This is a genomic window from Paucibacter hankyongi (assembly GCF_037482915.1).
In the GTDB taxonomy this organism is placed as follows: domain Bacteria; phylum Pseudomonadota; class Gammaproteobacteria; order Burkholderiales; family Burkholderiaceae_C; genus Paucibacter_A; species Paucibacter_A hankyongi.
In genome coordinates, this window is the sequence record NZ_JBBHJX010000011.1 from 57,672 (window position 1) to 115,342 (window position 57,671).

Annotated in this window: 44 protein-coding genes and 1 riboswitch (2 of these 45 cut by a window edge); of the genes, 22 read left to right on the forward strand and 22 right to left on the reverse strand. The window is 64.5% G+C overall.

Translation table 11 applies throughout. The annotated features are described in order from the left end of the window. A protein-coding gene (locus WG899_RS15895; protein WP_339596633.1) for a DUF8808 domain-containing protein crosses the window boundary here: on the forward strand, positions 1-200 show its end. The gene continues 1,501 nt to the left of window position 1, outside the view; the window shows 200 of its 1,701 coding nt (coding positions 1,502-1,701); its start codon lies off the left edge, out of view; the stop codon is at positions 198-200. Positions 201-248: 48 nt separating this feature from the next. Here WG899_RS15895 and WG899_RS15900 read toward each other — a convergent pair whose 3' ends face one another. Together WG899_RS15900 and WG899_RS15905 are read right to left on the reverse strand one after the other, a co-directional pair. Then, positions 249-683, reverse strand: coding sequence for a hypothetical protein (locus WG899_RS15900; protein WP_339596634.1), 435 nt, complete (start codon positions 681-683; stop codon positions 249-251). Then, on the reverse strand, positions 664-1,257 hold the full coding sequence (locus WG899_RS15905) for a nuclease-related domain-containing protein (RefSeq protein ID WP_339596635.1): 594 nt from the start codon (positions 1,255-1,257) through the stop codon (positions 664-666). The genes WG899_RS15900 and WG899_RS15905 overlap by 20 nt, the downstream gene beginning before the upstream one ends. 236 nt (positions 1,258-1,493) lie before the next feature. Here WG899_RS15905 and WG899_RS15910 point away from each other — a divergent pair, with 236 nt between their 5' ends. Beyond that, on the forward strand, positions 1,494-1,856 hold the full coding sequence (locus tag WG899_RS15910; RefSeq protein ID WP_339596636.1) for a hypothetical protein: 363 nt from the start codon (positions 1,494-1,496) through the stop codon (positions 1,854-1,856). Positions 1,857-1,892: 36 nt separating this feature from the next. Further along, positions 1,893-2,117 (forward strand): hypothetical protein, encoded by a 225-nt coding sequence (locus WG899_RS15915; RefSeq protein ID WP_339596637.1) that lies wholly within the window; start codon positions 1,893-1,895, stop codon positions 2,115-2,117. Between the two features lie 94 nt (positions 2,118-2,211). On the opposite strand, the gene WG899_RS15920 is transcribed toward WG899_RS15915, so the two are convergent. From WG899_RS15920 to WG899_RS15930, 3 genes are all read right to left on the reverse strand, one after another. After that, the gene (locus WG899_RS15920) at positions 2,212-2,781 is read right to left on the reverse strand and encodes a YbhB/YbcL family Raf kinase inhibitor-like protein (protein ID WP_339596638.1); all 570 of its coding nucleotides are present in this window, start codon (positions 2,779-2,781) and stop codon (positions 2,212-2,214) included. Between the two features lie 115 nt (positions 2,782-2,896). After that, positions 2,897-3,688: a helix-turn-helix transcriptional regulator gene (locus tag WG899_RS15925; protein WP_339596639.1), complete on the reverse strand. Its 792-nt coding sequence runs from the start codon at positions 3,686-3,688 to the stop codon at positions 2,897-2,899. Positions 3,689-3,811: 123 nt separating this feature from the next. Next, on the reverse strand, positions 3,812-5,686 hold the full coding sequence (locus tag WG899_RS15930) for a glycoside hydrolase family 9 protein (protein WP_339596640.1): 1,875 nt from the start codon (positions 5,684-5,686) through the stop codon (positions 3,812-3,814). Positions 5,687-5,882: 196 nt separating this feature from the next. On the opposite strand from WG899_RS15930, the gene WG899_RS15935 reads away from it, so the two are divergent. From WG899_RS15935 to WG899_RS15965, 7 genes are all read left to right on the forward strand, one after another. Next, on the forward strand, positions 5,883-7,133 hold the full coding sequence (locus WG899_RS15935) for an ROK family transcriptional regulator (RefSeq protein WP_339596641.1): 1,251 nt from the start codon (positions 5,883-5,885) through the stop codon (positions 7,131-7,133). A gap of 66 nt (positions 7,134-7,199) precedes the next feature. Then, entirely contained in the window at positions 7,200-8,144 is a 945-nt protein-coding gene (locus tag WG899_RS15940) for a carbohydrate kinase family protein (protein WP_339596642.1), read from the forward strand. 11 nt (positions 8,145-8,155) lie between these two features. Further along, a complete protein-coding gene (locus tag WG899_RS15945; RefSeq protein ID WP_339596643.1) occupies positions 8,156-9,394 on the forward strand; it encodes an MFS transporter in 1,239 nt (412 codons plus the stop codon). An 84-nt stretch (positions 9,395-9,478) separates the two neighbouring features. Beyond that, positions 9,479-12,151 (forward strand): TonB-dependent receptor, encoded by a 2,673-nt coding sequence (locus tag WG899_RS15950; protein WP_339596644.1) that lies wholly within the window; start codon positions 9,479-9,481, stop codon positions 12,149-12,151. 104 nt (positions 12,152-12,255) lie between these two features. Next, positions 12,256-13,191 carry a LysR family transcriptional regulator gene (locus tag WG899_RS15955; RefSeq protein ID WP_339596645.1) on the forward strand — a complete coding sequence of 312 codons (936 nt, stop codon included), beginning with the start codon at positions 12,256-12,258 and terminating at the stop codon, positions 13,189-13,191. A gap of 86 nt (positions 13,192-13,277) precedes the next feature. After that, complete coding sequence (locus WG899_RS15960; protein WP_339596646.1) at positions 13,278-14,429, forward strand: alpha-hydroxy acid oxidase; 1,152 nt, start codon at positions 13,278-13,280, stop codon at positions 14,427-14,429. A 22-nt stretch (positions 14,430-14,451) separates the two neighbouring features. After that, positions 14,452-15,729, forward strand: a complete 1,278-nt coding sequence (locus WG899_RS15965) for an FAD-dependent oxidoreductase (RefSeq protein ID WP_339596647.1) — start codon at positions 14,452-14,454, stop codon at positions 15,727-15,729. A 39-nt stretch (positions 15,730-15,768) separates the two neighbouring features. Here the strand turns inward: WG899_RS15965 and WG899_RS15970 are convergent, their stop codons facing one another. Continuing rightward, entirely contained in the window at positions 15,769-16,692 is a 924-nt protein-coding gene (locus tag WG899_RS15970; RefSeq protein ID WP_339596648.1) for a LysR family transcriptional regulator, read from the reverse strand. A 170-nt stretch (positions 16,693-16,862) separates the two neighbouring features. Here WG899_RS15970 and WG899_RS15975 point away from each other — a divergent pair, with 170 nt between their 5' ends. The 3 genes from WG899_RS15975 (at position 16,863) to WG899_RS15985 (ending at position 22,719) form a co-directional block, all read left to right on the forward strand. Next, positions 16,863-17,879 (forward strand): zinc-dependent alcohol dehydrogenase family protein, encoded by a 1,017-nt coding sequence (locus tag WG899_RS15975; protein WP_339596649.1) that lies wholly within the window; start codon positions 16,863-16,865, stop codon positions 17,877-17,879. A 213-nt stretch (positions 17,880-18,092) separates the two neighbouring features. Beyond that, a complete protein-coding gene (locus tag WG899_RS15980) occupies positions 18,093-22,121 on the forward strand; it encodes a Pls/PosA family non-ribosomal peptide synthetase (protein ID WP_339596650.1) in 4,029 nt (1,342 codons plus the stop codon). A gap of 34 nt (positions 22,122-22,155) precedes the next feature. Further along, a complete protein-coding gene (locus WG899_RS15985; RefSeq protein WP_339596651.1) occupies positions 22,156-22,719 on the forward strand; it encodes a 4'-phosphopantetheinyl transferase superfamily protein in 564 nt (187 codons plus the stop codon). 163 nt (positions 22,720-22,882) lie between these two features. Here the strand turns inward: WG899_RS15985 and WG899_RS15990 are convergent, their stop codons facing one another. Next, a complete protein-coding gene (locus WG899_RS15990) occupies positions 22,883-23,623 on the reverse strand; it encodes a substrate-binding periplasmic protein (protein WP_339596652.1) in 741 nt (246 codons plus the stop codon). 232 nt (positions 23,624-23,855) lie between these two features. On the opposite strand from WG899_RS15990, the gene WG899_RS15995 reads away from it, so the two are divergent. Then, positions 23,856-24,455, forward strand: a complete 600-nt coding sequence (locus WG899_RS15995; protein WP_339596653.1) for a hypothetical protein — start codon at positions 23,856-23,858, stop codon at positions 24,453-24,455. Positions 24,456-24,460: 5 nt separating this feature from the next. On the opposite strand, the gene WG899_RS16000 is transcribed toward WG899_RS15995, so the two are convergent. Continuing rightward, on the reverse strand, positions 24,461-25,801 hold the full coding sequence (locus WG899_RS16000) for an SH3 domain-containing protein (protein WP_339596654.1): 1,341 nt from the start codon (positions 25,799-25,801) through the stop codon (positions 24,461-24,463). Between the two features lie 58 nt (positions 25,802-25,859). After that, on the reverse strand, positions 25,860-26,330 hold the full coding sequence (locus tag WG899_RS16005; protein ID WP_339596655.1) for an Lrp/AsnC family transcriptional regulator: 471 nt from the start codon (positions 26,328-26,330) through the stop codon (positions 25,860-25,862). A gap of 504 nt (positions 26,331-26,834) precedes the next feature. On the opposite strand from WG899_RS16005, the gene WG899_RS16010 reads away from it, so the two are divergent. Together WG899_RS16010 and WG899_RS16015 are read left to right on the forward strand one after the other, a co-directional pair. Further along, a complete protein-coding gene (locus WG899_RS16010) occupies positions 26,835-27,644 on the forward strand; it encodes a S1/P1 nuclease (protein ID WP_339596656.1) in 810 nt (269 codons plus the stop codon). 30 nt (positions 27,645-27,674) lie between these two features. Further along, positions 27,675-29,468: a DUF885 domain-containing protein gene (locus WG899_RS16015; RefSeq protein WP_339596657.1), complete on the forward strand. Its 1,794-nt coding sequence runs from the start codon at positions 27,675-27,677 to the stop codon at positions 29,466-29,468. Between the two features lie 40 nt (positions 29,469-29,508). Here the strand turns inward: WG899_RS16015 and WG899_RS16020 are convergent, their stop codons facing one another. Then, positions 29,509-30,774 carry a nitronate monooxygenase gene (locus WG899_RS16020; protein WP_339596658.1) on the reverse strand — a complete coding sequence of 422 codons (1,266 nt, stop codon included), beginning with the start codon at positions 30,772-30,774 and terminating at the stop codon, positions 29,509-29,511. Between the two features lie 215 nt (positions 30,775-30,989). Further along, positions 30,990-32,090 carry an ABC transporter substrate-binding protein gene (locus tag WG899_RS16025; protein ID WP_339596659.1) on the reverse strand — a complete coding sequence of 367 codons (1,101 nt, stop codon included), beginning with the start codon at positions 32,088-32,090 and terminating at the stop codon, positions 30,990-30,992. 164 nt (positions 32,091-32,254) lie between these two features. On the opposite strand from WG899_RS16025, the gene WG899_RS16030 reads away from it, so the two are divergent. Genes WG899_RS16030 through WG899_RS16040 form a run of 3 tightly spaced genes read left to right on the forward strand, consistent with a single transcriptional unit; the run spans position 32,255 to position 35,446 of the window. Next, positions 32,255-33,556, forward strand: coding sequence for a UDP-N-acetylglucosamine 1-carboxyvinyltransferase (locus WG899_RS16030; RefSeq protein ID WP_339596660.1), 1,302 nt, complete (start codon positions 32,255-32,257; stop codon positions 33,554-33,556). Continuing rightward, positions 33,556-34,506 (forward strand): hypothetical protein, encoded by a 951-nt coding sequence (locus WG899_RS16035; protein ID WP_339596661.1) that lies wholly within the window; start codon positions 33,556-33,558, stop codon positions 34,504-34,506. Before WG899_RS16030 ends, WG899_RS16035 begins: the two co-directional genes overlap by 1 nt. A 7-nt stretch (positions 34,507-34,513) precedes the next feature. Then, a complete protein-coding gene (locus tag WG899_RS16040; RefSeq protein WP_339596662.1) occupies positions 34,514-35,446 on the forward strand; it encodes a pseudouridine synthase in 933 nt (310 codons plus the stop codon). Here the strand turns inward: WG899_RS16040 and WG899_RS16045 are convergent. Together WG899_RS16045 and WG899_RS16050 are read right to left on the reverse strand one after the other, a co-directional pair. Further along, entirely contained in the window at positions 35,443-36,186 is a 744-nt protein-coding gene (locus tag WG899_RS16045) for a hypothetical protein (protein ID WP_339596663.1), read from the reverse strand. The genes WG899_RS16040 and WG899_RS16045 overlap by 4 nt on opposite strands. A gap of 156 nt (positions 36,187-36,342) precedes the next feature. Beyond that, positions 36,343-36,864: a 6,7-dimethyl-8-ribityllumazine synthase gene (locus WG899_RS16050; RefSeq protein ID WP_339596664.1), complete on the reverse strand. Its 522-nt coding sequence runs from the start codon at positions 36,862-36,864 to the stop codon at positions 36,343-36,345. A 108-nt stretch (positions 36,865-36,972) separates the two neighbouring features. Next, a riboswitch (FMN riboswitch) is annotated at positions 36,973-37,132 on the reverse strand. 296 nt (positions 37,133-37,428) lie between these two features. On the opposite strand from WG899_RS16050, the gene WG899_RS16055 reads away from it, so the two are divergent. Continuing rightward, entirely contained in the window at positions 37,429-39,483 is a 2,055-nt protein-coding gene (locus WG899_RS16055; protein ID WP_339596665.1) for a putative bifunctional diguanylate cyclase/phosphodiesterase, read from the forward strand. On the opposite strand, the gene WG899_RS16060 is transcribed toward WG899_RS16055, so the two are convergent. Beyond that, positions 39,480-43,811 carry a DEAD/DEAH box helicase gene (locus WG899_RS16060; RefSeq protein WP_339596666.1) on the reverse strand — a complete coding sequence of 1,444 codons (4,332 nt, stop codon included), beginning with the start codon at positions 43,809-43,811 and terminating at the stop codon, positions 39,480-39,482. The genes WG899_RS16055 and WG899_RS16060 overlap by 4 nt on opposite strands. Positions 43,812-44,030: 219 nt before the next feature. Between WG899_RS16060 and WG899_RS16065 the strand changes: the two genes are divergently transcribed. Together WG899_RS16065 and WG899_RS16070 are read left to right on the forward strand one after the other, a co-directional pair. After that, positions 44,031-44,804, forward strand: a complete 774-nt coding sequence (locus WG899_RS16065) for an MBL fold metallo-hydrolase (RefSeq protein ID WP_339596667.1) — start codon at positions 44,031-44,033, stop codon at positions 44,802-44,804. 315 nt (positions 44,805-45,119) lie between these two features. After that, on the forward strand, positions 45,120-45,545 hold the full coding sequence (locus tag WG899_RS16070) for a pilin (RefSeq protein ID WP_339596668.1): 426 nt from the start codon (positions 45,120-45,122) through the stop codon (positions 45,543-45,545). 182 nt (positions 45,546-45,727) lie between these two features. On the opposite strand, the gene WG899_RS16075 is transcribed toward WG899_RS16070, so the two are convergent. The 8 genes from WG899_RS16075 to WG899_RS16110 all read right to left on the reverse strand — a co-directional run. Continuing rightward, a complete protein-coding gene (locus WG899_RS16075; protein WP_339596669.1) occupies positions 45,728-46,615 on the reverse strand; it encodes an alpha/beta fold hydrolase in 888 nt (295 codons plus the stop codon). Between the two features lie 19 nt (positions 46,616-46,634). Continuing rightward, positions 46,635-47,480: an esterase/lipase family protein gene (locus tag WG899_RS16080; RefSeq protein ID WP_339596670.1), complete on the reverse strand. Its 846-nt coding sequence runs from the start codon at positions 47,478-47,480 to the stop codon at positions 46,635-46,637. Between the two features lie 98 nt (positions 47,481-47,578). After that, the gene (locus WG899_RS16085) at positions 47,579-49,141 is read right to left on the reverse strand and encodes a wax ester/triacylglycerol synthase family O-acyltransferase (RefSeq protein WP_339596671.1); all 1,563 of its coding nucleotides are present in this window, start codon (positions 49,139-49,141) and stop codon (positions 47,579-47,581) included. Between the two features lie 346 nt (positions 49,142-49,487). Beyond that, positions 49,488-51,290 (reverse strand): ABC transporter substrate-binding protein, encoded by a 1,803-nt coding sequence (locus WG899_RS16090; RefSeq protein WP_339596672.1) that lies wholly within the window; start codon positions 51,288-51,290, stop codon positions 49,488-49,490. Further along, the gene (locus WG899_RS16095; protein WP_339596673.1) at positions 51,287-53,122 is read right to left on the reverse strand and encodes an ABC transporter substrate-binding protein; all 1,836 of its coding nucleotides are present in this window, start codon (positions 53,120-53,122) and stop codon (positions 51,287-51,289) included. Before WG899_RS16095 ends, WG899_RS16090 begins: the two co-directional genes overlap by 4 nt. 5 nt (positions 53,123-53,127) lie before the next feature. Continuing rightward, on the reverse strand, positions 53,128-54,969 hold the full coding sequence (locus tag WG899_RS16100) for an ABC transporter substrate-binding protein (RefSeq protein WP_339596674.1): 1,842 nt from the start codon (positions 54,967-54,969) through the stop codon (positions 53,128-53,130). Positions 54,970-54,980: 11 nt separating this feature from the next. Next, the gene (locus WG899_RS16105) at positions 54,981-56,858 is read right to left on the reverse strand and encodes an ABC transporter substrate-binding protein (RefSeq protein ID WP_339596675.1); all 1,878 of its coding nucleotides are present in this window, start codon (positions 56,856-56,858) and stop codon (positions 54,981-54,983) included. Between the two features lie 28 nt (positions 56,859-56,886). Continuing rightward, positions 56,887-57,671: the 3' end of an ABC transporter substrate-binding protein gene (locus tag WG899_RS16110; protein ID WP_339596676.1), read on the reverse strand. The gene runs 1,054 nt beyond the window's last position; the window shows 785 of its 1,839 coding nt (coding positions 1,055-1,839); the start codon falls outside the window, past its right edge; the stop codon is at positions 56,887-56,889.

A 57,671-nucleotide genomic window follows, 5' to 3' on the forward strand; every position in this document is an offset into this window, starting at 1 on the left:
CCCTGATCGTTGAGCATTGGCGTTTGTTGCGTGAGGCCTTGCCTGAGCCATTTGACGCTCAGGCAAGCCAACTCTTGGGTCGACCCTTGAAGGGGCCGCTGCACTGGGAGCAGGAACTGTTCAGTCGCATGCGTGAAGCGGTAGAGCTGACGGCCATGCAGAGAGGCGTTGAGCGTTGGGAGCCTGTTGCTTCCGTTTAATGTCACGACTCGCCCAGGTGAGCCCAGCCCCAAGCAGGAAAACACAACTCAGAGTTCAGAAGAGGCCTGACAAGGCCGGCAGTACTGCAGTCCCTTAAAGCGCTTCTCCTGATTCCAACAGAACTTCCCCTCCGGGTAGCTGATCTTGGTTTGGCAGCTTGCGCAAACCAGCTTGCGGTAGAGCGGATGGCCCGTGAGGTCCGGCGGGCTGGGTTCGCTAGGGCTGTTCGCCAGAGAGGTCGTAGCTTGCACCCCAATTGACCTCGCCGTTGGCACAGACGGCGTCACTGGCGCAGCCGTCTGTTGGGAGGCCTTCGGCGCCATGAAGTCCGGCAGTTGCAGCGGGTCCGCTGGCCGATGCTGGCGGGCTAGCTTCTGAGCCCACTCCTTCAGGCTGTCGCCGCTATGGATATTCATTAACTGACCAAGCAAATGGACGGTGCTCAATCGCTCAATGTGCTCTTCATGCCAGCGGGCGATCATGCCAGCGGGCGATCATGTCGGCCTTGATGACGTTGCTGGTGTCAAAGCGTTTTGCATCTGGACGATGGATGAGGGCCTTGGGGTGCACCATCACGATGTGGTGAAAGGTGGGCGTTAAGCCGGCGCGGCCGCTGATGCCCAAGCGCTCCAACAGTTTGCTCAGGATGCGTTCATGGCGCCGGCTCTGCTCCAAGGGAGATGGCACGCCAAACATCCGCTCGCCTGGATATTCGACCGCGAACTCGCCCGCTTCATTGATGTGCACTTGCCCGTTGAAGCACTTTGTTTCGAACAAGTAAAAGCGTTGGGTCCGGTTGATGACCAAATGGTCAATTTGCGCGACTTCGCCATCGACCTCGAAGCGCAAGTCATGCAAGACGGCATGGTTCTCGCTGTCCTTCGACCAACTGTCGATGTAAAAGGCGGCATCACGCTCGCCCTGTCCGCCCCGTTTTTGGCGCTGCACTTCAGATTTGAGCCAGTTCTTCTGGAATGCATCGAGCAGGGGCGATTGTTGCAACTCAGTCAAGAGCTTGAGGCGTGACGATTTGTCGTCTGCAGACTTGATCAACATAGCAGCGGCTGACTGTTTACTTGCGCAGCATTTTGAAGCCACGGCCTGCGGCTCGGCGCTGGAAGCGGCTTAAGAATCGTGCCTAATCCACTCTTGAGCACTGGATCGAGGCAAAAGGGCCATCCGCGTTTTGTGGTCGCTATGCGAAAGATGATGCAGCCCGGCACCGCACCTCAAATGCCATCTCAGGATAATCACCCTATCCATCATCCCACCCCAGCCGCCCCAAGCCACCCATGAGCGAATCCCAAATCTCCGATCGCCAGCAAGCGCTGGTCGACGAGCGCGTGTTCAACTTTGCGCAGGCGGCGCAGCGGCACTTCAAGACCAATGACTTGGTGGTGTTGCTGGATTTCAGAGCCGAGACGCCCGAGCTGGAGGCGGTGCCGCGGCAGGGGCTGGCCGAGGCCGAGGAACTGTCGCTGGAGGTCAAGCTGAAGCTCGCTCGGCCGGCGTCAGCCTTGAGCCCGGTGTTCGGTGCGCCCGAGCAGGCGTTCTGGTTTCTGGTGATCTATGAAGATGAGGACTCCGACTGCAGCGCCATCAGCGCTGCGGTGCAGGGCGCTGCGTTTGCGGACAAGCTGTCGCCCGGCGCTTGAGGCTTTCGCGCGCTTTCCACGTCTGCAGCACTGACGATGAAACCCTCGCCACTTCGCCGCCTGTTGACCCAGCGCGCCGCCGCTAACCCCGAGCAGGCCCAAGCCCGCGCGCTGATCGCGGCGATAGACGCGGGCGGCATTCCGCTGCACCCAGCCAAGGTGAATCAGATCGCGCGAGCGCTGGGGCTGGAGGTTTCGCGGGAGGCGCCGGTGGAGCAGACCATTGCGCGCATCCGTGAGTTGTTGGCGCAGCTTTCTTGATGAAGATACAGAGGCTTGAAACGAGCAACAGGCCGCACTCGGCGGCCTGTTGCTCGCTGAGAAAGATAAGGCAGGGCCTGAGCGCTGCTTTCGCTTACTTGGCCGCCTTGGCCCGCCCGTACTTCGCCGTGAAGCTGGCCTTGCCCAAGGCGTTGGCATTGATCATGTAGCCGGCCAAGGCAGCGGTGGCATCGGCGGGGATTTCGAGCTTGTCGGTCTTCAGCGCGTGGACGGTGAAGATGTAGCGGTGCGGCTTGTCGCCTTGCGGGGGGCACAGGCCGCCCCAGCCGGCCACGCCATAGTCGATGCGCACATGGCTGGCGCCCTTGGGCAGGTTGGCGCCGCCCACAGCGCCGGCGTCGGGCGCGAGAGCGTTCACATCGGCCGGCACATTGATGACAGACCAGTGCCACCAGCCGGAGCCGGTGGGGGCGTCGGGGTCATACACCGTCACGGCGAAGGACTTGGTGCCGGCCGGGGCGCCGCGCCATTGCAGGGCGGGCGATTTGTTCTCGCCGCTGCAGCCGAAGCCGTTGAACTCGAGCTTGGCGTCCATCAGGCTACCCGGCTTGATGTCCGGGCTGCTGAGTTCGAAGCCGGCGGCGTGGACGATGGAGGCGGCGCCGAGCAGGGCGCTGGCGATCAGGGTTTTGTTGAGGCTCATGCGTGACCTTGTTTCAATGAACACAGAGCCGCTATGGTGCGCTGGCCTTGAGAAATCCGCTAGCCCGTAGGCCTCAAATGCTGTGCGCCAGGCGGCGCAGGCTTCATAGCTTCAATCAAGGACGCAAATGTGAAGGCGCAAAGCCAAAGCGCTCGCGGAAGGCGGCCGAGAAGCGGCTGTGCGAGTCATAACCGCAGCGCGAGGCTACTTCTGAGACCTGCAAACCTGAGTCTTGCAGCAGGGCCATGGCGGTCTCCAGCCTGACTTCGCGGATGCACTGACTGACGGAGGCCGACTCTTCGGCCAGGCGGCGCTGCAAGCTGCTGGCGCTGAGGTGAAAAGCGTCGGCCACTTGTTGCAGCGTCCAAGGCGCTTGTGGGCGCTGGCTCACCAGGCGGCGCACCCGGTCGGCCCAGGTCAGTTCGCGGCTGGCGGCAAACACCAGTCCGCGCTCGGCCAGCAGCAGCAAGACCTCCAGCGCTCGGTGCTCGCGCATCGCGTCGGAGGCGTCGGGGCTTTTCAGCGCCGTCAGCGCGTGGCTGAAGCTGGTGCAGAAGTCCTCGTCGGCCTCCGAGCTGGCGCTGCCTTGCAGCGAGGGCTGGGCGGCGAACTGGCCAAAGCGCTGATAGAAGCGCTCGATCATGCCGGGCGCAAAGGCAATCACACGCGCCTCGTAGCGGCCGCCCACTGGCGGTTCGTTGATCATGTCCCACTGCGTCTGCCGAGGGATGAGAAAGACTTGGCCGGTCATGAATTGCACTTCGCCGCCCGGCGTGACCAGGCGTTTGCGGCCCGCCTGCACCCAGCCTACGAGATCGTCGCGCACGGTGGCCGTGCGCACCTGGTGTGCGACGGCGCTGGAGATATTGAAGGCGATGGCGTCGCCAAAGTGGTGCGAGTTGGACATGGTGGGCGGGAGCGGCAATCGCGCTATTGTCCGCCGCCCGTCCTAGCAGCACCGCCCTAACTCACTGACCCTGCGGGGTGGCTGGCCTTTGGCTGGGTTGCGGCAGCCGCCGGCCTTGCGGTGTTAAGGCTGCGCCATCGTCACGGCCGCCAGCAGCAGCCAGGTGCTGTGCGGCAGCCATTGTTCGTTCCAGCGCCATTGGTTGTCGGTCGGGCCGTTGGCGAAGGCAATGCCCTCGCCGGCGTCGCTGTCGGGTGCGCCGGTGATGCCGTTGGAGACGCCGCCGCGCAGCATCAGGCCAGCGCTGCTAGGTGCGGCGGGCGGGTTGAGCGCGCCAAAGCCGTAGAGCATCGAGATGCCGTAGGGGTTGCGGCCCAGGATCCAGTCGAGCTGCGCTTGGGCGCTGCGCGCCAAAGCGGCGTTAACGCCGAAGTTGGCGGCCGTGGACGTGCCCGCCGGCGCCAGCGCACGGCCGCCCAGCAGCGCGGCGGCGCCGAGCGAGGCCAGGCGTGCGCTTTCGCCCTGCCACCAATAGCCGGTCTCGTTGCGGTGCGGGATGAAGAAGCCGGTTTGCACCGGGCCAGGTTCAGCGCCCGGCGCGGCTTGGCGGAAGCGCTGGCGGGCGTAGCCATAGGGGTTGACGACGGCTTGGTCGAGGCGGCGTTGCGCCTCCAGCGCCTTGGCGATGGCCTGGCGCACCGGGGCCTGCTGCGCCGGCTCGGGCTCGATCGAGAGATAGTGGCTCAGGCTGATGACCGGCAGACCGGCCTCGACCGCATGGTAGTAAGGCCGTTGGCCGACGGCATCGCTGTAGAAATGCCCGTCGCCGTCTTGCCGCTTGAGCATCTGCGCGACCCGCTCGCGGGCGGCCTGCAAATACTCGGGCGCGCCGGTGGCTCGACGCAGCTCGACGGCGGCCAGCAGCGCGGTGTAGTCGTCGATCAGGTTTTCTTGCCCATTGACGCAGTAGCTGCGGTTGTGCGTTTGCAGGTGGGCGAACGCGCGGCGGGCGTCCTTGAGATAGGTCTGGGCGGAGAACTCGCCCTGGCGCCCGGAACTTTGGGCCAGCATGGCCGCACGCGCCAGCGAGGCGATGGCCAGGCCGCCGCCTGCCCTGAAGGCGCTGCGGTAGCCGCTGGTGTAAACGCCCTCCTCGCCCTCGTAGCCCACCACCATGCGCTCGGCCCCTTCGGCGCCCCAGCGGTCAAACACGGTGGTGTAGAAATAGCCCTCGGGGTCTAGCACCCGGTGTAGATAGTCGGCGCCCCAGAAGGCTTCGTCCTGGGCCTGGCGCAGCAGGCCGGCGCGAGCGTAGAGACCGGCTGCCTCATGCGCGCTGTGCGCCAACACCCAGGCGGCCATCGGCGCTTGCTGAGGGTTGAAGTGGTTGGCGTAGCCGAGGTGGGACAGGTACTTGCCGGTGTCGCCGCCGGCATCGCGCCAGCCGCCCCAGACATCGACAATGCGCTGGGTTTCGAAGATGCGGCGCTGGCGGTCGCCCTCGTCGAGGTGTCGCGACTGACGGAAGTAATCGAGCAGCGAACCGGCCGCACGCCGGAACAGCGCTTGGTCTTCGACCTGCACCGGGTGGGAGCGAACATGGCGCCCGCCGACCCAGGCCTCCACCTGGTAGCGTCCCGTCTCGGTCAGCTGCGAAAAATCCACTTCAAAGTGTTGGCGCCCCGGCGTCCAGGCCTCGAAGGCGGGCAGCGCGCTGAGCGGGCCCTCGGCCTGCACCCGGCCATCGCGCAGCACCCGGTAGTGGCCGGTGCTGTTCTTGCCCTTGGCGCTGACCACCGCCACCTTGGGCCCCAGGCGCTCCAGCGCCACCTGGTTGAGGTGCACCTGCAGGGCCGCGGTTGGCAGGCTCACCAGACCTTCTACCTTGTCGGTCTTGGCCGGCGCGGCGATGGCGGCCGGGATCAGCAGCGTGGCCAGCGGCACCAGCAGCAGGCTGCGGCGGGTGGGGAGGATGGCGGCGTTGAAAAGCTGGGGCATCAAGGGCTCTCGCAAGGCTGGATTGTGACGGCAGTGTTTGGGTATTTGGCTTGACCATAACCAGCTGTCACCAAACCGTCAATACATACAACCACTAGAAGTATTAAGATTTGAACAAGCCGATCAAGTACCCGCTCCGATGGCCCGCCGCGGGTGCTGGCTTATCATTTCAGCGACAGAACAAGGACTCGAACCCATGCGAACCATTGGCCGCGGCGCCACCCAGCAATCCAGCGCACCCTATAACCGGCGGGTGGTGCTGGATTTCATCCGCCAGCAGGGCGCCGCTTCGCGCAAGGACATCACCGATATGGTGTCCTTGAGCCCGCAGACGGTGGCCAATATCACCAATGATCTGGAGTCGATTGGTTTGATCGTGTCGCGCCGGCAAAAGGTCGACAAATCGCGCGGCCAGCCGCCGATTGCCTTCGAGCTGAACCCCGAGGGGGGGCACGCCATCGGCGTCAGCCTGGAGCCGGGGCGGGTCTCGGCGGCGCGGGTCAATCTGGTCGGCGACGTGCTGGAGCGCACCGAGATCGAGGTCGACACCAGCCAGCGGCAGAGTCTGCTGGCGGCCATGCTGGCCCAGGTGATGCAGCTGCGCAAGGGTTCCAGGGAGCGGCTCTGGGGCATTGGCGTCGCCCTGCCGGGGCCGCTGGGGGCGACCGACATCAGCTTTGTCGGGCCCACGGCCATGGAGGGTTGGGCCGATCTGTCGCTGCTGGACGAGCTGCGCGAGGCGGCCCGTCTGCCCTTGTTCTACAGCGTTGACAGCGTGGCCGGCGCCCTGGGCGAGACGCTGTTCGGCGTGGCCAAGTCCTTGGACAACTTCTTCTACCTCCATCTCGGCCTCGGCCTGGGTGGCGCCCTGGTCACCAATCGAACCGCCTACCGCGGCGCCAATGGCAACGCCACCGAGATCGGCCATGTGCCGGTGGTGCCGGGGGGCTTGTCCTGTTATTGCGGCAACTCGGGCTGCTTGGAGCGCTATGTGTCCATGCATGCGCTGGCCGAGGCGCTGGGCATCAGCGATCCGCAGCTGCATTCGCCGGAGCTGCTGGCGCGGCTGGAAGACCCGCAGGACGAGGCCGTCAACGCCTGGTGCCGGCAGGCAGGGGAACGGCTGCGCGACGCCATCTGCATGATCGAAAACATGCTCGATCCGCGTGCCATTGTGATTGGCGGTGGTGCGCCCAAGGGCCTGGTCCAACGCCTGCTGGCGGCCGCGCAACCACTGCGTCGATCGGTACGCGGAGGCGTGGGTGATCCGGACCTGCGCCTGCTGCTCTCCGAGCACCAGGGTGACAGCTCCATCCTGGGGGCCGCCGTGCTGCCCATCTACGAAATGCTCTCGCCTCGGCTGGAGACGGTGCAACAAGACCGGCGCCCGGATGCCGATGTGGCGGAAATGTTGGGGCACCGCAGCAGCGGCCGCTGGGGTGCTTGAATAATAAACACACCCATTGGATTTAATTATTGACGAGTGGATGGCGGCCGACCTATAGTCGGCGCCATGGACCGCAACACACCTTTTATTTGTGCCCTCGGCGACATCGGCGTCGATCTCGTCATGGGCATGCTTGAGCAATGGCCGCAGATCGGTACCGAGCTGATCCTGCCGCGCAGCGAGCTGCGGGCAGGATGCTCGGCGGGCAACACGGTGCTCGCCCTGCGTCACCTGGGGGTGCCGGCCCATTTGGTCTCTGCCGTCGGCAATGATGATTTCGGCGTCTGGCTGCGCGCTCAGTTCCACGGTGTCGAAGCTCACCTGGCGACTTGCGACTGCGCCTCCACGGTCTCGGTCGGTCTGATGCACAGCTGCAGCGAGCGCAACTTCTTCACCACCGAGGGCCACCTCGCCGCCTTCACGCTGGAGCAGGCCTTGGAAGGGCTGCCCGAAGCGGTGCCGGGCAGCCTGGTGCTGCTGAGCGGTGTTTTTCTCTTGCCGCGCTTGCGTCAGCAATACCCGGCGCTGCTGAGCGAACTGCGCCGACGGGGCTACCAAGTGGCGCTGGACACTGGCTGGCCCAGCGAGGGCTGGACCGAGGCCGTGCGCGCCGAGGTGCGCGGCTGGCTGGCCGGTTGCGACCATCTGCTGCTCAATGAGTTGGAGGTCTGCCAGCTGGCAGCGGTGGACACGGTGGCGCAGGCCATGCCTATTCTGCAAAGCTGGCTGCGCCCCGAGGCCACCTTGGTCGTCAAGGCCGGCGCACGCGGCGCCTTGGCTTGCCGAGGCACGCTGCAGCTGAGCCAGGCCACCGAGGCCGCCGATGTGTTCGACACCATAGGCGCCGGCGACAGTTTCAATGCCGGCTATTTGGCGGCGCTGCTGCGGGGCGCCTCTTTGCAGCAGGCGCTGGCCAGTGCGTGTCGGGTTGCAACGGCGGTGCTGACGCGCTTTCCGCGCCAGGGCATTCGGCCGGGCGAGTTCAGTCAATTGCTGGCGCAGCCGGCTTGAAGGAGGCAGCCATGCCGCAGCGTTTCGGAATCGTGATCTACATCCTGGTCATCTGGTTTGCGATCTCCTTCGTGACCAATCTGATCGGACCGCTGATGCCGGTCCTGATTCAGGACTTCCAGCTCAGCCTGGGCATGGCGGGCTTTCTGCCCTTCTCCTTCTTTCTGGCCTATGGCTTGGTGTCGATCCCGGGCGGCATTCTGGTGGAGAGGCGCGGCGCGCGCTTCACCCTGATGCTGGCCTTTTTGCTGAACCTGGTCGGTGCGCTGGCGATCGCTTTGCAGCCGGTCTTTGCGGTGGTGATTGGCGGCCTGTTCGTGATCGGCCTGGGCATGGCGCTCTTGCAGGTGGTGATCAACCCGCTGATGCGCACGGCCGGCGGTGAGGCCCACTTTGCCTTCTTCTCGGTGATGGGACAGCTGGTCTTTGGCCTGGCCTCTTTTGTCAGCCCCTGGGTCTTTCAGTGGATGATGGCGCGCCCAATGGCGCGGCCGGGCGCACTGGTTTGGGTCGATTTTTACTGGGCTTTTGTGCTTGGCTTTGTGGCCCTGCTGCTGCTCAACCATCGCCTCGCCCTGCCGCAAGTGGACCTGAAAGAAGACGAGCGCATGGGCGGCCTGAAGGCCTACCGCGAGCTCTTGGCGCGCGTCGACGTGTGGTGTTACTTCCTCGCCATCGTCGCCTATGTGGGCACCGAGCAGACCTTGGCCAACTGGATGTCGCAGTTCCTCAGCAGCCAGCATGGACTGTCCGCCACCGCCGAGGGCGCCGACGCGGTCGGCCAGTTCTGGGGCCTGATGTCGCTGGGCTGCCTGCTGGGCTTGCTGCTGCTCAAGTTGATGGATTCGCGCCGCGTGCTGATGCTGTTTGTCTTGGCTGCTATGGCCTGCGTTGGTGCGGCGCTGTACGGCAACGCGAGCCTGGCGCTGTGGGCCTTTCCGGCGGCGGGCTTTTGCCTGTCGGTGATGTTCTCGGTGATCTTCTCGCTGGCGCTGAACTCGGTGCCTATGCACCACGGCGCCTTCTCCGGCATCTTGTGCACCGGCATCCTCGGCGGCGCAGTGCTGCCCATGCTGGTGGGGCAGCTGGCCGAAGTGCTCGGCCTGCGCATGGCCATGAATAGCGTGTTCATCACCCTGGCCTACATCCTCAGCGTGGCCTTCTGGGCCCGCCCGCTGGTGCCCAACGAAACCATGAGCTTGTCTGCGCTGCTCAGCGCCCGGCGCCGCAAGGCTTCATCGCCGGCCTAGCCCTCTCACCGTTTTCCACCGTATGCCGCCACGGCATGACTGCTTTCGCCTGTTCAACACCTTCGATACTTCCAGGAGCCTTGAATGAAGATGAGTCACCCCTCTCGCCTGGCCTTGACGGCCTTGGCCGCCGCGGCCTTGAGCTGCATTGCCCAGCAGGCGAGCGCGCAAGACAGCGCCGCCGCAGCCGCGCCGACACGCGCCGCTGACAAGGACAAGGGCCTGGAGAAAAACGAGCTGCCGACGGTGATGGTCACGGCCACTCGCGTCAGCTCCGGCCTGCTGCAAACGCCGGTGGCGGTGACCGCCGTCACCCAAGACAAGCTGACCCGCGAAGGCGTCACCGATGTGCGCGGCCTGTCGGGTTCGGTGCCGAATATGCAGATCTCCACCGGCGCCGACTCCGGCGTGCAGGTCAGCATCCGCGGCGTCAGCTCGAACAACTTCACCGAGATCGGCGACCCGGCGGTGGGCCTGCATGTGGGTGGCCTGTACTCGCCGCGTCCGCAGGGCGCGATGGCGCTGATGTTTGACCTGGAGCAGGTCGAAGTGCTGCGCGGCCCGCAGGGCACGTTGTTCGGCCGCAACTCCACCGCCGGCAGCATCAACATCATTCCGGCCAAGCCGGAATTTGGCGAAACCTATGGCTCCGCCGAACTCGACCTCGGCAACTACAACAAGCGCCAGTACAACCTGGTGCAAAACATCGGCCTGAGCGACAACTTCGCGCTGCGCGCGACCTTCAGCAAGATCACGCGCGATGGTTGGATCAATCAAAGCCAAGACTTCACCGACGTCTATGACCCTGTGCATGGCCTGCAGCCCGATGGCATCCCGGATGTGGACCAGCGCCGCAACAGCAAGGTCGACAAGAAGAACTTCTACTACAACAAGGACCAATGGGCGGGCCGCCTCAGCGCACGCGCCAAGTTCAGCAACGATATCGAAGCCTCGCTGTCCTACGAGAAGTTCCAGAACTCCGGTGCCGGTGAGTTGATGATGAAGGACTGCGACCAGGCCGCCGGCACCGCCTACGCCTGCCCCGGTGGCAAGTGGGACGCCAAGATCAATGTGCCCGGCAAGATCGATATGTCCATCGACACCGTGCGCGGCGGCTTGATCTGGAACCTCAACAAAACCTCCACGCTGGAATACAACTTCGCCTACGCGGACCAGCGCCGCTCGCAGCAGACCGATGATGATGGCGGTTATCACCCCCTGGCCAGCCAGATCACGGCCGAGGTGCCCAACCATTCCGGCGAAGAGAGCTGGGGCCTCTATCCCTTCAAGGATGACTCGTCGAACACCATTGACTCGAAGTACATCTCGACCGTTCACGAGTTGCAGTTCAAGCAAAAGACCGACACGCTGCAATACGTCTTGGGCGCCTTCTGGATGCACGAGAAGAACCAAATCAACTACGCGCAAGACATGCTGATGAGCGGCCCCTATGGCCTGCCGACCAGCGCCTATTTCGCGCAGCCGAACCGTACCGTTGACTCCAAGGCCTTGTTCGCACAGGCCGACTGGAAGTTCGCGCCGACCTGGACCGCGACCCTGGGTGGCCGCTACAGCTGGGACAGCAAGGGTGATGTGGGCGGCCGCAACTACGGTTCTTATGGCGCATCCGACGGCGCCTATTACAACGGCCATTACGACTCTGGCCTGCCCGGCCATGAGGGCTTCCGCCCCCACACCAGCAAGGACCTGACCGCAGATATGGGCGCCTTCGCGGGCGTCGGTGCCTACGCAGGCTATGGCGAGCCGGCGCACAACGACCACAGTGAGACCTGGAAGAAGTTCACCTACCGCCTGGGTTTGATGAAGCAGATCACGCCCAAGGACATGGTCTACGGCTCCTTGGCGACCGGCTACAAGGCCGGCGGCTTTGGCGACAAGGACACCTTCTGCATGGAGCACGAGTGCATCGGGCCCTATGCCGGCAAGACCACCTTCTTGCCCTACAAGCCCGAAACCGTCACCAATCTTGAGCTGGGCTACAAGGGCTTGATGCTGGAGAACCGCCTGAGCCTGTCGGCAACCGCCTTCTACAGCAAGTACAAGGATATGCAGGTCACCGGCGACGCCTTCATGACCAAGTTCAAGCCAGAGAATGCCTGCCCGGCCAATTCGGTCGGCTGCGATATTCACAACACTTGGCAAACCATCAATGTCGGCGTGGTCGACATTGCCGGCCTGGAATTGGAACTGGATTACAAGCCCTGGTCCGGCGCGCGTCTGGGCGGTTTTTTCTCGTACCTGAGTACGAAGATGAAGGACTACCCCAGCTTCAGCGACAACTGGCAGTGCGACTACCGCGCCGCCATGGGCGCCCCGGCCTGCCCCGACACCTACACGGGCAGCGATCCGACGTTGGCCGGCCGCAATGTCCTTGACATCACCGGCCACCAATTGCCGCTGGCCCCCAAGTACAGCCTGGGCTTCAACTTCGCGCAGGACTTCAATTTCGACGGCGGCTACCGGCTGACGCCCTGGGTCTCGGTGAAGTGGCAAGACAAGATGTACTTCACGCTGCGCAATCTGGACAACGCGCACATCTCGGACGCCCAGAAGGCCTTCACCAAGATCGATGCTTCGATCAAGCTGGTGTCGCCCAAGAACTGGCATGTGGAAGCCTATGTGTTGAACCTGGGCAATGTCATGACCAAGAACTCGTTGTTAGGGGGCGACGGCTGGGTCAAGGCGACCTGGAACGATCCGCGCACCTACGGCATTCGCGCCGGCATCGAGTATTGAGTCAGTTCGCTCGGAAGGGGCCAGAGAGTCCCTTTCTTGCCACCACAGAGCCACCCTCGCGGTGGCTCTTTTGTTGCCGTGAGCGTGGCCGCTAAAGTGGCGCCATGAACCCACCGTTGCACGACGATATCCGCTTCCCCTCGATCGATGGCCTGCGGGCCTTTGAGGCGGTGGCGCGACTGGGCAGCCTGGAGCGTGCCGCCGCGGCCTTGAACATCAGTGCCAGCGCCGTCGGTAAGCGCATCAACACGCTGGAGGACTTGCTGGGGAATGTGCTGCTGGACCGCTCCAGCAAGCCGGTGGCCCTGAGTGCGGCAGGCAAGGAGTATCTTGAGCCGACCCGCGCGGCGCTGGCGTTGCTGGCCACCATGCCCCAGCATCAGCGCCGGGCGCAACGCCAGCAGCGGCTGCGCGTCTGCTCGCCACCGACCTTTGCGCGGCAGATCCTTGTGCCGGCCCTGCCCGAGTTCAATCGGCTGCGGCCGGATCTGGAGTTGGAGCTGTTGCTGAGCATCCCCTTTCTCGACGAAGCCGGGCCCTTGGCCGATGTGGAGATCCGCAATGGTGATGCCACCGAGCTGGGTTCGGCCGTGGAAGCAGGGCCCGTGGCACAGCGGCTGATGCAAGACTGTGTCACCCCAATGATTGCGCCGTCCTTGTTGCAGCGATTGCCGGCCCTGCAGCAGCCTGCCGATTTGGCTTGCACCACCTTGCTGCGCACGCCGCTGCAAGCCTGGTCGCCCTGGCTGCGCGCGGCCGGGTTGAACTGGCCCGAGCCGCAGCAAGGCACGCGCTTTGTTGACCTGGGCCTGACGCTGGAAGCGGCTGCCTGTGGCCAGGGCGTGGTGCTGGGGCGGCCGAGTCTGGCCGAGCCCTTTTTGCGCAGCGGCGCCTTGCTGCGTTTGTTTGAGTTGCAGGTGCCGGCCGCCACGCCCTATTACCTGCTGTCCCACAGCGCGGCCGACGCGGCCCAGGCCTTTGCCGAATGGTTGATGGGGCATTGCAGGGCGCTGGCGGAGCGATCTTCCGCCCTGCGCTGAAGTTTTTTCCGGCCGGGCCGGGGCTGGCTGGTCTAGCATCGCGGCCAAAGTATTCACTTCCCCAAAGTCAGCGGAACCCGACCACCATGCCCGTGATCACCTGCATTGAAGACCTGCGCGTCCTGGCCAAGCAACGTGTGCCGCGGATGTTCTACGACTACGCCGACTCCGGCTCCTATACCGAGTCCACCTACCGCGCCAACACGGCCGATTTCCAGGCCATCAAGCTGCGCCAGCGGGTCGCCGTGAATATGGAAAACCGCAGCACCAAGACCCGCATGATTGGCCAGGAGGTGGCCATGCCGGTGGCGATTGCGCCGACCGGGCTGACCGGCATGCAGCATGCCGACGGCGAGATCCTGGCGGCCCGCGCGGCCCAAGCCTTCGGTGTGCCCTTCACGCTGTCGACGATGAGCATCTGCTCGATCGAAGATGTGGCCGCGGCCACGCAGGCGCCGTTCTGGTTCCAGCTCTATGTGATGCGCGACCGCGACTTCATCGAACGCCTGATCGCCCGCGCCCAGGCCGCCAACTGCTCGGCCCTGATGCTGACGCTGGATCTGCAAATCCTCGGCCAGCGCCACAAGGACATCAAGAACGGTTTGTCGAGCCCGCCGAAGCCGACGCTCGCCAATATCCTCAACCTGATGACCAAGCCGCGTTGGTGCCTGGGCATGGCCGGCACCCGCCGCCGCAGCTTCGGCAATATCGTCGGCCACGCCAAGGGCGTTGGCGATATGTCCTCGCTGTCGGCCTGGACGGCCGAGCAGTTTGACCCGGCGCTCAGCTGGGCCGATGTCGAGTGGATCAAAAAGCGCTGGGGCGGCAAGCTGATCCTGAAGGGCATCATGGACGCCGAGGACGCCCGCCTGGCCGCCAATAGCGGCGCCGATGCGCTGGTCGTTTCCAACCACGGCGGCCGTCAGCTGGACGGCGCGCCCTCGTCGATCCATGCGCTGCCGGCGATTGCCGAGGCGGTGGGCCGCGACATCGAGGTCTGGATGGATGGCGGCATTCGCTCCGGCCAAGACGTGCTGAAGGCCTGGGCGCTGGGCGCCCGCGGCACCCTGATCGGTCGCAGCTTTCTGTACGGCCTGGGCGCCCTGGGCGAAGAAGGGGTCAGGTCTTGCCTGGAGATCATCCGCAAGGAATTGGATGTGACCATGGCCTTCACCGGCCACACCGATATTCAAAACGTTGATCGCGGCATTCTGCTGCCGGGCAGCTTCCAGTCCTGAGGCCAGGATGGTGGCGCCGCTCTTGAAGTCCGATTTCATTGTCGTTGGCAGCGGGCCGGGCGGGGCCACGGTGGCGCGCGAGCTGGCGCGGCAAGGGCAAAGCGTGTTGGTGTTGGAACAGGGTAGCGACGCGCCCTTGCGCGGCAGCCTGGCGCAGATGATGTCGATTGCGGCGCGTCCCGGGCGTGGCTTGTTCCTGAACCGTGATGCCTCGCTATTGCTGCAAGGGGCGACGCTGGGCGGCAGCTCGGCGATCAATTTCGCCACCGCCATGCCACCACCGCTGGCGCTGTTTGCCCGCCACGGTGTTGATGATTTACAGGCATCGCTGGACGAGGTGCGTCGCGAAGTTCCGATGGCCCCGCTGCCCGATGGCTTGATTGGCCCCTTGGCTCAGCGCATCGGCGAGGGCGCGCGTTCGCTCGGTCTGGCCTGGCAAAAGCTCGACAAGATGATCGTGGCGGAGCGTTGCCGCAGCGGCTGCTGGCGTTGCGCCTATGGCTGCCCCTTCGGCGCCAAGTGGACGGCGCGCAACTATCTCGAGGATGCGCAGGCCGCCGGCGCACAGTTGCTGAGCTCGGCACGGGTCACGCGGGTGTTGGCGCGTGACGGTCAGGCCTGCGGGGTCGAGTTCCTGCAGCACGGCGAACTTCGACAAGCGCTGGCGTCGCGAGTGATTCTGGCCGGCGGCGGCATCGCCAGCCCTCGGCTGCTGCAGGCCTCGGGCGTGGTCAGCGCCGAGCCGCGTCATTTCAGCGACCCGGTGGTGGCGGTGATGGGCAGCGTGGCGGATTTGGATGGCGGCGCCGAGGTGCCGATGGCGGCCGGCTTGCATCTGGCCGACGCGGGCATCATGCTCGCCGACATGACCTTGCCGCAGCCGATGTACGCGGCCTTTGCCGCCCAGGTCGGGCGCTTCGACCGCCTGCTGGCCCACCGCCGCACGCTGACGCTGATGGTCAAGGTGCGCGATGAAATCGGTGGCCGCATTGGGCCGCGTTCCGTCAACAAATCGCTGCAGGCCAGCGACCGCGCCAAACTGGCCCAGGGTGTGGACCTGGCCAAAAAAATCCTCACCCAGGCCGGCGCGAAAAACATCTTCAAGACCTGGCACTTTGCTGCCCACCCCGGCGGCAGTGTGCGTATCGGCGAGGGGGTGGATGCCAATTTGCAGAGCCGCTTGAAGCATCTTTATGTCTGCGACGCCTCGGTCATCCCCGAGCCCTGGGGCTTGCCGCCGACGGTCACCTTGCTCTGCCTGGGCAAGCGCTTGGCCCGGCATTTGGGCTCGCTCGGCTGATCCCGCGCCCGGATCTTTGGCTCGCGACCCGCTAGGGCCTCAGCGCGCGGCCTGTTCAAGTTCCCCCATCATGCGCGGGATGCCCGCCACCAAGGCATCGATGGCGACGCGGGTCTTGCTCGGCAAGTAGCGTGACTGCGGCCACACGGCGTGGATCTCGGAAGGCAGCACGTCGGCGCTGTCCAGCAGCGGCTGCAATTCGCCGGCGCGCGCATGTTTGGCCATCAGCCAGCAGGGCAGCCAAGCGAGGCCGGCACCGGCCACCGCGGCGTCGGCCACCGCCTGAATGTCATCGAGGATCAAGCGGATCTGCGGCTGCGGCGTACAGAGCTGGCCGTGTTCATCGCGCACGCGCCAAGGGCTGGCCTGGCCATTGCGGCCGTAGGCGATGCCGGCATGCCTTGTCAGCTCGCTCAATTTGTCCGGCTTGCCATGGGCTTGCAGATAGGCCGGTGCGGCGCAAATCGCCATGTTCTGGGTCGCCAAGCGGCGCGCCACCAGGGTGGCGCTGTCGGCCGGTGGGCCGATGCGCACGGCCAGATCAAAGCCCTCTTCGACCAGATCGACATTGCGGTCGTTGAAGGACATCTCGACATTCAGCTGCGGGAATTGCTGCGTCAGCTGCAGCAGCAGCGGTGCCACGCAATGGCGCCCGAACAGCACCGGCGCGGTGACGCGCAGGCGCCCGACCGGTTCCGACTTGCCGCTGTCCAGCGCGGCATGGCCGGCGTCCAACTCGGCCAGCGCGCGCACGCAGCGTTCGTAATAGGCCTGGCCGTCATCGGTCAGGCTTTGGCTGCGCGTGGTGCGCTGAAACAGGCGCACGCCCAGGCGTTGTTCCAGCCTCGCGATGCTTTTGCCCACCGCGGAGCGGGTCAGCTGCATGCGCTCGGCGGCCAGCGCAAAGCTGCCGGCTTCCACCGCTTCCACAAAGGCGCTGATACCTGTCAGTCGGTCATTCATGGTTTTGGCTTTATTGGTTCCAAATCAGCTACAGAGATGTTAGCAAAATGCGCCACCAGAGACATTTTGGAATTAATAAGATGCCGACCAGGGTGTTGAAGACGGCGCCGCCGCCGCCCGCAAGGAAGTACAGGAGCCCATCAGGGGCTCGATTGAACAAGGAAATGATGATGCAAGCCTATCGAGTGGTCCCGGGTCAAAACTTGGCCGGTCTGGAGCGAGTGAATCTGCCGAGCGCGCCGCTGGGCCCGCAGGAGGTGCGTGTGCGGGTGCATGCGGTGTCGCTGAACTACCGCGATCTGATGGTGGTGAAGGGGCAGTACCGGGCCGTCAAGGCCGCCGGCGTGGTGCCCGGCTCCGACGGCGCCGGTGAGGTGATTGCGGTGGGTTCGGCGGTGCAGCGTTGGGCGGTGGGTGATCGGGTGGTCGGCTCCTTCTTCCCCCAATGGCAGCAAGGCAGCCCGACGCCGCAGAACACCGGCGGAGCGCTCGGTGGCGAGGGCGACGGCATGTTGGCCGAAGAGGTGACCTGGCATGAAGAAGCCTGGGTGGCTATCCCGGCCCACTTGAGCTACGCCGAGGCCGCGACTCTGCCCTGTGCCGCGGTGACGGCCTGGAATGCACTGTTTGTGGAGGGCCGCGTGAAGCCGGGCGACACGGTCTTGCTGCTGGGCACCGGCGGCGTTTCGATCTGGGCCTTGCAACTGGCCAAGGCGGCCGGACTGCGCGTGCTGATCACTTCTTCCAGCGACGAAAAACTGGACCGCGCCCGCGCCCTGGGCGCCGATGAAGTGATCAATTACCGCACGCACCCGGAGTGGCAAGACGAGGTGTTGCGCCTGACCGCAGGCCGGGGCGTCGATCTGGTGCTGGAGGTGGGCGGCAAAGACACCTTGCTACGCTCACTGAACAGCGCGCGCATGGGTGGCACGGTGGCCATCATCGGCGGCGTCAGCGGCTTTGACGGCCAGATCAATCCGGCGATGTTGATCGGCGGTGCCAAGCGCCTGGCCGGTGTGTTCGTGGGCAGCCGCGCGATGCTGGAGGAGGTCTGCCGCTTCACCGCCGTGGCCCAGATCCAGCCGGTGATCGACCGCCGTTTTGCCTTCGCCCAGGCCCGCGAAGCCTTTGAGTTGATGGAGCAGGCCGGGCATTTCGGCAAGATCGTCATCGAGGTGGCCGCGTGAGGCGAGCCTAGCCTCGCTCAGCGACGGGACTTGATCTCGGTCATCCGCTGAGGTTTCCGATGCCTGCTCGGTGGCTGGATGGCGCAGGCGGGGGCGCAGACCCACTACGATAGCGGTCTGTCCCCTGCTGGCGGCGGCAACGGTCTGCGGTTTGGCCGTCTAGCCTGCCCGCTGAACCGGCCCTTCTTGCCTATCTTGCCCGCCGTCCCCCACTTGACCACCGAGTTCCCGATTCTTCGCGGCCCCGCCAGGCCCGATTTGCTGCGCCATGAAGTGCTGGCCGATCTGTTTGAGGCCACCGCGCAGCGCCTGCCCGACCAAATCGCGCTGCGCCAGGGCACGCGTGCGCTCAGCTATGCGGAATTGAACGGCGCCGCAGACCGCGCCGCTTCGCGTTTGATCGAGGCGGGCCTGCGGCCCGGCCACATCGTTGGCCTGTGGCTGCCGCGCGGCATCGAGCTGTTGGTGATGCAACTGGCGATTGCCAAAACCGGCGCCGCATGGCTGCCGAGTGACGCCGACACCCCCCTGGAGCGCGTGCTCACCTGCCTGGAGGATGCGCAAGCGCTGGGCCTGGTGAGCTGCGCCGAATTCGCGCCACGCTTGGCGGTGCATGGTGGGCCGGTCTGGACCGCCGAACAACTGCTGATGCCTCACGAGGCCCCGCTGCATCGCCGCGAGACGGCGCAGCCCGAGCAGCCGGCCTATGTGATCTACACCTCGGGTTCGACCGGCAAGCCCAAGGGCATTGCCATCAGCCAGGCCAGCATCTGCCACTTTCTGCGCAGCGAGAACGCGCTGCTGGGCATACGCGCCGAAGACACGGTCTACCAAGGTTTCTCGGTCGCCTTCGACATGTCGTTTGAGGAGATCTGGATCAGCTTTCTTGTAGGCGCCACGCTGTGGCTGGCGCCGCGCGAGATTGCGGCCGACCCTGATGCGCTGCCGCTGGCGCTGATCGAACAAGGCGTGACGGTGCTGCATGCGGTGCCCACCTTGCTGGCGCTGTTCAATCAAGACGTGCCGGGCCTGCGCCTGATCAATCTGGGCGGCGAGATGTGCCCCGAGACGCTGGTGGCCCGCTGGGCGCGGCCCGGCCGCCAGGTCTTCAACAGCTATGGGCCGAGCGAGACCAGCGTCAGTGCCAGCATGGCTGAGTTGCGCGCTGGCGACGCCGTCACGATTGGCCAGCCCTTGCCCAATTACCAGCTGATGGTGATTGCGCCGGATGTCGAAAACGGCCTGCGCCTGCAGCCCTTCGGCGAAACCGGCGAACTTTGCATCAGCGGCCCCGGCGTTGCCGCCGGCTATTTGGGCCGGCCGGAGCTGACGGCGCAAAAATTTCTGCCCAACCCTTGGTCTAGCGGCGCGGGGGATGCACGCCTGTACCGCAGTGGCGACTTGGCGCGCATCGACGAGCAGGGCCAGATTCACTGCCTGGGCCGGGTTGATGACCAGGTGAAGATTCGCGGTTTCCGTGTGGAGTTGGGTGAGATCGAGGCCTTGCTGGCGCAGCAGCCGGGCGTGGGCACGGTGGCGGTCTTGCTGCGCAGCGATGCCGGCCTGGAGCAATTGGTGGCCTATCTGGTGGCCGATGCAGCCGAAGCTTTGCCGGCCGCGACTCTGCCGGCCGCAACTCTGCGCCAAGCCTTGGCCCAGGTCTTGCCGCCGTACATGGTGCCGGCGCGTTATGTTTGGCTGCCGGCCATGCCACGGCTGACCTCGGGCAAGATTGATCGTCATGCGCTGCGGGCCTTGCCGCTGGTTCAGGAGGCTGAGGACGCCAGCCAGGACGACGCGGCTCGCAGCGAAGCCGAGGCGGCGCTTTTCGCAGCGCTGAAGACCTTGTTCCCCGGCCAGGCGATTCGCCGCGAGGCTGACTTCTTCAACGACCTGGGCGGCCACTCCTTGCTGGCGGCGCGCCTGGCCTCGGCGCTGCGTGCCCAGCCCCGCTTTGCCGGGTTGACGGTGCGAGACATCTACCAAGGCCGGCGCATTGGAGCGATTGCCGAGGTGCTGGAGGCAATGCAAGCCCCGGCGCCGAATGAGGGCTCGGGCGCCGACTCAAGCATGCCGACCTGGCAACCACCCTCGGCCTGGCGACGTTGGCGCTGCGGCTTGGCCCAGGCCTTGATGGTGCCGGTGCTGGTGGCGCTGCGCATGGCGCAGTGGCTGGCGCCCTTCTTCACTTTCCATTACTTCACCGGCGACCCGGCCGATTCCGTTTGGGTGGCGGTGGGCATGTCGGTGGCCGTCTTCCTGGGCGTGACGGTGCTGGAGTTTGCTGTGGCCATTGCCGGCAAATGGTTGATTGCCGGACGTCTCAAACCAGGCCGCTATCCGCTCTGGGGCCTCAGCTACTTCCGCTGGTGGCTGGCCGACCGTTTGTTGGAGGCGGCGCCGGTGTACTTGCTCAGCGGCTCGTCCTTGCATGTCTGGTGGCTGCGCGCATTGGGGGCGCGTATCGGCCGGGACGTCTTGATCGGCTCCATCACCCTGCGCGCGCCGGAGCTCTTGAGCGTCGGCGACGGCGCCAGCATCGGCAATGCGGTCAATCTGGAGAATGCCCGCGTGTTGCATGGCGAGTTGCTGCTGGGCCGCATCGACATTGCGCCGCAAGCCTATGTGGGCTCCTACTGCGTCTTGGAGGGCGATACCCAGGTGGGAGCGTGGGCTCATCTGCAGGGCCAGTCGGCCTTGAGCGCCGGTGAGCGGGTGCCGCCCGCACGGGTGTGGACCGGCTCGCCGGCGCGGGATGTCGGCGCCTTCGACCCGGCCAGCTTGCGGCCGCGTCCGCGGGTGAGCGCTTGGTGGCGGGCGCTGGAAGGGCTGTTTTTCGTCACCGGCGCGCTCTTGATCGCTACGCTGTTCTTCCTGCCGGTCTTCCCCACCTTCATGTTGATCGACAACCTGGACGAGCTGAGCTCCATCGCCTGGCTTCAAGGTGATTGGGTGCCCCTGCAGCTGTTGCGTTACTTCCTGTTGGCGCTGCCCGCTAGCGCGGTCTTGATCGTGGTGACGGCGCTCTTGTCGGCCGCCATTCGCTGGGGCATCTTGCCGCGCCTGCACAGCGGCAGCTGGCCGGTGCACAGCTGGGTCTACTGCAGCAAGTGGCTGGTCAACCAGATTCAAGAGTCCAGCCTGCAGGTGTTGCATGGCGTCTATGCCACGGTGTTCTCGCCCTGGTGGTATCGCTTGTTGGGCGCGCGCGTTGGCCGGGGCGCCGAGATCTCCACCGCCCTGGGCGTGGTGCCCGATATGCTGACGCTGGGCGATGAGACCTTTATCGCCGACGCGGTCTTGCTGGGCGATGAAGAGATCGACGGTGGCTGGATGACGATGCAGCCCACCGTGGTGTCGCGCCGCAGCTTTGTGGGCAACGGCACTTATGTGCCGGACGGCACCACCATCCCCGAGAACGTCTTGATCGGCGTCCTTTCGCGCGCCCCCGATGGCGAGCGCATGCAAAGCGGCGACACCTGGCTGGGCACGCCGCCGATTCATTTGCCGGCGCGCGAGGCGGTGGCGGGTTACCCGGAGTCGCTGACCTTCAAGCCCTCGTGGGTGCGCCGGCTCGGACGCACGCTGGTGGAGAGCTTCCGCATCGTGGCGCCGCATGCCATCGTGATCTCGGCCGGCTACACCATCGTGCTCGATGTGATGCCCGAGGCTAGCGACGGTCAATGGCTGGGCGTGGCCTGGGATCTGACCGCCTCGGGTTTGATGTTCGGCCTGGCCTGCTTTGTCTTTGTGGCGCTGTTCAAGTGGCTGCTGCTGGGGCGCTACCGCCAACGCGCCACGCCGATGTGGACGCCCTTTGTTTGGATCTCCGAGGCAGCCACCAATTTGTTTGAGGGCATTGCGGTGCCCAACTTTCTGCGCTTTCTGCGCGGCACGCCCTGGCTGCCGCTGGCCTTCAAGCTGCTCGGCGCCAAGATCGGCCGCGGCGTTTATCTCGACACCACCGACATCACCGAATTCGATTGCGTGCACATCGGCGACCACAGCGAGTTGAACGCACTGACTTGTCCGCAAACGCATTTGTTCGAAGACCGTGTGATGAAGATCGACCATGTGCACATCGGCGCCCGCGTCAACATCGGCCCGCGCAGCACGGTGCTCTACGGCGCCAGCGTCGGTGATGATGCACGGCTGGGCGCCATGACCCTGGTGATGAAGGGCGAGAGCATCCCGGCCGGCTCGGCCTGGAGCGGTTGCCCGGCGGGGCCGCAGCGCGCTTGAGGGGAGGCGGATGGAGGCCTCGGCGCTGTCGCTTGTGTTTTGGCCCTCTGAGGCGATAGACCTGCGCGCAAGTGTCTTTGTGCTCGCGCTGCGTCTCGACCCGCAGCTGCCGCGTCCGCAGGCCCGGGCACAGCTGCGGGCTGCGCTGCGCGAGGCCTTGGCGGCGCGCTTGGCGCTGCCGCTGGAGAGCATCGACATCAAATCAACGCCGGGCCAGCCGCCCCGCCTGGAGGGACCGGGCCTCAGAGGCCTGATCGACCTGGTCGGTCTTTCCTTTAGCCACGAGGCCGGGCTCTCGCTGGCGGCAGTGAACTTGCAGGGGCCGGTCGGCATCGACCTCGTGCGCGACGAAACGCCGCCCGATTGGCAGGCGGTGGCGCGCGACTACCTAGGCCCGCAAGTCCATGCCCACTTGCTCGCGCAAGACGGCGCCGGCTTCGCGCAGGCCTGGGCCGCCCATGAGGCCTGGCTCAAGCTACGGGGTCAGGGCTTGCGTGAATGGCAGGTTGAGTTCGATCAGGGCTTGCCGCTGGCGACGACCCAAGCGCTGGCCCTGCCGCGACCTTGGGTGGCTTGTGTGGCGCTGCCTCCCGCCTGATATGTCGAAGTAGTTTCTCGCTTGTGTCCAGGCGAAGGATCTCTTTATGCTGCATCCGCTGGGGCGGAGGGGCGTGCGCTTAACAAAGGGTGTGCGTAGAACCCCGTTGATTCAGCGCGGTGGGAGGAAGCGGTTCTCGCCGAGTCCTGTTTGTCCGCTCGGCTTAGAAGTCATGGCGCTTCAGAATGGCCGCCAATGCGCCAGAGCGCTCCAAGCGCGCCTGCGCCTCATCAAAAGCGGTGATGAGTTTTTCGAGCCCTGGTTCGGTCTTTGAAAACGACACATAGCCGTCGAGCGGATTGAGGTAGCCTGCCACCCGGAACTTGCCGCCCAGCGCTTTGAGAACCGGCTCGGTCGCCATATTGAAGGCCATGATGCGCTCCTCAAGAATGGCGTAGTCGGCACGCTTTTTCTTCAGCATCTGCAAAGCGACAACATCGTTCACCGCGTTTTCCAACTTGAGATGGGGCTTGGCGATGTAATAGTCATCCGCATAGGTGTAGCCATTGACCGCGATCACTTTGTGCCCGTAAAGATCGTTGAGTTTGAGACTGCCTTCCCCAAATTCGGCACGCACCACGATGGCCATTTTTTGCTGAACAAAGGGTTTGGAGTGCCAGGCAAAGTCAGCCAAGTTCTCCTTGTTTTTCGCCGTGGTTATGCATCCTGCGCCGTTGCCGCGTTTCGTTTGCGCCATACAGCGCGCGTAAGGCATCAAGCGATATTCGACATTGATCTTGGCTTCCGAAAAAACGGCAGCGACAAGCTCATAGGCAAGCCCGACCGGCTTGCCGTTTTCGCCGCGGGAATAGGGCCCTGCACTGTTTTCGACGTTGATGACAATGGGTGCTTGGGGCTGGGCATCAGCGCTTGGGCATGACGCCAAGGCCAATGCGGTGAGCAAGATTCGAAACCGGCTGACTCTGGGTTTGCTGTTGACCAAAATCTACTCCCAATCAACATCACGATGATCACGTGTCGTATCTTGTCCTCTTGGTCTTGAATCGGCAAGTCACTTTAGCGACCGGGCATGGCGGGTTTTTACGGTTTAGCAGCCCACGCTTGCGGAGGCATCGGGCGATGCGATGAAACGCGTCGTGCCGCTCGGGCCTAAGCCCTCGTAGACAATCGCCGCCATGAGCTTTCACCCTTCCCGCGAGCAGCCGCCACATCGTCATGGTTGGAGCGCTTTGTTCGCGCTGCTCGGCGCTTGCTTGTTCATGCTGATCAGCGCCTGGCTCGCCTACCCGGGGTGGGAGCGGGCTTTTCGTTCCGATGCCTCGCCAGTGTCGTGGTTGTCGAGTGCGCTCTTGCTGACGCTCTCGGTGCTGTCGCTGCGCTTGTTGGCTGACGGCGGGCTGCCGCGTCGGCTCGGCAGCTGGCTGGCGTTGGCCATGTTTGTGTTGGCGCTGGATGAGCAGTTCATGCTGCATGAGCTCTGGAAGTACCGCTGCCATGAACTGAGCGCGTGGTGCGAACTCGGTTGGGTGCGTGAGCTGCCGATGCTGATGGTGGCGCTGCTGGGGGCCATTGCCGTGGCTTTCATGGTGCGCGCGATGCCGTGGCGGCTGACGCGCGGCCTGCTGCTGGCCAGCATCACTTGCGGCCTATGGGCGATCTTGGTGGACCAGTGGGCCATGCCCTATCCGATTGCGGAGCTGGAAGAGGCCTTCGAGGTGTTGGCCGAGTCCTTGCTGCTGGCGGCGTTACTGAGTGTGCCGACGCCAGCCGCCTGAGGGCATCAGGTGCAGTCCTGATCCTCCCATTCGCCGGCCTTGAACCATTGGCCCAGGATGTTGACGTACCAATTGCGGCGCAGCACCAGGTCCAGCGAAATTTCTCCGTATTGCAGCGGCGTTTCGAGCTGCATCAGATCGGCCACACCGTCGCCGTCCAGATCGATTTCACGCAGGATGATGCGGGGCTTGAGGCGATGGAGTCGTTCGAGCCTTGCGGCCTCGTCCAACCCTTCATAGCCGGGCAGCTTGTTCACCGGCTGTGACTGGGTTTTGATCTTCACGCTCTTTTGCGCCAGCTTCTGTGGCAGCGCAAAGCGCGCCAGCACCTCGGTGCCTTCTTTCAGTGCTGGGTAGTCGCGCAGGACCTGGAAATCGATGCTGTCGGGCAGGGCCGAGGACGAATGGAGATAGTCGGCAAGGGCCAGGCTGGTGCCGGTGTAGCGTGCGCCGCAGTAATGGCCTTCGCCGCCGACCTCGAAGGCCAGTTTGCTCACAGCGGCCGCACCCACCAAGCCGTTCGCCGCCACCGAGTAGATGTGCAGCGGCGGCGTCAAAGTCAGCGTGGCGTCGCCCACGTCCCAAAAGCCAGTAATGCCTTCGATCTCGGGGCCGTTGTGGCGGGAGAACCAGGCGGTAGGCAGGCCCTTGGGATGCACGCTGATCTTGCTGGCGCCGACGGCGGCCAAGCCATCGGCATCGGCCTCCGACACCAAGGCCACGCTGGCATGGCTGCGAAAGAACGATGGGCGTATCGGTGCCGGCTTGATGCCCAGCCCGCGCAGTTCAGCCGCCATGTCCACGGCCGCTCCGCGTTCGAGCTCCTGCGCCGGGTTCAGCAGGACGCCCGCCTTCATCAGCTTCTTGGCCGCCTCAAATTCGCTCATGGCCGGATAACGCACAAAGTCACCGGCTTGCAAGGTTTTCTTCAAGACCTCCAGACGCAGCGCCGCCGGCGGCAGCAGTGACTGGCCATAGGCCGCCAGCCGCTTGGGCGAGGGCGCGACCCAAAAGGCGCGGGCGGGCTCCTTGCTGGTTTGCGCCAGGCTCAGCGCTTGGGGTCCCAGCAGATTGCAGGCGGCGAAACCGGTCTTGCCGGCGCCGTAGCTGAGCCGGCACCAAATGCCTTCCCTGGCTACGACGGTGACCGGCGTGTTGGTGACCAATTGGTCGATCGCACGCGCCCTTGCGTCGGCAGCCTCACGCACATTCACCCAGGAGCCGTGGATGAAATGGGGCCCAGTCGCAGCCGTGGGCTGCGCATGGCAGGGCAGGGCCAGCAGTGCCGCACAGGCCAAGCCAACCGCTGCGCCGCCGCGCCGCCATTCGAGGGATCTGTGGGTCATAAGGCCTTTGCCGTCGATACAGGGATGGGGTCGGATTCTGCCCCCGATGGCGAACGGTTTATGGGCTACCCACCGGCAAGGCGGTGCGGCTCACCACCTGCTGCAAGACGAAGCTCGAATGCACGCCGGTAACGCCTTGAATGCGCGTCAACTTGCCCAGCAGCAGGCTTTGAAAATGGTCCATATCGCGCACCACCAGCTTGAGCTGGTAGTCGGCCGCCTGGCCCGTGATGAGCAGGCATTCCAGCACCTCGGGCAGCACCTGCACCGAGGCCTCGAAGTTGGCGAAGCGCTCGGGCGTGTGCTGGTCCATCGAGATGTGCACCAGGGCCATCAGGCTCAGGCCGAGCTTCTTGGCGTCCAGCAGGGCGCGATAGCCGGCAATCAGCCCGGCTTCTTCCAGCGTGCGGACACGCCGTAGGCAGGGCGAGGGCGAGAGGCCGATGCGGTCGGCCAGGTCTTGGTTGTTGATGCGGCCGTCTTGCTGCAATACCTCCAAGATCTGGCGGTCTATGCGGTCAAGTTCCATATGTATGCCTTAGTTTTTACTATTTGAGCAATTTTCTGCCAAACATGGCAAAGTTTCTGCCATCTTCGCAATTTTCTGCTCAGGCCGCCTGCCTACACTGAGTGCATGGGTTCTACACAAACCCGCTGTTTTCAGCAGTCGCCCGGCGGGGTCACCTCCGCGGGGCCAAGGGCAGACGCCCGACCCTCGCGTCTTGTTCCCCTGCCGCCCATGAAGCCCCTGTCGCCACAAGTGACCGGGGCTTCGGCGTTTCAGTGCGCAGATGCCCAGCAAACTCAGACCGGCATCGGGACTGCATTGGCCCGACGCTTGGCTTTCGCCCCAAAAGCGCTTTGGCACAATCCGGCCCGGCCGCCGCTCTTTTGGCTGCGTGCTGAAGCGACAAGCCTGTGCGACGGGGGCTTGGGTTCTCTTTCCTTCTCTCTGTTGTGTTCTTGAAGTCCGCCGCCCTTGTTGTCTATTTCGAATCTTTCAGCGCGCCCTCGGGTTCTGTGGCGCGCCCTGTTGGCTTTAGCCCTGCCTTTTTCTCTGATCCAACCTTTGGCCGTGCAGGCCTGGGGTGGCGATGGTCATCGACTTATCGCCACGGTGGCCGAGCAAAATTTGACTGCGGCCGCGCGTGCCGAAGTTCAGCGTTTGTTGGCTTTGGAGCCCGGCAGCTCGCTGGCCTCTGTTTCTACCTGGGCCGATGAACACCGTTCGCCGCAGACCGGCCCCTGGCATTACGTCAATTTCCCACGCGACGCTGCCTGCACCTATGAGCCGCAGCGCGATTGCGAGGGCGGTGCCTGTGTGGTGGCGGCCTTGGAGCGCCAACAGGCGCTGCTGCGAAGCGCGGCGCCCGATGAAGAGCGCCTGAAGGCCTTGAAGTACGTGGTGCATCTGGTCGGCGATGTGCATCAGCCGCTGCATGCCGGCTTTGCCGATGACCGCGGTGGCAACAGCTATCAGGTGCAGGGTTTCGGGCGCGGCTCGAATCTGCATTCGCTGTGGGATTCGGGTTTGATTCTGAACCGGGCCGGTGGCGCGTCTGCGCTGCAAGGCTTGGTGGCGGCTGACTTGGCGAGAGCGCCGACCCAGCTCAAGGAAGCACCGGCGTTGCAACGTTCGCAGGTCAAGGCGGCGCGTCCCGCGGCTGCGGAGCCGGTGGTGTGGGCCCAGGAGTCCTGCCGCATCGCCAGTGCGCCGGGCTTTTACCCGGACGGTCACAAGGTCGATGAGTCCTATGCCGAAGCGCATGACGCGGATCTGCGCGCTCAGTTGACGGCCGCGGCCCGTCGCTTGGCCGACGTGCTGAACGAGAACCTGCGCTAAGCCCTTTTCCCAACCCGCTGAATGCCCACCATGAAGCTGCACCCGGCCCGCTTGAATCGCCTGCTCTTGTTGGCCGGCGCTGTCTTCCTGGCGAGTGGTGTGCAGGCGGCCCCGCCGCTTCATGCCGCGCCGATGGTTTCGGCGCCCGCGCCTGCGCAGGTGCTGCGCCAGCTCGCCGATGACTACTGGGCCTATTACCTGCGTAGCGACCCCGAGGCGGCTACGCTGTATGGCGACTATCGCCAGCTCGACCGGCTGCGCACGCTGACGCCGGCGGCCTTTGCGCAGGCAGAGCGCGAGGCCCAGGCCTTGCTGCGCCGCGCCCAGGCCTTGCCCGAGGCGGGGCTGGGCGAGATGGACCGGCTGGATCGGGCGCTGCTCTTGCATGTCTTGCGGCTGCGCCTGCAGGACTACCGGGCGCAGCTGCACCTGATGCCTTTCAACCAGTACAACGGGGTGCAGGCCAATCTGCCTGGGCTGGTCAGCACCGCGCCCTTTGAGACCGAAGCGCATTACCGCGCCTACCTGGCGCGGCTGCAGCAAGTGCCGGCCTATCTGGCGCAGGCGCGTGGCCTCGCACAGCTGGGCTTGCGGCGCGGCTTGACGCCACCGCGTGCCTTGCTGGACAAGGTGGTGGTGCAATGCGCCGGTTTTGCCGCCGCCACCGGCATGCAAAGCGTGTTTGCCGCGCCCTTGAAAAAATTCCCGGATGACTTCAGCCCGGCGCTGCGCGAGGAGTTGAGCCAAGCGATTCTGCGGGCGGTGAATGAGCAGGTGCTGCCCGCCTATGCCGAGCTGGGCGCCTGGGTGCAGCGCGACTATGCGCCCAAGGCGCGCACCCACGCCGGCTTCTGGGCCTTGCCGCAGGGGCAGCGCTTGTATGCCGAGGCGGTCGCGGCGCAGACCACCACACGGCTCGGCCCCGACGCCATCCATGCCTTGGGCCTGCGCGAGGTACAGCGTATTGAAGCGGAGATGACGGCGTTGGCGCGCCAGCATGGCTATGCGGATCTGGCTGCCCTGCGGCATGCTATCGAAACCGACCCATGGTTCCGGGCGCGTTCAAGGGAGGAAATCGTTGACGACTACCGCCGCTACAGCGCCCAGATCGAACCCGAACTGCCACGCTTGTTCGGACGCTTGCCCAAGGCCAGGCTGCAGGTTGAAGCCATCCCCGAGGTGCTGGAGAAAGACAGTTCCACCAGCTATCAACAGGGCACGGTGGACGGCAAGCGCGACGGCCTGGTCTGGGTCAACACCTACCAGTTCGATCAGATCAGCAAGGCCAGCAACGAGGCCACGGCCTATCACGAGGGCCTGCCCGGCCACCATTTGCAGATCTCCATCACGCAGGAGTCGCCCGGCGCGCACCCCTTTCATCTGTCACTGAGTGACGAGCTGAACGCTTATGTGGAAGGCTGGGCCTTGTATGCCGAAGGGCTGGCCAAGGAGCTGGGCTTTTACCAAGAGTTGGTCAGCGAGTTCGGCCGCCTGGACAGCGAGTTGTTCCGCGCCATCCGGCTGGTGGTGGACACCGGCATGCACCAGCGGCGCTGGAGCCGCGAGCGTGCCATGGACTACTTTGAAGCCCACACCGGTCAGCGCTGGGAGTCCGAGGTCGATCGCTACCTCGTGACCCCCGGCCAAGCGCTGGGCTACAAGATCGGCCAGCTCAAGTTGTTGGAGCTGCGCCGGCAGGCCGAGCAAACCTTGGGCCCGCGCTTTGATGTGCGTGCCTTCCATGACTTGGTGCTCGGCGCCGGGCCGCTGCCGCTGGACTTGCTGGCGCAGCGGGTGCGCGTCTGGGTGGCGCGGCAGCGCTGAGTTCAGCCCATGGCAGCTTGAGCCATGGACTGCGCTTGGCTTAAACGCTGACCGCCAACTCCGGCTCGGGCAGGGCGACGCGGTTGTCGGTGCTGAACTGGTAGTCCTTGAACACATGCTCGGCCGTCAGCAGCTGGTAGCTGCCGTCGGGGTTGCGGTGCGTGGTGTCTTTCAGGCGCCAGGTCAGCTGGCCGCAGGTCCAGATGTCGAAGTTGCGCATATGGGTGCACAAGCAGGTCTTGTCCTGCACCTTGACGCGGCGCTCGCCGGGATGCGCCGCCACTTCGCGGTTGTAGGAGCTGATGTAGGCGCACTTGCCATTGGCATCGAGCAAATAGCCATAGGCTTCGCAGTTCGGGCGGATGCCGTCACCGATGCCGGGGCTGGCCGTGATCATGCGCATCGGGTAGCCGGTGGGCGAGATCTCGTTGACCTCGATATCGCTCTCGCTGGCCTTGAAGTATTCCTGCTTGATGTCGTCCGGCAGGCCACATTCGCGGGTGACGGTGAAGCGCGTCGCCACTTGCACGCCTGAGGCGCCCAGCTCAAGGAAGCGCACCGCATCGCTGCCGGTGAAGATGCCGCCGGCGGCGATCAGCGGGATTTCTAGCTTCTCGGCCAGCAAGTATTGGTGAATCTCGGTGACGATGGTGGCCAGGTCGTACTCGGCCCAGTCCATGCCAAAACCTAGGTGGCCACCGGCCAAGGGGCCTTCGATCACCACATAGTCGGGCAGACGGTTCAGGCGGCTATTCTTCTTCAGGAACAGCTGCAGCGCGCGCAGCGAGGAGACGATGATGCCCAGCTTGGCTTCGCGAAAGCGAGGGTGATCGGCGATCAAGGCAAACGAGCCCAGATGCAGGCCGGCCGCCAGGGTGATGCCGTCAATGCCGGCGTCCAGCGCCGAGTTCATGCGCACGGCCAGCGTTTCTTTTGGCCCGTTCATCGTCAACTTTTCCATGCAGTTGATGAAGATCAGGCCCTTGCCCTGCTTGCGCGACATGGTGTGTTCCACATGCGCGCGTGTGGCTTCGGCCAGGTGCTCTAGATTGAACTTCACCTCGGATTTGTCTTCCGAGGCGACGTTGTACTGGTACTGCGCCTGTTTGGCTTTGACGTATTTGGTCTTGTAGCGGCGGTCGGTGACGGTATTGACCATCGCGTCCGAGATATGGCCGATACCGCCCAGGCGCGCGGCCTCCAGGGCCAGGTCCGACGAGGAGATGTCGACCCCCATGCCTCCAATCATGATGGGCACCAACTCATGGCGGCCCAGGCGCAGGCGGAAATCATCCAGACGTTTCATCGATATCAACTTTCGAGCGCGAGGCTCAGGGCAAGGTCAAAAACAGCGCGCATTAGGCGTCAAAGGGGCGCGGGCATGCACGAGTTACATCAAAGCTTTGTCAAATAGACGAAAAACTCTAAATTCTTCGTCAGGGGGGGGATTTTGCCTGTTTCCGGCCACCCGGCTGATGGACCCCACGAGGCGCAGGACTATTCGCTGCCCGAGCTGCGCACTCAGGGCTTGGGCGAGGCCATATGGCTGAGCACCTCACGCGCCCAGGCCTGCGAGAGCTTCTTCGCTTCCCAGGCCCAGATGAAGTGTTTGACGACGCGGGCCTTGCTGTATTGCGCCGGGTCGAGCAGCGCTTGGCTGACCGAGTCCGGCAGTTTGAGCTGATTGATGCGTATCGGCCGCGCAAAGCCGCGTGCCAAATTGATCTGGCCCGCGTCGCTGAAGATGTATTCGCGCGTCAGCACGGCCGCATTGGGGTGCGGCGCGTGCTTGTTGATCAGGGTGGTGTAGCCACTGGTCACCGAGCCGTCTGAAGGGATCAGCACCTCATAGTCACGAGGCCGGCTCAAGCGCTCGCGCATCGCCAAGGCCAGAAAGTCCCAGGTAATGAAGACATCGGCCACCCCAGACTCCATCCGGGCCAGCGAGGGGCTGTGCGTCAGCAAGCCGCCCTGCGCCGCCAGCTTGGCGAAGCGCTCCAGGGCTGCTTGCAAATGGCGCTCATCACCGCCCAGGGCAATGGCGGCCGACAGAACACCGGCACTGGCCAGCGCCGACGAGCCGACCTGGCCGATCAGCACCCGGTGGCCGCGCTCGAACAGCTCGGCCCAGCTGCGCGGCACGCCGCGTTCGGCGCTACGCCGGGTGTTGACCAGAAAGGCCACCGTGCCGGTATAGGCCAAGGCCCAATAGCCTTCGCTGTCTTTGGCCCAGTCGGGAATCTGCTCCCAGTGGCTGGGCTTGTGAGGGCGGCTGATGCCGCGGCCGCGTGCCATGGCGCCATATTCAAAGCCGACATCGGCGAGGTCCAGCGTGCCCTTGCTGCCCTCGGCTTCCATGCGATCCAGGCTCTCGGCACTGTTCAGGTCCCAGTCGCGGTGCTGAATGCCGTACAGACGTTTCAACTCGTTCCAACTGCTCTCCCAGTTGGCCCAGGTATTGGGCATGCCGCCACTGTGGAGCCAGCCTTCGGCGCGGGCGGCGGCCTCAATCTGGGCCAAGCCCGGTGCGCTTTGCCCTTGGGCCGACCCGGTGCGCAAGCCCGCCGCCCAGGCCAGGGCACTGGGGGCGATGAGCAGCGACTGACGGCGGTTCAGTGGCATGAGGCAACTCGCGGTGCTGATGGGGCCACGCCGGCGTGTCGGCGCTCGCCTTGAGGCGTCGGCGCAGATTAGCACCACTGGGGCGCTAATTCCCATGTCGCCGGGCTTGGGCGTGGCGCTGCGTCGATAATCACCGCTTCTGCCTCGCGCCCATCCTTGTCTTCATGTCGAATCTGATCGTTCACGGCGGCACGCCCCTGGCGGGCCGCATCATCCCTTCCGCCAACAAGAACGCTGTGCTGCCGATTTTGTGCGCCACCTTGTTGACGGCCGAGCCGGTGCGCTTGCGCGGGGTCCCCGAGATCACCGACGTGAAGAAGATCCTCGAGGTCTTCCGCAATCTGGGCAGCTCGGTCGAGATTGACTATGCGAGCGGCGTGCTGGACGTGCACCACCGCGACACGCATTTCGACGCCGCCACCGACCGCCTGCCCGAGGAGATGCGCTCCAGCATCATGCTGGTGCCGGGCCTGATGGCGCGCTTTGGCAGCGCTCGCATTGAAGACGATGTGACCGGCTGCACCTTGGGCGTGCGCGAGATCGACCCGCATGTGGAGGTGTTCCAGCGTTTCGGTGCCGAGGTCGAGCGTCATAGCGACGGCCTGGTGCTGAAGGTGGCGGGCAAGCTGCAGGCGAATGACCACTGGACCGACTACGCCTCGGTCACCACCACCGAGAACTTCGTGCTCTGCGCCGCCTTGGCCGAGGGCCGCTCGACGCTGATGAACGCCGCCTCCGAGCCGCATGTGCAGGAGTTCTGCCAGTTCATGCAGATGCTGGGCGCGAAGATTGAAGGTCTGGGCACCTCGCGCCTGACCATTCATGGGGTCGAAGCCCTGGGCGGCGGCGATTTCACCTTTGCCGAAGACTTCCACGAGATCGTCACCTTTTTGGCGCTCGGCGCCATCACCGGCGGGCGGGTTGAGGTGCGCAACTCCACGCCCGAGCAGTTCCCGCTGATCGACCGCACCTTTGCCAAGTTCGGCGTGCAGATCATTCATGAGAACGGCTGGTCGCGCTCGGTCACGAACGGTCCCCTGAAGGTCAAGGAGCCGTTCACTCGCAACATCTTGCAAAAGGTCGAAGCGGCGCCCTGGCCCTATCTGCCGGTCGACCTGCTGCCGATCTTTGTCGCCCTGGGCGTCAAGGCCGAAGGCAGCGTGATGTTCTGGAACAAGATCTATGACGGCGCCATGGGCTGGACCTCGGAGCTGTCCAAGTTCGGCGGTCACGCCTTCTTGTCCGACCCGCACCGCATGGTCACCTTCGGCGGCAAGCCCATGCACCCGGCCGAGGTCGAGAGCCCTTACATCATCCGCGTGGCGATCGCCTTGCTGATGGTGGCGGCCAGCATCCCGGGCCGTTCGGTGATTCACAACGCCACGCCGATCCGGCGTGCCCATCCGCGCTTTGTGGAAAACATCAGTTCGCTGGGCACCCGCATCGAATGGGTTGAAGGCGACTGATGAGCCAGACCGGGGCGCGCGGGCGAGCCGGACTGCAGCGGCTGGCCCGAGGGCTGGCGCTGTTGTGCGCGGTGCTGGCCGCGTCATACGGCCAAGCCGGTGAGCCTGCCGAAGTGGAGCCCATGCGGTGGTTGGTGCGCGATGTGCCGCCCTACTTCAGCTATGTGAACGGCAAGCCGCCGCAGCGGGCCAGTGACTTGGTCAACGGCGAGGTCGATGGTTTTCTGCGCCTCTTGATCGAACAACTGCCGCAGTACCGCCATGAGTTCGTGGACGCCGGCTTCCCTCGCTTTGAGGCGATGGTGCGCCAGCAGGGGCAAACCTTGTGTTCGGCCCTGCATGTGCGCACGCCCGAGCGGCTCGAATGGCTGTATTTCACCCACCTTTATCCGCCGCTTTTCTCGCGCCAGATTCATCTGATCGTGAGGCGCGACAGCCTGCCAAAGTTTGAAGCGCTGGGCGCTGCGCCGCAGCTGGCCGAGGTCTTGCAACAAACCAAGCTGGAGGGCTTGTTGCCGCGTGGCCGGGCCTACGGCCCCAAGATCGACGGGCTCTTGCAGGCGCGCGGCGAACTGGCGCCCAAGACGATTGTGGCCGCCAAGGGCATGCATCTGCTGGCCATGCTGCGTGCCGGTCGCATGGACTACACGCTGGAGTACCCCGCCAGCGTCGATGAGTTTCTGCGCAGTGCCGGGCCCGGGCCGGAGCTCTTGAAGATCCCCTTGGCCGAGGCGCGCAGCACCACCGTGGCCACCTTGGCCTGCAGCCGCACGCCCGAGGGCAAACGCCAGATCGAGGTGATTGATCAGGCGGTGCGCAAGCTGGCCCAAGACCCGCAGCGCGAGGCCTGGATTCGCGCCTGGCGTGGCGACTCGCTCGATGATCAAGACCGTTTACGCCTGAAGCGCTATATGGACGAGCGCGCGCGCGGCGGCTCGCAGGTGGAGTGAGGCGGCGATGAGCCGTGCGGCCAAGCTGGCGCTGCCCTTGCGCGACGGCGTGGCGGCCAGCGCCCTGGTCTCGCCGGCCAGCGGTGATTGGCCCTTGTGGCTCGACTTTTTGCAGCACCGCATGCCCCAGGTCGGACGCGCAACCTGGAGCGCCCGCATGGCAGCAGGTGCGGTGCTGGATGCTCAGGGTCAGGTCTTGCCCCCCGACGCGCCCTACCGGGGGAGCCAGCGGCTCTATTACTACCGCGAGCTGAGCGAGGAGCCGCAGATCCCGTTTCAGGAGTGCATCTTGTTCCAAGATGATGTGCTGCTGGTGGCGGACAAGCCGCATTTCCTGCCGGTCACGCCGGCCGGCCGCTATCTGCAGCAAACCCTGCTGACCCGGCTCAAGCGCCGCACCGGCCTGGCCGAGCTGAGCCCGATTCACCGCATTGACCGAGAAACCGCCGGCTTGGTGCTGTTCTGCGTGCAGGCCGCCCACCGCGGCGCCTACCAGGCTTTGTTTCGCGACCGGCAAGTCGACAAGGTCTATGAGGCGATCGCGCCGTTTCGGCCCGAGCTGATCCTGCCCCTGACCCGCAGCAGTCGCCTGCAGGAGTGCCGCGAGGCCTTTATGCAGATGGAGGAGGTGGCGGGTGAGCCGAATGCCGAGACCCAGATCGATTTGATCGAGCGACTGCCTGCCGCGCCGGACTGGGCACGCTATCGCTTGCGCCCCAGCACCGGCCAGAAGCACCAATTGCGCGCGCAGATGAATGCGCTGGGCCTGCCCATCTTGGGCGACCGCATCTATCCGCGCTTGTTACCGGAGGAAGGGCAGCCGGACTACGCCCGGCCGCTGCAATTGCTGGCCCGAGAACTCAGCTTTGTTGATCCGCTCAGCGGCGAGCTGCGCCAGTTCGAGAGTGGACTGCGCCTGAACAGCGCGGAGTTTGACTAGAAGCTGTAAAGCAACTGGGCGCTGAACATATCGGCCGATTGGCCGTAGACCCTGCCCCACAGATAGGCCAGCTGCAGGTTCAAAGAGCGTTGCTCGCCGGCCAGCGGAAGCCCCAGGCGCAGCGTTGGGCCGGCCCGATGCGACTGACGGTTCTGCGGTGCCCAGTCGGACCAATTGCCCAATTCCCCGAAACCCTGCAGGCCAAGGCGCACCCCGGCCTTCAGGCGATGCAAAGCCTGCCATTGGTACTTCAGCTGGGTGCCCTTGTCATTGCCCCAGTCATGCTCGAGGAAGAGATTGAAGTTCAGCTGCGTGTGGCCCCACTCGGTCTGCAGGGCCGGGCCCAGTTCCAGCGCCGTATGGGTGTCGCTGTCGTGGTTGCGGATCAGCTGCGTGTGCAAGGCCAGATCAAAAGCATGTTCGCCCTGGGTGAGCATCAAATCGTTCAGCCAGTTCACCGAACTGAGGGTCTGCCGGCTGCCCATCTCGCCGATATAGCTGAGCAGTAACTCGCTGGTCCAGCGGCTGTTGATGCCGTAGCGCAGGCCCAGCTCGGGCCACAATGTCGCCTCATAGCCCGGCGCCTTGACGGTCCAATAACGCAGATCAAGCCCGGCCTGACCGGGTTGGCTGTAAGGCGTGACGAGGTAATAGCCGGGGTCGGCTGCTGCCGATGTGGGGAGCGAGCAAGCCGTGAGGGCCGTGCAGATCGCAAACAGTGTGCGGAACTGAATTCTCATGGCGGGGTTCCAGCGCGGCAACAAGCAGAGTGCTTGCGTATCAGGAGCGAGCGGGACATGCAGGGATCTTAGCCCTAGCCCCGCCTGGGTCCAATGATTTCAGACAACGTCCAGTGCGGCCGGTCGAGCCGGCCGCACTCCTGCTTGTTCAAGCAATCAGATGCTCAATGCCGCCAGCGCTAGGCGTGCGCCAAGTGTTTGCATGCAGGCCTGCGCCACCTCGCGGCCCTTCTTGACGAAGTGCTCGCTGAAGTAATGCCGATGCTCCTCGTGCTCATGGAAGTGATGCGGCGTCAGCACGGCCGAGAAGACCGGTACGCCGCTGTCGAGTTGCACCCGCATCAAGCCGTCGATGACGGCCGTGGCGACGAAGTCGTGACGGTAAATGCCGCCGTCAACGACCAGGCCGCAGGCGATCACCGCATCGAAGTGGCCACTGGCCGCCAGGGTTTTGGCGTGCAACGGAATCTCGAAGGCGCCCGGCACCTCGAAGCAATCGATCTGATCGGGTGGCAGGCCATGGGCTTGCAACTCGGCCAGACAGGCTTCGCGGGATTGGCCGACGATGTCGGCATGCCAGCCGGCCGAGATGATGGCGATGCGGAGGGAGGACGCCCGGGCCTTGAAGAGGCCGAGAGGCGAGGAGGACTTGCTATCGTTGTTGAATCGCTGATTCATGCTTGACCTTTGAGGTTTGAGACACAAATCAGGGCGCGCGAAAACGCAGCGGCGCCACCCCCGCCCGAACTCTTGCGAGAGCGGGCCGGCGTGGCGCTGCCGAGAACATCGCGTTTCTCTTTCATCCGGACTGTGACCGTCGGCTCTGGCATCGCACCAGATCTGCTGACCCCTGGCCGGATCGGAACCCGGCCAGGGCGCTCGCGGGCTCTCATGCCTAGACATGAATACCGCCGGTGGGGAATTTCACCCCGCCCTGAGAACGCTGCCCAAGCTTGAGCCTGGGCGGGTGGATTCTATCGATGCAGACGAGCAAGGCATTGGGCCTCTTTTCTTGGGCCGCGATTGCTTGGCTGCGCTATGCTGACCCTCAAACGTTTCGCCCCAACACGCTTGGGCGCGGGGACAAGGGAGGTCGCTTTGGCATTCGAGTCTCGGGATCTTGGTGTTCTCGGCCGATCAGACCCGGCTCTTGGGTCACGGCTCATCGCGCAACCTCTGCTCTTGGGGCTGGCGGTTTTGTTATTGCTGCTCAGTTTGTTACCCAGTTCCACACTGGCTTTTTTGAGCGCCCAGTTGTTTCCGGTCTGGTTGCACACATTGCTCGAGATCGCATCGGCCTTGGTCAGTTTTTTGGTCTTTGCGGCGGTCTGGAATGCGGCGCCTCGTGATCGCGCACCGCACTCGGTGCTGTTGGGGCTTGGCTTTCTAGGCGTGGGTCTGCTCGATCTGGGCCATCTGCTGTCTTACCGGGGTATGCCAGATTTCATTACGCCGGCCAGCCCGCAAAAAGCAATTCTTTTTTGGCTCTGCGCCCGCTACTTGGCGGCGTTTGTCCTGCTGATGATCGCCCTGTGGCCACGCCAGCTGGGGCGTAGCCAAACTCGTGATCGGGCTGCGCTGGCATTGGTGATGGGGTACACGGTACTTTGCTATGTGCTGGTGTTGGTATGGCCGCAGCATTGGCCGGTGTTTTTTGTGCCGGGGCAAGGCCTGACCCCCGTCAAGATTTTGGCCGAATATGGTTTGGTGCTGTTGCTGCTGCCCGCGACATGGCTGTTGTTGAATCCGGGGCATCGGCAACGCTTCAACAGTGGTGAATTGGCCTCTGCCGCTCTCATTACGGTCCTTAGTGAGCTGTGTTTCACCCTGTACGCTGAGGTCAGTGATGGCTACATCTTGATCGGCCATGTTTACAAGGTCATCGCCTATTACTTCATCTACCGGGCGGTCTATGTCGTGTCGGTGCAGCGCCCCTACGCCCGTTTGAGCGAAGAGATCGCTGAGCATCGTCGTACCGGTGAGCGGCTTGAATACCTGGCCCATCACGACCCCTTGACCGGTCTGCCCAACCGCATCTTGTTGCAAGATCGCATGACACAAGCCTTGGCCCAGGCGCGCCGAGATGGCAGCAAGCTCGCCCTGGTTTTGATGGATCTTGATCAGTTCAAGAGTATCAACGACTCACTTGGGCATCGATGCGGCGATGCCTTGCTACAAGGTGTGGCGCAGCGATTGCTCGCCGATCTGCGCGAGACTGATTCGGTGTGCCGAATAGGTGGCGACGAATTTCTCGTGCTTTTTCAAGGACTGCAGAACAAGGCAAGCTTGATGCCGATATTGACGGCAGTGCAGGCTCGTTTGAGTACACCCATACCGGCTGGAGAAACCGATATCTGCGTGACCGCCTCGTTCGGTGTGGCCTTCTATCCCGATGACGGCAGTGATATGGAGTCCCTGCAGCGTGAGGCCGATGCAGCCATGTACCGGGCCAAGGAAAGTGGCCGCAACACGATTCGCTTCTTCGACCCCGAGATGCATGTCTTGGGTGCGGCACGCATGCAGATGCAGCATGGTCTGGCGCGGGCGCTTGAACGCGGCGAATTGAGTTTGCACTACCAGCCGCAATTTGATTTGGGGGATGGCCGCATCGTGGGGGTCGAAGCTCTGTTGCGTTGGCAGCGCAGCGATGGGCAATTTGTGCCGCCGGCGGAATTCATCCCTGTGGCCGAACAGAGCGGGCTGATTGTGCCGATCAGCGCCTGGGTCTTGAGCCAAGCCTGCCGCGAGGCCGCGTGCTGGCATGAGGCCGATGCGGGCAGCCCCAGCGTAGCAGTCAATCTGTCGGCCTTGCAGTTTCGCCAAGGGGATGTCGGGGCGGACGTCCGTGCGGCTTTGGCCGACAGTGGCCTGCCGCCGCAGAAGCTGGATTTGGAACTGACCGAGTCAATTTTGCTCAGCAAGCCCGAGGCCGTGTTGGCCACGGTGACTCAGCTGAAGGCGATCGGGGTTCGCCTGTCTATTGATGACTTCGGCACCGGCTACTCCAGCCTCAGCTATCTGAGCCGCTTTCCGGTCGACAAGCTGAAGATTGACCGCAGCTTTCTCTCACAACGCGGCGCATCAGCCAACTCCTTGATCATCATCGAAAGCATCTTGAGTCTTGCCCGCAGCCTGGGCTTGCAGTCGGTGGCCGAGGGCGTGGAGAGCGCTGAGATGGCCGCTGAACTGTGCGGACTCGGTTGCCAGCAGGCGCAGGGTTATTACTTTGCGCGCCCGATGCCGGCGACTGAACTGCGGGCCCTGATGGCATTGGCCCCTCGGTCTGTCCCGACTTAGCCGCGCAGCAGGGCGGCCAGCGCCTGCGCATCCAGCACGGTGGCCTCTTCCTGGCCTTCCAGAATGCCATCGGCCAGGCCGCGCTTTTCGCGGTGCAGGTCGATGATGCGCTCTTCCACCGAGCCGGCCGTCACCAGGCGGTAGACGGTGACCGGGCGCTTTTGGCCCATGCGGTGGGCGCGGCCAGTGGCCTGGTCTTCGGCGGCCGGGTTCCACCAGGGGTCGACGATCAAAACATAGTCGGCCATGGTCAGGTTCAAGCCAAAACCGCCGGCCTTCAGGCTGATCAAGAAGACCTCGCCCTCGCCGCGCTGGAAGGCAGCGACGCGCTTGCTGCGTTCGGCCGCCGGGGTGCTGCCGTCAAGGTACTGGTACTTGACGCCCATGCTGTCCAGGCGCTCGGCCAAGAGCTTCAAATAGTCGGTGAACTGGCTGAAGACCAGGGCCTTGTGCGAGCCATCGACCAGCTCGCGCACGATGCTTTCAAACTCGGCCAGCTTGGAGCCGACCAGGCCCAGCTCCGGCGCCACCAAGCGTGGGTCGCAGGCGGCACGGCGCAGCCGCATCAGCTCGGCCAGCACCTGCATCGGTGCCGGCTGGCCGCTGCTGGCGGCGGCGCTGACGGCCTCTTGCGCCGAGCGTCGCAGCGCCTCCAAAAAGTTGCGCTCCTCGGTGCTGGGCTGCACCAGATGGATGATCTCGGTACGCGGCGGCAGGTCTTGCAGCACCTGCGTCTTGGTGCGGCGCAGCAGGAAGGGCGAGACCAGGCGGCGCAGGCGCTGCCGCACCACCGCATCTTGGTGCTTCTCGATCGGCGTTGCAAAGCGTTCGCCGAACTGAGGCGCGCTGCCCAAGAGGCCGGGGTTGATCAGGGTCATGATGGACCAGAGATCGGCCAGGCGGTTTTCCACCGGTGTGCCCGACAGGGCCAGGCGGAAACCGGCCTTGAACTCGGCCACCGACTTGGCGCGCTTGGTGGCAGCGTTCTTCAAGGCCTGAGCCTCGTCCATCACCAGAGTCGCCCAGTCCTTGCCGGCGAAGACTTCGGCATCGATCTGCGCCAAGGCATAACTGACAACCAGCACGTCACCCGGCCCGGCCTCTTTGACCAGGGCGGCGCGGGCCTCGGCGTCGATGGCTTCGCCATAAATGTTGCAGCGAAGACCGGGTGCGAACTGCTGTGTCTCGGCCAGCCAATTGCCGCACACCGAAGTCGGCGCCAGCACCAGGGCCGGGCCGATTTCGGCTCGGGCGACCAGCAGTGCCAAGGTCTGCACCGTCTTGCCCAGGCCCATATCGTCGGCCAGGCAAGCACCCAGGCCGGCTTGGGCTAGGCGGCTCATCCAGACAAAGCCCTCCAGTTGATAACTGCGTAACTCAGCGCGCAGGCCGGCCGGCAGTGTGGGCTGCAGCGCGCTGGCGCTGGCCAGGGCATCCATGCGGGCCTGCCAGGGCGAGTCGCCTTCCACCGCCATATCGATCAGCGTTTCATCCAGCCAGGAGGCCACCGCGTGGGGCAGTTGCAGCTGGTCTTTCTTGGCCTGGCCCAGCGCGTCCAAGTCGCGCAGTTGTTGGCGCAGCTGTTCACTCAGGGCCAGGTATTCGCCCTCGCCCAGGCGCACAAAGCGGCTGCGCGAGGCGCGCGCCAGGTTCAGCAGCTCTTGCAAGCCGATGACGCGGCCCTCGTCCATCTGCGCCTCGCCATTCAGCGCCAACCAGTCGCGGCCGCTGCTGACCTGCACGCGCATCTGCGTGCTGTCCAGCGGCTTGACGCGCAGCGGCTTGCCCTTGGGCCAGTCGAGCGCGGCAATGCCGGGCAGGCTGGGCAGCACCTCGACCACGCGCAGCGCCTCTTCGGCATCGGCCAATTGCCAGGGCGATTCGGGCCCCAGCTCGGGGTCCAAAAAGGGCAAGGCCTCCAGTACCGCGCTGCGTGTGGCGGCCTCGGCGGCCAGGTCGCGCTCGGTGGCCAGGCTCAGGCCTTCATGCATGCACATCAGGCGCTCGCGCCCCCGCCCCGGCGTGACGGCCGGGCCAAAGCTGCCGAAAGGCTGGGCCACCAGCTGCAGCTGCAAGCCCTCGCCCAGCGGCAGCAGGCGCGCGCGCAAGCGGCTGTCGCCCGGCACTTGCTGGCCGGCTTCGGCGTCGCTGTGCAGCTGGAATAGGCCGCTCAAAACCTGCAAGGCCGCGCCCAATTCCGCGCTGGCGCTGGTCGGCACCGACCAGCCCTGCGCCACCAGTTCCGCCACCCGACGCTGGGCGCTGCTGATGCGGATCAGTCGGGCGCGCTGCGGCCCATCGCGCACGATGCGCAAGGCGTCGCGCTTGGCGCTCTCGACTTCGTGGCTGGCGCCGAAGAAGCCGAACAGCCGCGGCGGCTCCACGCCCACCAACTGCGGGTGGATGGAGAACTCAAACTGCTCTTCGCCGGCCGCGCCTGTTTTGCTCGGGCGGCGCAGCACTTCCAGCTCGGGCTGGGCTTCCACTAACTCCACCCATTGGCCGGGCGCATCGGCAAACATCACCGCCGGATGGCCGATCAGGGCGACCACCGCCTGCGAGGCGTCAATCTGAAAGCTGTTGACGCCGCCATAAGGGCTGCGTTCGATATGGCGCAGCACCGCGTTGTCGCGCGCGCTGGCGGCGCCGTTTTTCTTCAGCCGGCTCAAGGGCACCGGCTTGAACTTGGCCACGCCGCGGGCGCTCATGCTGCGCTCCAGCGGCTCCAGGTCTTGCATGCGGCCTTGCGGGTCCAGCGTGATTTGCCAGGCCAGCTCCGCGCTGCTGGTGGCCGGCTTGGCGGCCTTTTCTTCGCCTAGCGAGGCGATGGCGGCCAGCGCGTCGCGCCAGGGTTCGCGCGGTGCACCGAGGAAGTTTGCGGGAGGCTGGACGCCGTTCAGCGCAAGCGGCGGCAGCTCGATCTCCAGCCGCGCCGCTGCGGCGGCCACCCAAATGGCCAGCCACAGCTGACCGCTGCTGTGCAGGCGCTGCACCACGGTTTGAACAGTCGCGGCGCTCCAGCCCGCGGCCGCTTTGCCGGCCCAGGCGGCCAGCAGCAGGCGATCGGCGGCGGCGCCCAGGCTGTGCTCGCGCAACTCCAGCGCCGGCTGATAGGCCAGGCAGTCGGGGTCCAGGCTGTCTTCGCCCAGCCGGGTGCCGATCACATGGGCCCAGCGGCCCCATTGCTCATGCGGCGAGGGGCTGCGCGAGCCCGACTCGGCGATGCAGAACTTGCGTGCCGTGGTCCAGGCCTTGGGTTCGGCCTGGGCCAGCAGGCACAGCACATAGATGCGTGCAAGGCCGTCATCGAGGGCGCCGCGGCGGGCGCCGCTGAGCTTGCGCAGTTCTTTCATCACCGCTTCGAAGGTGGCTGCGGCTTCGGCCCATTCGCCGCTCGCGGCTTGTTCGCAAGCGGCATACATCGGCAGGCTGGGCCCACTCAGGCCCTCGAGCAGGGCGTGCATGCCTGTGAAGTCCAGCGCGTGCACCCTGGCCTCGGCCAAGCGGCCCCGCAGCTCGGGCGCCACCGACATCGGTGCGGTCTTGAAACTGGACTCCAGCCATTGCGACAGGGCTTGCGCACGCGGGTCGCTGGGTGGCAGCAGGGCCATGGTGTGAGCCAGCAGCTTGCCGCGCAGTTCGGCATCGATCCGGGCGATGGCCTGCGGCAGCCAGGGTTGGGTCACCGCCTGCAGCAGGATCAGCGGCGACAGCAAATCGTGCAACTGCGCCGAGACCTGGCGATCGAACTCGGCCCGCTTGACGCCTGAGTGGATGTACAGACGCAGCAGGCTGACTTTTTCTTGCTCGCTGCGGTAGCTGATCCAGGCCAGCTCGCGTCGCACATCGCCGTAGCCGCCACCGTAAACCCAGGCCAGGCAGCGCCAATACTGCGGCGCCTCGGGGCGCAGCAGCAAGGACTGCAGCCGCTCGGCGTTGGCCTGCAAATCGGCCACATAGCCGCGGCCGGAGACGATCTCGGCCAGGCCTTGCGCCTGCAAGGTTTGCAGGCAATGACTCACCTGCGGCAATTGGAACGGTCGATCACCGCCGCTGCCCTGGTGCTTCACGCCCATGGCTTGCAGCCATTGGCACAGGCCTGCAGCGCCACGGGCGCCATCGGTCAAGAGCAAGGCGTCGAATACCGCCTGCACATCGGCGGGATCGGGCGGTGCCTCCTCGGCGCGGCCCCCGGCCGCGCGCTGCTTCAGGCCTGATTTGACTTCGCGTGCCCGCTCGACCAGCTCCTCTTTGCTCAAGCTGCGCATCCCGTCGGGCGCTCCGAAAGGCATGGCATTGTTGCTGGGCGGAATAGGTTTCGTGGCCATCGTGTCTTTTTGCTGGAAGGCGTCAGTATGCCAAGCACGGCGCGCCGGCTCGGCGCTTGTGCAGCAAGTCACGCCTTCGGGCTGTCTTGCAAGCACAGTTGGCGGCTGGCGCCCAAAGGCGGTAATGCTCCCTTGCGCGGCGGCCCGCTGCAATTACAGTGGAGGCTTCCGCTGCGGCCCCGTGCCACGGCATGCCCCACCGCAGCAAAGTCTTGATTCATGAAAATACGCGTTCTTGGTTGTTCCGGCGCCATCGCGGCCGGTTACAAGACGACCGCCTTCTTGCTCGATGACGATGTCTTGATCGACGCCGGTACCGGCGTGGGTGACTTGCCGCTGGAGGCCTTGGTGCGTATCGACCATATTCTGGTCAGTCATTCGCATTTGGACCATATCTTGTCGATTCCGCTGCTGGCCGACACGGTGTTGCGCGAGCGTGAACTCGCGGGCCGGCCTCCGGTTCAGGTGCACGCCCTGCCGGAGACCTTGGAGGCCTTGCGCAAGCACATCTTCAACGGCGTGATCTGGCCCGACTTCACCCGATTGCCCAGCGCCGAGCATCCGGTGCTCAGCTTGCACCCGTTCGAATTGGGCCAAACCTTGATGCTGGGTACGCGCGAGGTCGAGGTGCTGAGCGCCGCTCATACGGTGCCGGCGGTCGGTTTTGCCGTGCGCGGCGCGCAGGGCAGCTGGGTCTTCACCGGCGACACCGGGCCAAACCCGGCGCTGTGGCAGCGGCTGGCGCAGCTCCAGGTGGCGCATCTGGTGATTGAAACCGCATTTGGCGACGATGAGGCCCAGTTGGCCCGTGTCAGCCGCCACCATTGCCCGGCCAGCCTCGGCCCCGAGTTGGCTCAGCTGTCGGGCAGCGTGGCGGTGCACATCACCCATATCAAGCCGGGCGAGGGCCAGGCGGTGATGAGCGCAGTGGCGGCGCTGGAAACGCAGCACCGCATCCGAGCCTTGCAGGCCGGCGACCTGATGGAGTTTTGAGCCAAGCTTGCTCTGGTTTTGAGCCCCAAGCGCCGCTTTTGCGGCGCTTTCTTTTTGCCCGCTCGAAAAAACGGCCCGCTTGGGATCGCGTTGGTACGGGCCCTGACGTTCCAAATGGCGCCAAAAAACGTCACATTGCCGAGCTGTCGACCGCTTTGTGCACCTGCAGCTGACAAAAAATGTCAGTCGAAGGTGGCGAGGAGCGCTTGGGATGTGACTTTGATCACAAGCTGAAGCCTCGGCGAGGCTGGCACGACCCCTGCATTCAGGGGGGGTGTCTCTACCCCTCAACACCCCTCTCCAGGAGTACTCGTCATGAACATGAAGCGCGTCCAACAAGGTTTCACCCTGATCGAACTGATGATCGTCGTGGCCATCATCGGTATTCTGGCTGCCGTGGCTCTGCCGGCTTACAAAGACTACACAACCAAGGCAAAGCTGGCCGGCGTCACCAGCATTGCAGGCCCTGCTTTGACCGGTATGGGCATCGCTTGCAGCGAAGGCACATTCTCGTCGGCAACTAACGCCACACTGGGTCTGCCTACCGCAACCTCGATCAGCAGCGACTATGTGACTTCGGTGACCGCTGATGGTGCGACCGGCACCGTGACCGCTGTTCTGAAAGCAGTTGGCGATATCACTTCCGGCAAGAAAATCATTTGGACCGGTACTTGCAACGATAAAGGCGTGACTTGGGCAGTTGGCGGCGACGTTGATACCAAGTTCTTGCCTAAGCAATAAAAATTGAATCCTTCGTCTGATTGACGAAGAAAAAAGGCGCCCGCAAGGGCGCTTTTTTCATGCGTCATGGAATATGAGGAACTCCTGGGCGGCAAAGCATTTATCCAGGCGCCCATGAAAACAGGACCTTGCTGAGCCGGCTTCAGGGCAAAAGAACAGACCCCATCTGAGTTGATTCAGATTCAGGCACTGGACTTTGAAGATTCAACAATGCCTTGGACGTAGCGTCCCCACAGCGCTTCCGGCAAGTCATGCCCCATGCCGGGGATGATGTCCAACTGCGCCCCTGCAATGCGCCGCGCCAGATCCTGCGCGGCGGGCACGGGCACCAGCGGGTCGGCTTCGCCGTGGATGATCAGCGTGGGCGCCTTGATGCGGCCGAGTTGGCCGGCGCGGTGGGTATCGGCAGCGATGGCGGCCAGCTGGCGCAGCACGCCGCGTGGCCGGTTGCTGCGCCGCAAAGAGTTCCTGATTCGCTCGCGAAGCTCGGCCTCAGGTGCCGGATAGGCGGGGCTTCCGATCAGGCGGAACAACTGGTAGGTGCGCTCTACGACGGCCGCGAAATCATGCGGATTCGGCGGCCGGCTCAGCAAGGCGCTGCGTACCCGCATCGACGGCCCTGGCACCGAGCGGGAGCCGCTATTGGTCATCATCAAGGTCAGGCTCTTGACCCGCTCCGGCGCCAGCAGGGCCACCTGTTGGGCGATCATGCCGCCCATGGAGGCGCCACAGACATGGGCTTGTTTTAGGCCCAAGGCGTCCAGCACGCCGATCGCATCGCGCGCCATATCGGCCAAGCTGTAGGGGCTGCGTACCGGCAGGTGCAAGAGATGCTGCATCGAGGCCAGGCCGATATTGGGCACGCCCAGCTGATCGAAGGCCTGGCTCAGGCCGGCATCGCGGTTGTCAAAGCGGATGACGCGAAAGCCTTGCGCTAGCAACTGCTGCACCAGCCCCTCGGGCCAGGCGGTCAGCTGCATGCCCAGGCCCATGATCATCAGCAGCGGCTCGGCCGTGGGTGGTCCCTGGTCGTCGACCTCGATGGCAATGCCATTGGCGGAGATTTGCATCAGCGCGGACTCATTCTTCTCATTCGGGCTGGCCGGTGCGGTAGAACCAGCGCCGCGCGCCCTGCGCCTCAAAGGCGCGCCAGTCCTGTGGGTCTTGGGCCAAGCGGTCGGCGATGGCGTAAAGCGCCAGCGGATTCATGCCCAACCCCAGATGGCTGGCGTGCACCTCGATGTTTTCGTGCCGGGGGGCCGGCTCCATCACGCTGCAGCGCCAGGCCACGATGCCGTCGCTGCGCGAATAGATGGACGTGGTGGGCACCGGTGGCGCTTGGCGGATCTGCGCCAGCATGGCCGGGTCGCCCACATGGCGGCCATTCATCAGCTCAAAGAACTTCCAGGCATTGGTCGCACGCGGGTGGCCGGTGAAGGGCGTGCCCAGAGTGATGACGCAGCGCACATGCTCGGGCAACTCCTTGGCCAACTCGCGCGCATAGATGCCGCCCAGGCTCCACCCCACCAGGCTGACCGGCCGCGCATGCCGCTTGAACAAGGCCTGCACATCGCGGTTGCACTGCTCCAGCACGCCCTGGCGCGGCCCGAAGTTGAAGCCCTGGTGCCAGGGATGGGTGTCGTAGCCGAGCGTGTCGAGCAAGCGCCGCAGCGGCTGTGTCGTCACATCATTGGCGCCCAAGCCGGGAAAGACCACCACCGGGTGACCATCGCCGCGCGGCAGCTTGCGCAGCCAGGGTGTGGCCGCGAGCAAGGCCGCAAACTCCCAGGGCGCGCGGCCCTCCAACATCATCAACAAGGCGTTCGGTGGGCGCAGGTCCAGATGCGGCCAGTCGCTGTGTGAGGGCGTCGGCTGTTCTACTTCTTGCGCTGGGGGCTCAGCTGGCGCGCTCGGCGTTTTGCTGCGCGTGCGCACGGCCTTGGGTTTGCGGGGGGAAGCGGGCGAGGCTGGCATGCGTCAACAGGCGGAGTCGTGAGAGATACGGGTGCAGCCTTGATGGTAGCGAAGCCCGATCAAGCCTTGCGGCCAGCTTTAGGGGCGGAAACGCGCGCTTTCTTCGCCGAGGTGCCGGTTCTCTTGGCGCTCGCTCGCGGTGCTTTGGCCACCGGCAGTGCCAAAAATTCCAGAAAGGCCGCCTCCAGATGCGCCGCCAGTTCGTTCGTTTCCGGCAGCGCGTGGGCACAGGCCATCAGGCCGATGTCGAGCGAGTCGGCGTAGCTTTGCACGGTGATATTCAGGCCCAAGCCATGCACGACGATGGAGGCCGGATACATGCTCAGCACCCGTGCGCCGGCCAGGTAGAGCGGCTGTGTCGGCCCCGGCACATTCGAGATCACCAGATTCGCCACCGTCGGCAGTCGCTCGGCCACATGGGCGCGGCCATAGAGCTGCGCGCCAGCCTGCATCAACCAAGGCACGCCCATCGAGGGGTAGTCGCTGGGCATCAGCGATTTGACGCGTTCCAACTCGCTCTTCATCGACTGTGACGCTGCCAGCAGATAGGCCAGGCGCTTGCTTGGGTCCGCCAGATGCGTGCCCAGGCTGACCAAGCTCATCGTGGCCTGGGTATTGGCCTTGCTCATGCGACCGCTGCTGCGCATCGACACCGGAACGGCCGCCACCAGCGACTTGCGTGGCAACGGCCCATGCTTGCTGAAGTAACGTCGCAGCGCACCGGCACAGATGAAGAGCAGCGCGTCATTCAGGCTGGCGCCATGCTTGCGCCGTACATCGTGCAAGACCGGCAGCGGCAGGCTGACGGTGGAGAAGCTGCGCTCGGCCGTGACGCTGTTGTTCAGCCGGGTGCGCGGCGCCAGGCTCAGATTGCTGATCTTGCTTTCTTGACTTTGCTCGGCGCTGTCTCCGCCCAGCCAGCCCTTCAGCTTGGCGCCGGCCACATCGGCAGCCGTTTGGGCCGCCATGCCGCTCAGCGTGCCGGCCGCGCCGGGCAAGGCGCGCGCCAGTTGCCAGGTTTGACCCAGCTGCTGCGCTAGCGCCGAACGCAACATACCGACGGTACCGACCTGCGCTTGCGTGCTGTCGGCGGCGTTGCTGGTGGCCGCGCTGGCTGCAGTTTTTCGCGGCTTGGCCGTGGTGTCCAGAATCACCCCGGCCAGGGCCACCGCGGCTTGCCCATCCACGGCCGCGTGGTGCAGTTGGGTGTACAGGCCATAACGCTGTTCGCCCTCGGGGCCGGGCTCCAGGCCGTAGAAGACATGGAACTTCCACAGCGGCCGGTCACGGTCCAGCAGTTCGGTGTGCAGCAGGCTGATCTGCGCTTCCAACGCGGCCATATCGCTGCCCGCGGGCAGGTCGTAGCCGACGATGTGCTCCTCCAGATCGGGCGCGGCATCCACCCAGCTAGGGTTGGCCAGGTTCAAGGGCATGGTGGCCAGCTTGCGGCGCAAGACCGGCGCCAGCGGCAAACGTGCCGCTATGTGGGCTCGCAGGTGTTCCAGAAAGTCGCCCGCATAGTCGGCCGGCAACTCCAGCAGATGTAGCGCGCCCACATGCATGGGCATCTGGGCCGTTTCCAGATGCAAAAAAGCGGCGTCAATGCCAGCGAGTGGATTCATCGATTCAGGCCCTGCGAGCAGATCCGATGAGCATACCCGCCTCTTGGCCTCATGCAGCCCTTGAGAGGCATGCACCGAGAGCCGCCTCTAAGTCTCATGACAAGAAAAGCTCACTGCATGAGGTGATGCTGGAGGGCGGCGGGTATCGGGCGCGCAGCCTGCACACAGTTGGCGCCCGCGTCGTGGCACACGCGCAAGGCCGCGAAGGAGCGGTCCGGCGGCGCGTTTTGCGCAGGTAAAGAAGGGAGGCCGTGACCCTAGGTCACGCCGGAATGACACGGAGCAAAACGCGGCGCCGGACTGCTCCCGCGCGAACCATCCCAGGACTTAGAGGCCAGGGATGCTCTCAACCCATGTCCACAAAGCGCCAGCGATCCCGGTTGAAAGGGTGTCGCACAAAGCCGCGCACTTCTTTTTGCAACATATCCACCCGCAGCGGGTAGTTGTGCGGGTGATAGGGCATATAGGCCAGCATCAGATGGGTGGCCTTGTGCATCAGGGCCAGGCGCTCGGGGCCGTCAGGCAGTACCCGTTGGCGCTCGTAGATGCGGTCGTACTCGGCCAGCTTCAGGCGCGCATCGTTCGATTGGCCGGCGTTCGGCCCATAGCCCATGCCCAGTAAAAAGTCGCCGTCGGGGGAACCCAGGTCCCAGGTGTAGCCCCAGATCATCAGCTGGCCGACCAAGGCTTTCTTGATCAACTCGCCGAAGGTGGCGGTCTCGAACTGCATGCGCAGGCCCACCGCATCCATTTTCTTTTTCCACAGCTCGTGCAGCTGGCGTTCGCGCGCGGTTTCGCGGCCGGCACGGCGCAGCGTCAGCGGGCTGCCGTCGGGGTTGAGGCGGTAGCCTTCGGCATCGCGCTTGTCATAGCCATACAGGTCCAGCAGGGCCTGGGCGCGGGCCGGGTCGGTCAAGCCGGCCTCGCTGCGCAGCTCGGGCTGGTGGCCGTAGATCAGCGAGGGCAACATGCTCTGGGCCGGCAAGGCCTGACCCTGCAGCACCAGCCGTGTTTCCTCGGCGTTGTCATAAGCCAGCACGATGGCGCGGCGCAGCGCCACTTTCTCGGGCGTGTAGCCGCCGATCTGTGGGTCTTCCAGGTTGAAGTAGCTGAAGGCAATGTCGGCACCGTGCGAATCCAGCGCACGCACCCCGCGCTTTTGCAGATTCGGTGCCAGCCGGCCATTCGGCAGGGCGAGGCGCGCCACATCGACCGGCATCTCGAGCAGGTCCAGCTCGCCGCCTAAAAAGGCCAGCCAGCGTGGCTGGGCCTCATTGATGATGCTGACGCGAATCTCGTCCAGCAGCGGCAGGCGCTTGCCGGCCAAGTCCTTGGCGGCCCGTGCGGCGTCTGCATCGCCAGCGGCAGGTCCGTCGGATTCGAAAAACTGCTCGCGGAAATTCGTGTTGCGCTCCAGCACGATCTCCGAACTGCGCCGCCAACTCTTCAGCCGGAAAGGCCCGGTGCCCACCGGGTGCGCCATGATGTCGTCGCCATAGGCCTCGACCACTTCGCGCGCCACGGCAGCGGTGAAATTGCTGCTGGCAAAGACATTGACGAAGCGCGGGTCGGGCTCGGCCAGGCGCACCTCGAAGCGATAGCGGTCCAGCGCGCGCAGGCCGGCCACCGGCTTGTCGTAGTCGAACGCGGTCTTGTTCTTCAGCGCCTGATTGCGCAGCTCCGTCAGGCCCAGCAGCTTGGCCGTTTCGAACTGGTAGAGGTGCTCGGTCTTGATGCGCGGGTCGTAGTAGCGCTTGATGCTGTAGACATAGTCCTCGGCCACCAGCTCGCGCTTCTTGCCCTTGAAGGCCGGGTCATCGGCGAAGTAAATGCCGGGCTTGATCGTGAAGACAAAGTGTTTGAAGTCGGCCGAGACCTCGGGCAGGCTTGCCGCCGTCAAAGGCTTGAGCACCACCGGCCTGGCCAGATAGTCAAAGGTCAGCGGCGGCTCAAAGATGTGCGAAGCCACGGTCACCGAGGTCTGGTCGGAGACCTGCGGCAAGTCGAAGCCAACCTCTGCCGAGTTGAAGGCGGTGCGCAAAACCTTGCGTCCAGATACCGCCTTAGCCGAGGCCAAGCTCGGCGCGGCCAAGCAAGTGCTGCCGGCGAGCGCCGCACCCTGGCGCAGAAAACGGCGTCTTGAACTCATCGTGCGGGCTTTAGCGAGTTGTCCACATCAATGAACTGCCAGAAGTCATTGCTGAACAGCGGCCGGCGGTAGCCGATCACCCAGGCCTGGCTCATGTCATTGATGATGCGGTGCACATGGGTCTTCTCGGGCACATAGGCGGCCACGATGCGCTTGGCTTGCTGGAACAAGGCCTCGCGCTCGGGGCTGTCGGGCATCACTTGAAGTTGCTCGTAAATCTTGTCGAACTCGGCGGACTTGAAGCGGGCATAGTTGCGCGCGCCAATGGCCGGGCTGTAGAGGCGCAGCATCTGGTCCAGGCCATCGGGCGAGTTGGCGCTGTCGGCCAACATCCACAACATCAGCTTGCCGGCGCGCGCCTGCTTCAGCTGCTCCGGCCACTTGCCATGGAAGAACTTGGTGCGGATGTTCACCGAGCCAAAATTGCGCTGCCAGAGCTCGTCGTACTGGCGCGAGAGCGCGTCTGGCTGGGTGGCCACTTCGATCACCAGCGGCGAGCCATCGGGCATGTCGCGCCAGCCGTCGCCGTCTTTGTCCACATAGCCGTACAGGTCCAGCAAGGCCTTGGCGCGCGGGATGTCGAAGTCGCTGTTCGCGCTCTTGTAGGCCGCGTCATAGCCCGAGGTGTGAGGCGGAATCATCGACTGCGCCGGCACCGCCTGGCCGCGCCGCACACCGTTGATCTCGCGCTCGATGTTCAAGGCCAGCGAGAGGGCGCGGCGCAGCGCCACCTTGTCTTCGCTGTAGCCGCCCAGCGTTTTGTCTTCCAGGTTGAAGAAGGTGAAGGCGCTCTCCGCCCCCATCACGCGAAACAGCTGAAAGCCACGCTTGGCCAGGTTGGGCGCCAGCTTGCCCTTGGGCAGGGCCACGTTGACGAACTCGGGCGGTACCCGGTCGAGCAAATCATGTTCCCCACCGACAAAGCTCAGCCAGCGCGGCTGCGACTCTTCGATGATGGCGATCTCGACCCGGTCAATCATCGGGATACGCCGGTCCTTGAAGCGGGCCAGCAGCGCCTGGCCTTCGGCATCATCGGCCGCCGGCTCGGCTTCGTAATAACGCTCACGGTAAGCGGTATTTTTCTCCAGCACCATGCGCGAGCTGCGTCGCCAATCCTTCAGCACAAAGGGGCCCGTGCCGACGGGATGCTCCATCGTACGGTCGGCGTAGGCCTCCATCACCTCGCGGGCCACGGCGCCAAAGCGATCGCTCTGTGCCAAGCCATAGATGAAGCGCGGCCGGCTTTCTTTCAGCTTGAACTGCAGGGTGTAGCGGTCCAGCGCGCGCAGGCCTTCGATGGGCTGCTCGTAGTTGAAGGGCTTTTTGGTCTTGAGCGCTTGCTCGCGCAACTCATTCAGGCCGATCAGGCCAAAGTCGCCCACCGTGGTCCAGGTGGGGCTTTTGCTGGCCGGGTCGGCAAAGCGTTTGTAGCTGTAGACATAGTCCTCCGCCACCAGTTCGCGCGGCTTGCCTTTGAAGGCCGGGTCATCGGTGAAGAAGATGCCGGGCTTGATGCGAACGGTCCAGGTCTTGAAGTCGGCCGAAACCTCGGGCATGCCCGCCGCCGTCAAGGGCTTGACCTTGATCGGCTCGGCCAGATAGTCGTAGTGGTACAGCGCCTCGAACACATGCGAGGTGATGATGCGTGAGTAGGTGTCGCTGATCTGCGCCGGGTCGAAACCGGTCTCGGCGATTTGGAAGGCGTAGCGCAGCACCTTGGGGCTGGTGCTGGCCGTTTCGGGGGCTGCCGTCGCCGGCAGCGTCAGGCCGATGCTCAGGCTCAGTGTGGCGACAGCGCAGACCAGCTGCTTGGAAATGCGGAACATGCTCATCACACTCACTTCGGCTTCTTGCTCTCATCAATGTCGACGTACTGCCACCAGTCCTGCCAGAACAGCGGACGTCGATAGCCCGCTACCCAGCCTTGCGCCATATCGGTCAGGATGCGGTGGGTGTGCTGCTTGTAAGGCATATAGGTGGTGGCGATGCGCTTGCCTTGCAGCAGCAGGGCTTCGCGCTCGGGGCCATCGGCCATGGCCTGCATGCGGTCGTACAGCGCATCGAACTCTGGCAGCTTGAAGCGTGCCAGGTTTTGCCCGCCGGTGGCGGGCCCGTAGAGGCGCTGCAAGGCACTTTGGCCATCGGGTTGCGAGGCCGAAGACGCCACGCCCCAGATCATGAACTTGCCACCACGCGCGGTCTTCAAGTTCTCGGGCCATTTGGCCGTCTTGAACTGGGTCTTGATGCCGATGGCACTGAGGTTCTTCTGCCACAGCTCATCCAGTTGACGCGAGGCGTTGTCGGGCTGGGTATTGCGGATCAGCAGCAAGGGCTTGCCATCGGGCAAATCGCGCCAGCCGTCGCCGTCTTGGTCCACATAGCCATACAGATCGAGCAGGGCCTTGGCGCGCCCCGGATCGAAGTCGCCGGTCTCTGATTTGTAGTCGGCCGAGTAGCCGGTGGTGTGCGGCACGATGGGCGACTGCGCCTGCACGGCCTGGCCGCGCCGCACCAGACGGATTTCGCGTTGCACATCGATGGCCAGACTGATGGCGCGGCGCAGCGCGATCTTGTCGGGCGTGTAGCCGCCCACGATGGGGTCTTCCATATTGAAGGTGGTCAGACCCACATCGGGGCCGATCACGCGAAAGCCCTGCATGCCCTTCTTGACCAGATTGGGCGCGACCTTGCCATTCGGCATGGCTTGGCTGATGAACTCGGCCGGTACCCGTTCCAGGAAGTCCTTCTCGGCATTCAGGAAGGACAGCCAGCGCGGTTGCACCTCTTCAATGATGGCAATCTCAACCCGGTCCAACATGGGGATGCGGCGGCCCTTGAAGCGGGCTTGCAGGGCGAGGCCTTCGGCATCGTCCGGTGTGGCCTCGGCGTCATAGAGGCGCTCGCGGTAGTCCGGGTTCTTCTCCAGCACGATGCGCGAGCTGCGTCGCCATTCGGCCAGGCGGAAGGGACCGGTGCCAACCGGGTGTTCGCCGATTTTGTCGCCGTAGTGCTCGACCACCTCGCGGGCCAGCGCACCATAAAGGTCGCTGCCGGCCAGTATGGACTCCATCAAGCGCGGCCGAGCTTTGACGGTCTTGAACTGGATCGTGTAGCGATCCAAGGCGCGCAGGCCTTCAATTTCCTTGTCGTAGTCCAAGGGTTTTTTGCTGTCCAGGGCCTTCTTGCGCAGGGCTGCCAGGCCCACCAAATCGGCCTCTTCGAAGCTGCTCCAGCCGGGGCTTTTCAGCGTCGGGTCGGCATAGCGCTTGAAGCTGTAGACGAAGTCATGTGCGGTCAGTTCGCGCTTCTTGCCCTTGAAGGCCTCGTCCTCGGCGAAGTAGATGCCGGGCTGGATCTTGACGGTGAAGGTGCGGAAGTCCTCCGAGGTTTCGGGCATGCCCGCCGCCACCAAGGGCTTGATCTGCACCGGCCGGGCCAAGTGGTCATAGCGGTACAGGGCCTCAAAAATCCCGGCGGTGACGGTGCGCGAGTAGATGTCGCTGAGTTGCGAGGGGTCAAAGCCGGTCTCGGCGATCGGGAAGGCATAGCGCAGCACCTTGGGCGCTGTTGCTGTCGATGTTGTTGATGTGGCCGATGCAGCGGTTGCGGGCTGGGCGTTCGTGTTGGCCTGTGCGGACAGGGCCAACAGGCCGCTCAAAATACAAGGGATCAGTTTCATCTTCATCTGTGTCAGTGAGTCTGTCGGCGGCTGGCGTCGATATCGACATATTCCCAAAAATTCAGCCAGAACTGCGGGCGGCGATAGCCCAGCAATTGTGGGTGCGCCAAGTCGGTGATGATGCGGTGGCCGCGCGGCCGATAAGGCGCATAGGCTGCACCCAGGCGCTTCAGCTCGTTGAACAAAGCCATGCGTTCGGGACCATCGGGCAAGGCGTTGGACTGCTCGTAGAGATCGTCCAGCGCTTGCAGTTTGATGCGCGCGTAGTTCTGCCCGCCAATGCGGTCGCTGTAGTAGAAGCCCAAGGCGTCTTGCCCATCGGGCGAGGCGGCCGAGCTGGCCAGCGACCAGATCTGGAATTTGCCGGCGCGCATGGACTTGAGGTTTTCCGGCCATTTGGCGGTCTTGAACTGCACCTTGATGCCGATGCCGGCCAGGCTCTTTTGCCAGATCTGGTCGATCTGGCGCTGGAACTGCTCGGGCGTGGTCAAGCTTTCCAAGACCAGCGGGCTGCCGTCGGGCTGCTCGCGCCAGCCGTCGCCGTCGCGGTCGAGATAGCCATACAGATCAAGCAGGGCTTTGGCGCGGGCCGGGTCGTAGTCGCCGCTCTCGCTCTTGAACTGCGGGTCGTAGCCGGTGGTGTGCGGCAGCATGATGGACTGCGCGCTGATCGCCTGGCCGCGTCGCACCAGCTGAATCTCACGTTCGGAGTTGGTGCCCAGGGCAATCGCGCGGCGCAGCGCAATGCGCTCCGGCGTATAGCCACCGATCACCGGGTCTTCCAGATTGAAGACGGTGAACAGCACATCGGAGGTCACCACCCGGTAGCTTTGAATGCCGCGCTTGGCCAGGTTGGGCGCCACCTTGCCGCCGGGCATGGCCTGGTTGATGAAGTCCTCCGGCGTGCGGTCCAGCAGGTCGAACTGGCCATCCAGGAAGGACAACCAGCGCGGCTGGTTCTCTTCGATGATGGCGATCTCCACCCTGTCGATCATCGGAATTCGGCGGCCCTTGAAGCGGGCCAGATAGGCTTGGCCCTCGGCGTCGTCGGCATTCGGCTCGGCGTCGTAGTAGCGCTCGCGGTAGCCGGGGTTGCGCTCCAGCACGATCTGCGAGCTGCGCCGCCAGCTGGCCAGCTGGAAGGGGCCGGTGCCCACCGGGGTTTCGCTGCTGTGCTCGGGGTCCAGCTCGATCACCTCGCGGGCCACCGCGCCCAAGAGGCTGCCGTCGGCCAGGGTCTGGTCAAAGCGCGGGCGCGGCTTGGCGAGGCGGATCTGCAGCGTGTAGCGGTCCAGCGCCTTCAAGCCCTCGATCGGCTTGTCGTAGTTGAAGGGCTTTTTGCTCTTTTGGACTTCGGCGCGGTATTCGTTCAAGCCCAGCAAATGGTTTTCTTCCAGCCCGTCCCAGGTGGGCGAGTTGGTCAGCGGGTCGGCAAAGCGTTTGAAGCTGTAGACATAGTCCGCGGCCGTCAGTTCACGCTTCTTGCCTTTGAAGACCGGGTGGTCCGCAAAGTAGATGCCGGGCTGAACGCGGATGGTCCAGGTCTTGTAGTCGGCGCTGACCTCGGGCAGGCTGGCCGCCGTCAGCGGTTTGAGCTTGGCCGGCCGGGCCAGATGGTCGTAGGTGTAGAGGCCTTCGAAGATGTGCTGGGTGACGATGCGTGAATAGATGTCGGTCACCTTGGCCGGGTCAAAGCCGGTCTCGGCTATGCGAAAGGCGTAACGCATCACCTTGGGGGCAGCCGGCGTGCTGGCTGCGGCTGTGCCATCGGGGCTGGGCGCCGTGCCGGTGGCCCATGCGCTGGCGCCGAGCAGGGCCAAGGCCAGGCTGCCGATGGCGGTGCGCAGCAGGCCCTGGTGGCGTGCGAAAGAGAACGAGCTTGCAGTCATGGGAAATGGGCGATCTGGGGTCTTGGACTCAAGGCTTGTGGGTTGGGTTCAGGAGCTGGGTGTCGATGTCGAGGTACTTCCAAAAGTCTCGGACAAAAACATTGCGGTCATAGCCAATCACCCAGGGCTGGGCCAGGTCGGTGTAGACGCGGTGCACATGCAACTTGATCGGCATATAGGCGGCCAGGAGCTTCTGCGCATCGGTCATCACCGCCAAGCGCTCGGGGCCGTTGGGCAGCTTCTTCTGCTGTTCGTACAAGGCGTTATAGGCCGGCAGGTCGAAGCGGGCCTTGTTGGACTGACCCTTGTTGGGCCCATAGCCGAGGGCCAAAAAGGTGTCGCCATCGGGCGAGGCGGCGCTCCAGCCCACGCCCCACATCATCAACTTGCCGGCGGTCGAGGCCTTCAGGTTCTCGGGCCATTTGGCGTGGCGGAACTTGATCCGTACCTGGATGGCGTCCATCGCCTTTTGCCAGAGCTCGGCCAGCGCGCGCTTCTCGCCGTCTTGCTCGGTGCTGTATTCAATCGTCAGCGGGCTGCCGTCGGGCTGATCGCGCCAGCCATCGCCGTCGCGGTCCACATAGCCATACAGGTCGAGCAAGGCCTTGGCGCGTGCCAGGTCATGCTCGCTCATGGTGGTCTTCAGGCCTGGGTCGTAGCCGAAGACGCCGGGGCTGATCGGGCCTTGAGAGGCCAGCGCCTGGCCGCGCCGGGGCAGGCGGATTTCTTTGTCGAGGTCGATGGCCAGCGAGATCGCGCGGCGCAGCGCAATCTTCTCCGGCGTGTAGCCGCCCACCACAGGGTCTTCCATAT

What these genes read in the sequence shown, in the direction of transcription:
- WG899_RS15900 (WP_339596634.1), bottom strand. Translation starts at nt 683, where the DNA reads ATGATCGCCCGCTGGCATGAAGAGCACATTGAGCGATTGAGCACCGTC.
- WG899_RS15905 (WP_339596635.1), bottom strand. Translation starts at nt 1,257, where the DNA reads ATGTTGATCAAGTCTGCAGACGACAAATCGTCACGCCTCAAGCTCTTG.
- WG899_RS15910 (WP_339596636.1), top strand. Translation starts at nt 1,494, where the DNA reads ATGAGCGAATCCCAAATCTCCGATCGCCAGCAAGCGCTGGTCGACGAG.
- WG899_RS15915 (WP_339596637.1), top strand. Translation starts at nt 1,893, where the DNA reads ATGAAACCCTCGCCACTTCGCCGCCTGTTGACCCAGCGCGCCGCCGCT.
- WG899_RS15920 (WP_339596638.1), bottom strand. Translation starts at nt 2,781, where the DNA reads ATGAGCCTCAACAAAACCCTGATCGCCAGCGCCCTGCTCGGCGCCGCC.
- WG899_RS15925 (WP_339596639.1), bottom strand. Translation starts at nt 3,688, where the DNA reads ATGTCCAACTCGCACCACTTTGGCGACGCCATCGCCTTCAATATCTCC.
- WG899_RS15930 (WP_339596640.1), bottom strand. Translation starts at nt 5,686, where the DNA reads ATGCCCCAGCTTTTCAACGCCGCCATCCTCCCCACCCGCCGCAGCCTG.
- WG899_RS15935 (WP_339596641.1), top strand. Translation starts at nt 5,883, where the DNA reads ATGCGAACCATTGGCCGCGGCGCCACCCAGCAATCCAGCGCACCCTAT.
- WG899_RS15940 (WP_339596642.1), top strand. Translation starts at nt 7,200, where the DNA reads ATGGACCGCAACACACCTTTTATTTGTGCCCTCGGCGACATCGGCGTC.
- WG899_RS15945 (WP_339596643.1), top strand. Translation starts at nt 8,156, where the DNA reads ATGCCGCAGCGTTTCGGAATCGTGATCTACATCCTGGTCATCTGGTTT.
- WG899_RS15950 (WP_339596644.1), top strand. Translation starts at nt 9,479, where the DNA reads ATGAAGATGAGTCACCCCTCTCGCCTGGCCTTGACGGCCTTGGCCGCC.
- WG899_RS15955 (WP_339596645.1), top strand. Translation starts at nt 12,256, where the DNA reads ATGAACCCACCGTTGCACGACGATATCCGCTTCCCCTCGATCGATGGC.
- WG899_RS15960 (WP_339596646.1), top strand. Translation starts at nt 13,278, where the DNA reads ATGCCCGTGATCACCTGCATTGAAGACCTGCGCGTCCTGGCCAAGCAA.
- WG899_RS15970 (WP_339596648.1), bottom strand. Translation starts at nt 16,692, where the DNA reads ATGAATGACCGACTGACAGGTATCAGCGCCTTTGTGGAAGCGGTGGAA.
- WG899_RS15975 (WP_339596649.1), top strand. Translation starts at nt 16,863, where the DNA reads ATGCAAGCCTATCGAGTGGTCCCGGGTCAAAACTTGGCCGGTCTGGAG.
- WG899_RS15995 (WP_339596653.1), top strand. Translation starts at nt 23,856, where the DNA reads ATGAGCTTTCACCCTTCCCGCGAGCAGCCGCCACATCGTCATGGTTGG.
- WG899_RS16000 (WP_339596654.1), bottom strand. Translation starts at nt 25,801, where the DNA reads ATGACCCACAGATCCCTCGAATGGCGGCGCGGCGGCGCAGCGGTTGGC.
- WG899_RS16005 (WP_339596655.1), bottom strand. Translation starts at nt 26,330, where the DNA reads ATGGAACTTGACCGCATAGACCGCCAGATCTTGGAGGTATTGCAGCAA.
- WG899_RS16015 (WP_339596657.1), top strand. Translation starts at nt 27,675, where the DNA reads ATGAAGCTGCACCCGGCCCGCTTGAATCGCCTGCTCTTGTTGGCCGGC.
- WG899_RS16020 (WP_339596658.1), bottom strand. Translation starts at nt 30,774, where the DNA reads ATGAAACGTCTGGATGATTTCCGCCTGCGCCTGGGCCGCCATGAGTTG.
- WG899_RS16025 (WP_339596659.1), bottom strand. Translation starts at nt 32,090, where the DNA reads ATGCCACTGAACCGCCGTCAGTCGCTGCTCATCGCCCCCAGTGCCCTG.
- WG899_RS16030 (WP_339596660.1), top strand. Translation starts at nt 32,255, where the DNA reads ATGTCGAATCTGATCGTTCACGGCGGCACGCCCCTGGCGGGCCGCATC.
- WG899_RS16035 (WP_339596661.1), top strand. Translation starts at nt 33,556, where the DNA reads ATGAGCCAGACCGGGGCGCGCGGGCGAGCCGGACTGCAGCGGCTGGCC.
- WG899_RS16040 (WP_339596662.1), top strand. Translation starts at nt 34,514, where the DNA reads ATGAGCCGTGCGGCCAAGCTGGCGCTGCCCTTGCGCGACGGCGTGGCG.
- WG899_RS16045 (WP_339596663.1), bottom strand. Translation starts at nt 36,186, where the DNA reads ATGAGAATTCAGTTCCGCACACTGTTTGCGATCTGCACGGCCCTCACG.
- WG899_RS16050 (WP_339596664.1), bottom strand. Translation starts at nt 36,864, where the DNA reads ATGAATCAGCGATTCAACAACGATAGCAAGTCCTCCTCGCCTCTCGGC.
- WG899_RS16060 (WP_339596666.1), bottom strand. Translation starts at nt 43,811, where the DNA reads ATGGCCACGAAACCTATTCCGCCCAGCAACAATGCCATGCCTTTCGGA.
- WG899_RS16065 (WP_339596667.1), top strand. Translation starts at nt 44,031, where the DNA reads ATGAAAATACGCGTTCTTGGTTGTTCCGGCGCCATCGCGGCCGGTTAC.
- WG899_RS16070 (WP_339596668.1), top strand. Translation starts at nt 45,120, where the DNA reads ATGAACATGAAGCGCGTCCAACAAGGTTTCACCCTGATCGAACTGATG.
- WG899_RS16075 (WP_339596669.1), bottom strand. Translation starts at nt 46,615, where the DNA reads ATGCAAATCTCCGCCAATGGCATTGCCATCGAGGTCGACGACCAGGGA.
- WG899_RS16085 (WP_339596671.1), bottom strand. Translation starts at nt 49,141, where the DNA reads ATGAATCCACTCGCTGGCATTGACGCCGCTTTTTTGCATCTGGAAACG.
- WG899_RS16090 (WP_339596672.1), bottom strand. Translation starts at nt 51,290, where the DNA reads ATGAGTTCAAGACGCCGTTTTCTGCGCCAGGGTGCGGCGCTCGCCGGC.
- WG899_RS16095 (WP_339596673.1), bottom strand. Translation starts at nt 53,122, where the DNA reads ATGAGCATGTTCCGCATTTCCAAGCAGCTGGTCTGCGCTGTCGCCACA.
- WG899_RS16100 (WP_339596674.1), bottom strand. Translation starts at nt 54,969, where the DNA reads ATGAAACTGATCCCTTGTATTTTGAGCGGCCTGTTGGCCCTGTCCGCA.
- WG899_RS16105 (WP_339596675.1), bottom strand. Translation starts at nt 56,858, where the DNA reads ATGACTGCAAGCTCGTTCTCTTTCGCACGCCACCAGGGCCTGCTGCGC.